Origin of the sequence: Paenarthrobacter sp. MSM-2-10-13 (assembly GCF_011605365.1) — a bacterium.
In the GTDB taxonomy this organism is placed as follows: Bacteria; Actinomycetota; Actinomycetes; order Actinomycetales; family Micrococcaceae; genus Arthrobacter.
The window spans coordinates 57,672-113,926 of sequence record NZ_JAAOXO010000005.1 but is presented as its reverse complement, the minus strand read 5'-3'; the positions used below and the strand labels follow the sequence as shown (position 1 = coordinate 113,926).

The window sequence follows — 56,255 nt, the reverse complement described above, 5'->3', positions numbered from 1 at the left end:
GTGACTCGAGTTCTTCGCTCACGCTGGAGACGCAGTGGCCGCACGTCATGCCGGAAACGTTGACGTTGGTGTGGATGCTCTGGCTCATGGGGGTCTCCTTGGTGATGAGTTGAATAGTGTGGTGCTTAGTGGCTGAATTACCGCAGCAGGCGCCCGATGGCATCGGTGGCCTCCTTCACTTTGGCGTCGATCTGTTCGGCGCGGGTTTCGGGGTTGGGCTCGGAGGCGGCCCCCACGACGCAGTGGCCGATGTGCTCCTCAACGAGTCCCAGGCTGACGGCGTGAAGGGCCTTGGTGGCGGCGGCTATCTGGGTCAGGATGTCGATGCAGTATTTGTCATCCTCCACCATGCGCGCAATCCCGCGGACCTGGCCCTCAATCCGTTTCAGGCGTTTGAGGTAGGCGTCCTTATTGCTGGTGTACCCGTGGGGAGCGGCGTGCTCCAGGTCCACCTCGATGATGGGTGCATTGGGGTGGCTCATGCTCAGGTCTGGCGTGCTCATGCCTTGAAACTATACCCATAGGGGGTATGGTGTCAAGTACCCCCTGGGGGTATTGCCTTGGAAATATCAGCCACTCCGCCGCCGAGCCGCGACGATTAGTAGGACTAGGACAAAACCCCGACAGCGAGGTCGGGGGAGCGGTGGCCCAGGCGCTGGTCACCATCATTTCTGCGTTCGCCCAGCTTGAACGAGACCAGCTTTCCGAGCGCACCAAGGCTGGCATGGCGGCTGCAGCTGCTCACGGACGCAAGGCAGGACGCCGGGAAATCACGACAGACCACGAGAAGGTCAAGAGGGTACATGAACTAAAAGCTCGCGGTCTCAATCCGACGGATATCGGAAAGATCATCGGAGCCAGCCGCGCCACCGTCTACCGATACCTCGGCATGGGCTCCTAAGACCGCAGCGAACTGTCCCGGAAGTTGTCTTTGTGACTGCTGTCCACGGCAGATGATTTGGAACAACATCTGGGACGGAAATATTACGCGAAGGCCGACTGCTGGTTGTCAGTTTTAGAAGTCCTCTGCACGAATGATCAAAGTGCCGTGCACAGGCCTCCTTCCGTCCGGCGGGATGCTTCATCGGACCGCCGTGAGGCTTGGCTCCTATGGGCCGAAGCGGACCACAACTTTGCCACGGCAGTCGCTAGTGGGTCAGTAGGAGTTTGCGGATGCAGTCACGTAGATCTGTGAGCAGTTCGTTATCGGGATTGCTGCGGGCGAGAGCTGCCAGGCCGCGGCAGGCCAGACCTGCGTCGGTGAGTTCACCGCTGACCAGAAAATCCATGAGTTCCGAGATGGGAAGAAGGCGGACCTCTCCGGATTCAGACTCCCCCCAGGCCGCGTCAAATCTTTCCGATGCGTTGGCGGCTATTACAAGATGTTTGCGTCGTGACGAGTTCGCAGCCCACCACTCTGAGCCAGCGTAGAAGGTTGATTCTGAGTGGTAGCCGGTTTCTTCTCGTAGCTCTCGAAGAGCTGCATCCGCGGGTTGCTCATCGGCGTTGAGGTATCCGCCGGGGAGTTCCAGTAGTGCTTTCTCGGGCCCCACACGGAACTGTTCGAAAAGGACGACGTGACTTGCTGCAGGAGTGAAGGCAAGGGTCGCCGCAGAGTCGCGACTGGCAATGACATCCCAGTCGGTCACCGCTCCATTCGTTTCTTCATAGGTTTCACGGTTGATCGTCACGAAGCCTTTGTAGGCGGTGGTCGTTCGGACCTTCTTCCAAGTGTCGATGACAGACACAGTTCTCCTTCTCTGTGGAGGACCAATCCAAGTACCAGCCCACGATAAGCGGCCTCAACACGTCGCTGACACTTCCGGCCCGACAGTGTCCCGTAGCGTGATTTCTAGCGAGCGGGAAGGCGCGAGTACATGTACATGTCCTTGCGCTGGCCGCCAATCTCCAGCCAGCTCCTCATCGTCCCTTCCCGTACGAACCCGCTGCGCTCGGCTGCGCGCCAGGAGCCCTCATTCCAAGGCTCGACGTAGAGTTCCAATCGATGAATCCCGGGTTGCGCAAGACCCCAGGCGGCGAGGGCACCTAAAGCAGAGGAAGCAGCTCCATTCCCCCGATGACTTGGCGCCGCCCAATAGCCAATGCTCGCCCGGCCTTGGCTGAGGTTCTTCAGCCACAGCCGGATTTGGCCAACCGCCTGATCAGAGGAGGCATCAGCAATAGCGAAGGAGTACCCGGTGCCATCAACTTTGCGTTGGTGCTGTCTTTCGATGAAGGCCAGAGCTGACTGGCGAGAACCGCTGGCGGGAACTGTCGTGATGGCAGGAATGAGTGGATCGCTCGAGGCTTCCTGGATCACAGGAACATCGGCTGCCGTAAATGGGCGGAGCCTGTAAGGGGGCGTGAACTGTCGTGATGGCAGGAATGAGTGGATCGCTCGAGGCTTCCTGGATCACAGGAACATCGGCTGCCGTAAATGGGCGGAGCCTGTAAGGGGGCGTGAACTGCGTCGGCGTGTAGCAGAACACGGGCCTGAGCTCATTGAACCAGCTTAGTGGGGAACCGGCATGGTTAGGACGACCTCGTTGCAGCCAGGGCCTACGTACTCAGGGCATCGCCGGAGGGTCGATGTCAGCTCGTGCGGCCCGGACAATATCCTGGGCGTCGGTGATGTCGGACGGCTCCGGAGCAGGTGCGAACAGGGCCACGGGTGGCTTCGCTGCACTGCAGTCCTGTTGGGGAAGTGTCACCACGCTGCTGATCCGCAGTTGCCCTGCCTCGAGGTGTTCCATTCGGAACATCACGCCGGTGGCATTCAGTTCATCCGGCACGTCGCCTGTTTCGGACGCCCAACGCACCACGCAACCGCGGACCTCGGCAGTGCCGGCAGTCGGGCCCGGTTTGACCTCCATGGGGAGGAAGGGATCGGGCCCTGGGCGGATGTCCGGGCGTCGTTTCTGCTCAACATCGTTCAAGGGGTGCCTGGAAAGGCGAATTCGGAGATCCAGGCCTGTGGTCTCCACCAGTTGGGGCAACGTGAAATCCATAAAATTCTGTGCGACGGCCTGAGCCTCGAGTGACTTGCGGGCTGCCATGACCCAGGGATCGGCTTCTATGGCCGCGTTGGGCGCAGTTCCTTGCCATTCGACTGCCGGATAAGGGGGCGTGGGCTTCTTTTCGTCGCGGCACGCAGCGAGCCCGCCAGTGACGGTGACCAGCAGCAGCGAGGTAGCAACGGCATTCAAATACCGCGCCCGGGATGTCCTTGCGTCGCTCATGATCAACCCCTTTTTGCGCGTTTTCGCCTATCGAATCTACCACGGGCCCTCAGGGTGAGGACCAGCTCGACGGCGGGTGGCAGCCCGCGGGGGTGGAACGCCGGCCCGGACCGTAATCGGTCCCGGCCGACGGCTCGGTGTCAGCGGGGTCAGTGCCCTTCCGCTGGGGTGTGGACCACGCAGATGGTGCCGGCCGGAACGTGTGCGGTTCCGCTGACATCCTCTCCGGAGAGCAGGTTTAGTCCGCTCGCCGTGTACTCGGCGTCGGCGTCGGTGTGGTTGATGAGGAAGGTGAAGGTGCCTTCTTCTGAATGGCGCGAAGCTACCTCCAATCCGGCGGGCGGTTGAACTCCGGGCTCAATTCCTGCAGCATTCACGGCGTCAAGTACGACGTCAGCGAGGTGGCCGCCGTCGAGCTTTGTGGAGATGTACCAGGCGGTGCCGCTGCCGAACGTGTTGCGCGTGATGGCGGGGCCGGAGGCCGCCGGGCCGCTGGTGTAACGGCTGAGTACGCTGGCGGTGCTGGCGTGGATTTCTTCGGACCACACCGTTCCGGTGGCGCCGCTGCCCAGAGTGACGATCTCGTGCTCACGCAGAGGCAGGAATTCGTGAATCTCCAGGCCGAGAACATCACGGAGCCCACCCGGGGAGGCGCCGGCCGGGACGGTGTCGTTGGCGTTCACGATTCCGGAGAAATAGGACACCATCAGGTGCCCGCCGTCGCGAACGTAGCGGCTGATGTTCGCAGCCGCCTCGTCACCCACCAGGTAAAGCGCCGGGGCGAGAACCAGGTCATAGCCGGAGAGGTCCGCTTCGGGGTGGGCAAAGTCCACGCTGATGCCGCGGTTCCACAGGACGGTGTAAAACGACTCGATCCGCTCGCGGTGATCAAGGTCGCTGGTGGGCCGCCATTCCAAATCCTGAGCCCAGAAGGATTCCACGTCCCAGAGGATGGCCACCCGCGAATCCACGGTGGAGCCCTTCACGGGGGCGAGTTTCCTGAGGTCGTCGCCCAGGTCAAGGACCTCCCGCCAGATCCGGGTGCCGGTACCGGCATGCGGGAGCATGGCGGAGTGGAACTTTTCAGCGCCATAGCGGGAGGCCCGGAACTGGAAGAACATGATGGCGTCTGCCCCGCGTGCCAGGTGGGACACGCTGTTGCGGGCCAATTCCCCGGGCCGCTTGGCAATGTTCCGGCCCTGCCAGTTCACGGCTCCGGTGGAGTGTTCCATCAGCATCCAGGGACGGTTGCCTGCCAAGGAACGGGTGAGGTCGGCATCCATGGCGAGGAGAACGTGGTTGTCTGCGCGCTGCGCAACCAGGTAGTGGTCGTTCGCAACGATGTCCACCTCCTTGGCCCAGGCCCAATAGTCGGCTGAAAGGCAGTTGGTGGCCATGAAGTTGGTGGTCACAGGGAGATCAGGCGTGTACTTCTTGATGACATCGCGCTCGGCAATGAAGCACTGCAGCATGGCGTCCGAGGTGAACCGGCGGAAGTCGAGCCGCTGTGCCTGGTTACTGACGCTGGCCGAAAGCCTGGGTGCGTCAATCTCATCCCACTCGCCGTACTTCTGCCCCCAGAAAAGGGTGCCCCAAGCCTGGTTCAGAGCGTCCAAAGTGCCATAACGGTTGCGGAGCCAGTCGCGGAACGCTAGGACGGACTGCTCGTCGTAGGACTCACTGACCGGTGCGCCGTATTCATTGTGGACGTGCCAAAGAACCAGCGCGGGGTGGGCTGCGTAGCGGCGTGCCAGTTGCTCGGTGATGTTGGCGGCAGCCCTGCGATATTCCGGGGAGCTGGGGCTGGCCATGCCACGCGATCCGTTGCCCAAGGTGACGCCCTCACGGGTCACGGGGCGCGCATGCGGGTACTTCTTCCAGAACCAGGCAGGCGGTGCCGCCGTAGGTGTTCCGAGGTCAACGCTTATGCCTGCCTGCGCGAGCAGGTCCATCAAGTCGTCCAGCCATTCGAAGTCGTATTCACCTTCGCGGGGTTCCAGCAACACCCAGGAGAAGATGCCGATGCTCACCAGGTTGATCCCGGCCTCCTGCATCAGCGCGATGTCTTCCACCCAGACCTCACGAGGCCATTGCTCGGGGTTGTAGTCCCCGCCGTAGCAAAGGCCGGCCGGTCGCTGTACCCAAGGCGCGGGTGCGCGTTGGGCGGCGGGGGCCTGCAGGACGTCTGTCATCGAATGGTCTCCTTAGAACTGTGTGCGCTCCCAGTATTATCACAGCCCTACAGGCACTGACTAGAGGAATTTTAGTGTTGACATAGATCACAGAGCTGTGACTAACTGGAACCGCTCACAGTCACAAACCGAACTTCCGCTCGGATGAGCGACGAATCCACACAGCACCATTCAGCTTTTCGACAAGGAGGACGAAATGCGCAAGTCATTTCGTGCAGGCGCCGTAGCCATGCTCGCAGCGGCCACAATGCTCGCCGCAGGTTGTTCAGGAGGATCCACGGCAGGCAGCCAAAGCGCGGCCACCAGCGATCCCAACCAGAAAGTGGAACTGACCTACTGGGCTTGGGCCCCAAACCTGGACAAGGTGGTGGAACTCTGGAACGAGAAAAACCCCAACATCCACGTCACCGTGAACAAGCAGGACGGCGGAGACCCGGCTGTCACCAAGCTGCTCACCGCCGTCAAAGCCGGCAGCGGCGCCCCGGACCTGATCCAGGCCGAGTACCAGAAAATCCCTACCCTGGTAGCAGCCGATGCGCTCGCAGACCTATCCGGCACCGTGGCAAACGACACCAAGAGCCACTTCCCTGATGGCGTTTGGAATGATGTGACGCTGGGCGGCGATGCGCTGTACTCCGTTCCGCAGGACACCGGCCCCATGGTCTTCTACTACCGCGCTGACATCTTTGAGAAGCTGGGCATCGCTACTCCCAAAACCTGGGATGAGTACGCGGCCGCTGCAAAGACTGTTCATGCAGCTGACCCCGAGGCCTACTTGGGAACGTTCTCCTCCAACGACGCCGGATGGTTTACCGGCATGGCACAACAGGCCGGAGCCTCCTGGTGGGGTGTTGATGGTGACGCCTGGAACGTGAAGATCGCCGAAGAGCCTACAGAAAAGGTGGCCGGATACTGGGGCGGCCTCGTGGAAGAGGGCGTCATCGACAACAAGCCCATGTACACACCGGAGTGGAACACCGCGCTCAACACCGGCAAGCAGGTTGGCTGGCTCAGCGCAGCTTGGGGCCCGGGTGTTCTGGAGGGCAACGCCGGTGCTACGGCGGGCTTGTGGAAGGCCGCACCTATGCCGCAGTGGGATGCTTCCAAGCCGTCCACCGGCAACTGGGGTGGATCTTCTACTGCCGTCACCTCCCAGTCCAAGAACCTCGACGCCGCGGCCAAGTTCGCCACGTGGCTGAACACCGACCCGGAGGCAATCAAAGCCTTGGTCAAGGAAGCGGGCATCTACCCCGCTGACACCGCAGGCGCGGAATCATCACTAACTGAGGCTCCTGCGTTCTTCTCCAACCAGCCCGATTTCTACAAGGTTGTTGGCGAGGCTGCGCAGAACGTGGGCTCGTTCACTTACGGCCCTAACGTCAACGTGGCGTACAACGCCTACAACGACCAGTTCGCCAAAGCTGCACAGTCCAAGCAGAAGAGTGCCTTCCTGGACGCAGTCAGCACCATGCAGCAGGTCACCGTGGATGACCTGAAGAAGACCGGCTTCACGGTCAAGTAACCGCTCCAAGCAACGGTTGTCAGCAACCGCTCCAGCGCGGGAGGGCGTCCGCAAGCGAGACGCCAGGCGCCCTCCCACACGCTGATCCCACCTCGAACCACAACTCGTCGATCCACCACAAGGAAGTGCACCCGTGGCAATGACCGTAACCAGGCCCGGTCCGGCGGCCGATACTGCAGCCGGAACCCCGAGGAAGTCGCAGAACTTCAAATCCCGGGTGCTCATCCCTTACGCAATGCTCGCCCCGGGCATCATCCTGTTCCTCGTCTTCATGGCAGCGCCCATCATTTACACCCTGGTGCTGAGCTTCCAGAAGAAGAAGGTCAGCGGGCTGGGCCTGGGCAAAGGTTCACAAAGCACGGCGTTCGCCGGTTTGGACAACTACGTCAGCGCGCTATCAGACCCGGAGTTCCTGGGCAGCGTCCTGCGCGTCCTCACCTATGGGCTCATTCTCATCCCACTGATGCTTGGCTTTGCCCTGCTCTTTGCGCTCCTGCTGGATTCGCGGCGGACAAGGGCCGGCAGTTTCTCCCGAACGGCCATCTTCCTGCCGTACGCGGTACCTGCGGTGATCAGCTCGCTGTTGTGGGGCTTCCTGTACCTTCCCGGCGTCAGTCCGTTCCACTTCCTGGCCAGGCAGTTCGGCATGGAATTGCCGTCGCTCCTGGATCCCAACCTGGTCACGTTCGCCATCTGCAACATCGCCCTGTGGGGTGGTGTCGGCTTCAACATGATCGTCATATACACCTCGCTGAAGGCCGTGCCCAGCGAAATCTACGAGGCCGCAAAGCTGGATGGCTGCTCCGAGATCCAGACGGCCATCAGGATCAAGATCCCCATCATCGCCCCTTCACTGGTGATGACAGCGTTGTTCTCGATGATCGCCACGCTGCAGGTCTTCGCCGAACCCACAACGCTGCGCCCCCTGGCTAACAGCCTTTCCACTAGCTGGTCTCCGCTCATGCTGGTGTACCGGGATGCTTTCACCCGCAATGACGTCTTCTCTGCTGCTGCCACCAGCATCGTGATCGCCTTGGCAACCTTCATCATTTCGTTCCTGTTCCTGCGCATCGTGCAGAAGCGGGCCTTCGGACAGGAGAACTGACCGTGACTGCCCTCGCCACGCCACCCACAAACCGCCGCGCCAACCCCAAGCGAAGCAAGGCCACCAAACCGGACTTCATCAAGGAAAAGCCCAGCTATCTCTCCACCGGAATCCTGATCCTCGGCGCGCTCTATTGCCTGTTTCCCGTGATTTGGGTTGTGGCTGCCGCGAGCAAGGACGGCACTGAGCTGTTCTCCACCTTCACCTTGGCCCCCAGTACGCACCTTTGGGACAACATTGTGGAGCTCACCGAATACCGCGACGGCCTGTTTTGGCGCTGGATGCTCAACACGGCCCTATACGCGGGCGTCGGCGCGATAGTGTCCACCTGGGTTTCAGCTCTTTCCGGCTACGTGCTGGCGAAGTTCGATTTCCCGGGCAAGTCGGGTGTTTTCAAGGTCCTGCTGATGGGTGTGCTGGTTCCCGGCGTTATCCTCGCCATTCCGCAATATCTGATGCTGGCCCAGGCGGGCCTCACCAACACCTACTGGTCGGTGCTCTTGCCGCAGATCATCAGCCCGTACGGCATTTACCTGGCGCGGATCTACGCCGCGGCCTCCGTTCCCGGTGATGTCATTGAGGCCGCCCGAACCGAGGGCGCCAAGGAAATGTATATCTTCAACCGCATTGCTGCACCCATGATGCTCCCGGGCCTGGTGACCATTTTCCTGTTCCAGTTCGTGGCCATTTGGAACAACTTTATGCTGCCGTACATCATGCTCGGCGACGACCAATTGTTCCCGATCACTGTGGGACTTAACGGTCTGCTGAACCAAGGCGCTTCAGCGCCCGCCCTGTACACGCTGGTGCTCGCCGGCGCGCTGCTGTCCATCGTGCCGTTGGTGATCATGTTCCTTCTCCTGCAGCGCTATTGGAAGGTGGATCTTGCCGCTGGCGCCGTGAAGGCCTAGCGGTAGGTAGGCTTTGGGTCATGACGCAATCCGCCCCCAGGCCCCGGCCCAAAATCGACGATGTGGCCGCAGAAGCCGGCGTATCGCGAGGTACCGTTTCCCGGGTTCTTAACGGTGGCCATTGGGTCAGTCCGTCAGCCTTGGCAGCCGTCAACGCCGCGATCAAGAAGACGGGCTACCGAGTCAACCCTCATGCAAGGAATCTCGCCACCAATCGTGCCAATTCCGTGGCTTTCCTGCTCACTGAGACCCAGGAACGTCTCTTCGAGGACCCCAACTTCGCTGTCCTCATGCGCGGCGCAGCGGACGCCCTGGCTGTGCATGACATTCCGCTGGTCCTGATCATGGCCGGCACCGATGATGAACAACGGCGTGCCACCGATTTCCTTACCGCGGGCCATGTTGATGGTGTCCTTCTCATTTCCTCCCATGGAAGCCGGAAGGGCATCATCGCGGACATCATTGCCGCGGGTGTCCCGGCGATCGCTTGTGGCGCCCCCTTGGGCTTCGAAAAGAAGATGGGTTACGTCGCTGCCGACGATTACGAGGGCGCCCGCGACGTTTTGCGGTACTTGCGCGACGGCGGTCGGCGGCGGATTGCCACCATCGCCGGCCCTGCGGACACCTCCGGCGGTACGCGGCGACTCGAAGCGTACCGGGACGATCAAGGTGCGGATATCGATGAAGAGCTCATTGCCCAGGGTGACTACAGCCGCGACAGCGGCGCCAAAGCGATGCGCGAACTTCTCGGCCGCACCAAGAACATCGATGCTGTTTTCGCTGCGAACGACCTCATGGCGCTTGGTGCCTTGGACGCTTTGCGGGAGGCGGGCCTGACAACTCCAGGTGACGTCGCCGTCGTCGGCTTTGATGACATTAAGCTCTCGCAGGAGGCGACGCCGCCGCTCACCACGGTCAGGCAGCCGTTTGATCGGATCAGCGAGGAAATGGTGCGGCTGCTGCTGGACGTCATCAGCGGCAAGCGTCCGGCTGCTGTCACCATCCCCACCGAGCTGGTCATTCGCGAATCGGCCTGACTGGTACCGCATAGGCTTGGATCATGCTGAACCTGGTCCTTGGGCTCCTCTTCTCGGGGCTCTTCCTCGCCTCTTTCCAGTCGGATCGGCGGCGGCTTCGCAACGGCGTGTTCCTGCTGGTGGCGGCGTGGTTCCTCCTGCAGGCTGTGCTGGAATTCCTCATTGACCTGAACCCGTGGTTCGAGTGGCTGAACCTTGTGGTCCTGGTGGTCCCGGTGGTGAGCATCTTTGTGTTCGCGGGCTTCCTGATCGCGAATGGTGCCACGATGGTCCGTAGGGAAGGCCCGGGGATCACCAGCTTCCTGCCCATCGCGGTGGGGCTTGCGGTCTTCCTCGCGCCGGTGGTTGCGTTTCTTTTCGTACTGAGCAGGCAGCCGGTATTGGCCGGCGTCGCCGCCCTCGCCTTCTTCCTCTGCGCCTACCTGGGCTGCGCCTTCGTGGTGTTCCTGGGGTACGCGTTGGTGTATTCGCGGATGCGTTTCAGCCCCAACCCGGCGGCCGTGATTGTCCTCGGTTCCGGCTTGATCAATGGCAAGGTCCCGCCGTTGCTCGCCGCCCGCTTGAACAAGGCTTTGGAAATTTACGACGGCGGCACCCCGGCCAGGCCGGTCTTGGTGCCTTCCGGAGGCCAAGGCCCGGACGAACCCCGGCCCGAGTCCGCCGCCATGAAGGAGTACTTGGTGGCAAAGGGTGCGGTGGCCACGGATGTGTTGGAAGAGAACCAGGCCACCACCACCCGCGAAAACCTGCGGTACTCCGTTGCCCTGCTGGCAGATAAGGGCATTCAGGGGCCGGTGCTGGTATGCACCAACAATTACCACGTGCTCCGCGCCGCGCTCCTGTCCCGGCGCCAGAAGATCAACGCCGAGGTTGTGGGTGCTCCCACGGCCAGATACTTTGTGCCCAGCGCCTTCCTCCGGGAGTTCGTGGCCGTGATGAGGGACAACCGCCGGACCAACATCATTCTTTGCCTGCCGATGTTCGGGATTGCCCTGCTCATCACGGTCGCACTGATGAACTCGACTGTGGTGTAACTCTTCCTAGGGCTTGGGGAGCCCAGTGGTGAAGGTGTGAGCCCACTGGGTGACAGAACCTTCGGTAAAGACGTACCCGGGCCGCCGTTCCGCTGTGACGGTCACAGTGCCGGAAGGCTTCCTGTAACTTCCGGCTGCCACTTCCTTGCCGTCAATCAGGTACGCCACACCCGGGACAGAGGGGATGGTGTAGCCGTCCTGCCCGTGACCCGGGCGGTCCGTGAAGGTGACAGGGGCCGGCGTCGTCATTTCGTAACTCAGCCCGAAGCCTAACGGCAAGAGGACACCGCTGGCGTCGGCCTTGGGAACGTTGACCGGCAGCTTGCCGCTCGGGTTGACCCCACCAGAGATGGCGCGGACAGCACCGTGGAAGTTGACCTCCTTGACTCCATAACTGTTAAGCACGGCGTCGGCGCCAGGGAAGACGTTGATGTCATAGGGATTGCGGGTTGCCACAACGATCACCGGTGTGCCGGTGGCCGCGAGTTCTGCAACCATCTGTTTCTGTGCAGCATTGCCGGTGGCGTTGTAGGAAGCGAAGACCACGGCATCGACGTTGCCGGCGGCAGCCACCGCACGTGCACGGTAGGCCGCGGAGGGCGAGGCCCCATCCTCGTAGTCTTCAGTGACTGTGAATCCCTGGTCCTTCAGCATTGGACCCGCGAGCTCGGGCCACGCTGAACCGGCACCCACCATGAGCACTGAGCTGCCCGAAGCGAGCGGCAACACCCCGTTATCATTACGCACCAAGGTGACTGCGTGGTCGGAGATCAGCGTGGCCGTGGCCAGGTTCTCTGCGCTTCCCACGACGGTGTCCACAGCGGCGGGGTCAGCCAGGGGTTGCTCGAAGACCCCACGTTTGACCTTCCATTCAAGGATCCGTCGGACGGACTCATCCAGGCGGGTCTCGGTGATTTCACCGGACTCGACGGCGGCGCGAACCCCGGCGAACGACGCGTCCACATCCGGGGAGTTGAGGAGGATGTCAGAACCGGCCTGGATGGCCTTGACGGCGATTTCTTCCTGGGGCCACTCGGCGGCCATTGCGGCCATATCCAGGGCATCTGTTGTCACCAAACCCTTGAAGCCCATCTCATCGCGAAGCAAACCGGTGAGTACCTTGTGGGACAGGGTGCCAGGCATTTCCGCGTCGATGGCCTCAACAATGATGTGGGCCGTCATGACCATGTCCACGCCACCGTCAATTGCGGCCTTGAAGGGCTTCAGGTGCTCATTGAGTGTTGCGCGATCGTAAGTGACGGTAGGCAGTCCGTAGTGGGAATCCACTGAGGTGTCGCCGTGGCCGGGGAAGTGCTTGGCGGCCGCGCCTACGTTGTGTGCTTGAATGCCGTCGATCTGGGCAACACCGAGGGCACTGACCAGCGCCGGGTCCTCGCCCATGGAGCGGATTCCGATGACCGGGTTGTCCGGGTTGGAGTTCAGGTCCAGGACCGGTGCGAAGTCAACGTTGATACCCATGGCACGCATTTCGGAGCCAAGGATTTCTCCTTGTGCCTTGGCAAGATTCGCATCCGCGGTGGCGCCGAGGGCCATGTTGCCCGGCAGCACAGTAGCGGGCGGTCCGATGCGGGCAACCAGGCCACCTTCCTGATCGATGGTGACGGCTAGTGGAATGCCGGTCCCGTCCTCCCGCAAGGCCGTTTGCTGCAAGCCATTGGAGAGACCCGCAACCTGCTGGGGGTTGTTGGTGTTTCCGGACCACGCGAAGTAGAGGACGCCGCCCAAGTTGTACTTAGCCACTACCTCGGCCGGCGTGTTGACGCCGTACCTCTCTTGGTTCTTCGTCGCCATGGAGGTGTCGTCCGCCGACGATCCGTAAACGTGGGTCCAGGTCATCTGGCCGATCTTTTCGTCCAGCGTCATGCCGGAAATCATCGCCTCGATGTCCGGCGAGGCGGAGGCCGTCGTCGTACTTCCAGTGGTGGTGGGCGGGGCTGCGACTGCCGTGCCCACGCCGGTCAACACCCCCGCTCCCGTCATCAACAGCGCAGTGGCGGCCGCCGTCATGAGTGAAGTTCGTTTTCTTTGCATGTGTTTCCCAATCCCATCGTCCTTGTTGTGGTTGAGGTTTGCCGGTGCCATTAGCGCTTGCCGTTGTAGAGGAGGTACCCGCGGGTGTCGCGCACGAACTGGTCCAGTTCGGACCGCCAGCTGTCCATGATGGTCCTGGCGTCAGCACCGGCGTCGAGCTGTTGGGCAAAGCGGGCCGAGCCGCTCAGCAAGCCCATCCAGCGTCCGCCGTCGCCTCGCCACCCAAAGCCGGGGTACAGGCGCTTGGCTTCGACCAACATATGGGTGCCCACTTCCAGGGCTTCGACGCGGGTGGGATCGGTGATGTGAACCTGCACGCCCCCACAGATGACGCCTTGGTTTTTGGAAAGTGTTGGCTGGAAATACGCCTCACGGAACGTGACGCCCGCAAGACCCTTGCTGTTCAGTGCCTCGGCCCAGCGGTAGTCCACGTAGGGCGCGCCGATGAGTTCGAAGGGCCTGGTTGTGCCGCGCCCCTCTGACATGTTGGTGGCCTCGAACAGTGCAGTGCCGGGGTACAGGGTGGCGGTTTCGGGTGTGGGCATGTTGGGGCTTGGCAGGATCCACGCTGCCCGGTTGTCCGGTCCGGTCATGTCGCGCCGCCATCCCTGGACCTCCACCACCTGAAGGTCTTGGATGGGTGTGAGGCCCGCGGCGGGAAGATGAACCGCGTTGAAGTATTTGGCGAGCTCGCCCACGGTCATCCCATGCTGGAGCGCAATGCCCAGCTGGCCAACGCCGGACTCGAACCCCTTCTGCAGCACCGGTCCGCGGGCCTGGCCGCCGATGGGGTTGGGGCGGTCCAGGACAACTAACGCGGCTCCGGTTTGGGACGCCGCCTGCATGGCACCCCACATGGTCCAGATGTAGGTGTAAAAGCGGGCGCCGACGTCTTGAATGTCGAAGCATATGGTGTCCACGCCGGAGGCTTTGAAGAAGCCCACATAAGTGGCAACGTTGGCGCCGTAGGAGTCGTAGACCGTGATGCCGGTCCGCGGGTCCACGGATGTTCCTTCGCTGGCGCCGTCCTGCGCGGTCCCCCGGAAGCCATGCTCGGGCCCGAAAACTGCCCTGACGTCCACGCCTTTGGCCGCCATGTCATCCACGATCGAGCGGAAGTTTGCCAAGACGCCGGTGGGATTGGTGATGATGCCTACCTTGCGCCCCGCGAAGATGCTCCAGTTATCGGCGGCGGCTACATCGGCACCGTTGACAAGTACTCCCGGTTTTCCCGGCCGGTTCTGTGCGTTGGGGTTGTTGGCGGCCGCACCAGGAGCAAAAGGTGCGACGACGGCGGCAGCTGCCGCCAGCCCCGATGCATGAAGCAGTTTTCTACGATCCAGTGCCATGAAAGAGCCTTTCGAGGGGAGCGAGTAGCATGACAAGTTTTGTGATTTTCCTTACACCGACCGTATTCGCTTGCCCGCACCGCGTCAATGACTTACCTTCCGAGTGATGCTTGTGTAACTTAATGACAAGGCACTGGTGGCCTTGGATTGGGCTCAAAGGACTAGAGAGGAAACCATGGTGGAAGCGCCGGGGAACGCGCAGTTGTCCCGCACCGTTTTGGTGCGAATACGTTCTGTCCTGCCGGCGTTGCGCCCCTCGGAACGGGCCGTGGCCGAGCTGGTCCTCTCGGACCCATCGCGGGCGGCCACCATGTCCATCGGGGATCTGGCCGAGGAATGCGGGACGTCCACTACGTCCGTGGTGCGTTTCTACAAAAAGGTGGGCTACGGCGGCTACTCCGATCTTCGCTTGGACCTTGCCCGTGAAACTGCTCGCGAGAGTGTGGCCCACGGCGTGCCTGCGGAGGTCTATGAGGACATCAACACCGCAGACTCTTTGCAGGACATCGTCTCCAAAATTGCGTTCAACGAAACAATGTCCATCGCCGATACCGCGCAAGTGTTGGACGTGGACCAGCTGGCCAAGGCGGTGAATGCAGTGTCCGGTTCCCGGAAGGTAGACATCTTCGGCGTGGGGGCAGGCGGTTTGGTGGGCCAGGACATGCAGCAGAAATTGCACCGGATAGGACTCACCTCCTTCAGCTGGGGGGATCCGCATGCCGCCTTGGCATCCGTGGCCCTTCTGGATGCCGACGGCGTTGCTGTCGCCATCTCCCACTCGGGAGCCACGCTGGACACCATCGATTTCTTGAAGGCAGGCAAGGCGGCGGGAGCCGTCACCATCGCCATCACCAACCATGCTGATTCGCCACTGGGCAGGGCGGCCGACGTTGTGCTGAGCACGGCTGCCCGCGAGACTCCTTTCCGCCCGGGGGCCATGGGTAGCCGGATTGCGCAGATGATGATCGTTGATTGCCTCTTCGTGGGGGTCGCCCAGCACTCCTATGACGCATCAATTGCTGCACTCCAGAAGACGCACGCAGCTGTGCGGGGCAGGAAGCTGCCGCGAGCGAACCCGTCGGCCTAGCGGCCCGATATGACAACCAGGGAAAGGGCGCCCGCGATAGGGTCGGTCCATGTTCACCCTGGTTGCCCCTGATACGTCCTTTTACCACTCGTTCCTCGAGTCCCACCAAGAGTGGGCCGGGGCCCATCAGGACGGTGCCGCCGTCTTCATGGCTGACGACGTCACCACCCCCGAAGGATTCGAGGAATGGGTTGCCAGGCTGCTGGACGCTGAAAACACCCCGGAGAAGGACGGCATGGTTCCATGCACCTATCGCTGGATCACGGAGGGCTCGCGGTATGTGGGTGCCATCGCATTCCGTCATCACCTGACCCCGGCCCTCCTGAACTCCGGTGGGCACATTGGCTACGGAGTCCGGCCGTCCGATCGTGGACGGGGAGCGGCTTCCTGGGCTCTGCGTGAGATGTGCAGCCTTGTGGCTGCGCGGGGGGAGTTGGATCGCGTTCTCCTAACGTGCGATGACAACAACGCGGCCTCAGCCAAGACGATCGAGCGTTGCGGTGGGCTGCTCGAGGATGTGCGGATGGACGATGACGAGACCGCTTTCCGTCGCTACTGGATTGACCTTCTCGCGGCGGACGACAGGGCAGCCGCCCTCCGGGCAGCCCCGACAGATTAGTTTTGTCACCCTAGGGTTGACACTTCGGCCTGGTGCGGCGCACCATGGGATGCATGAGCAGTCAACCCCGGGGTGACACGCCCGTTGCGCGGGATTCACCATGGCACAAGATCCTTACTCACCGACCCCCTGGTGATGGCTCCAGGGAGGCGGCGGCCAAACGATTCACAGAACGCGGCATTACCCCGGAACAAGTCAGCGCGGTCATCGCTGATGGCGGGGATGCCCTCTATTCGGCTGCAGCCGAGGGCAAACCGGGCTGGGCAGAGCCGTTCGGCGGGCCTCTCGCCGTCGCTCTCCTCGCAGCCGAAGTCAGCATTTTCGCAGCGCATTTGAACTCCAGGGCGTCCGGAGTCAGATCGGCAGCAGTCGCCGAACTCCTGGACGAATACAGCGCGGTAACCGTAGCCGGTGAGCTCGGTGTGGCGCGCCAGAAGGTCTACGAAATCGCCAGAGCGGGTCTTCGCCCGCCATACATCGAGCAGGTCCCGTGGAGGGCGTCATGAATCCCATCGAAGAAAAGGTCCAACTACCGGACCCGAAAACGCAGTACCTTGTCCATCCCCTGGACCTCCCCGAAGCCCGCAATGAATATCTGACGGGCTGGTGGCTGGGAATTGTTGCCACTCCGCAGGTCTACACGGCACTTCTGGCCTTCTTTTGGGCGGTCAGCAACAACTACGTCACGCCCATCCTGGTCCCGCTGGTCCTGGTGGTGATCGCGGGGTGGATTAGTTCCAAGCTGACCCGTGGCGCTTGGGACTACATTCCCCGGAAACGCCATGACAAGGACCGGCGGATGACGGTGATGACCACCGCTGCCTCGCTCATCACTTCACTTGCACTTTTCGCAGGTCTGCTGACCTTCATGGTGTGGGCCGCATCCCAGGACTTCGTGCCGGGCTTCAGCGCCTACCCGTTGGGAATGGGTGTGGCAATCGTGGTGATCATGGCCGGAGGGCTGGCGGTCAAACTGATACGGCGCCGGTCACTTGACGTGGCTTCGGATGCCATCAGCTTGGTGGTTGTGGCGGGCGCTGTAGGGCTCGGGTTCGGTATTCTCCCCGCCGGGCGCGAAATCGCACCATTGGACTTGCTGCCCGGCGCGGCGATCCTTCTGGGCGTCTGGCTAAGCTGGCTGCTCTTCACGCAGGTGGAGGCCCGCCGCAACCACGGCTGACCGCTGCATAGCCTGTTCATGTTCCCGTCACCAAGCCTTGCTACGCTGCCGCTCAACCCGCAGGCCGGGCAGGCTTACAGACCAGGAGGACCGCATGACGGAGGCAACCCCACCATCCACATCACTGGACGATTGGTGGATCAGGGACAACCTGCGGGAAACCATCGATCACTTGGTGGAACTGGGCTACACCATCAGCGGAGGCCAAGGTGAAGACCCGGACCTCATCGATCCCGGTGGATCAGCGGTAGAGACGTGGAACGAGGACTATCCCTACCCGCAGCGAATGACCCGCGATGAGTACGAGATCGAGAAGTACCGCCTGCAGATCGAGCTGTTGAAGTTCCAATACTGGGGTCAGGACCTCGGGCTCAAGCACGTGATTGTTTTCGAGGGACGCGACGCTGCCGGTAAAGGCGGCACCATCAAACGCTTCACCGAGCACTTGGATCCACGGTCCGCCCGCACCGTGGCGCTCGCCAAGCCCTCCGACCGCGAGCAAGGCCAGTGGTACTTCCAGCGCTACATCCAACACCTTCCCACCGCAGGCGAGATCGTCATGTTCGACCGCTCCTGGTACAACCGCGCCAACGTGGAACGCGTCATGGGCTTCTGCACCGACGACGAATACGACACCTTCATGGGCCAGGCCCCGGTGTTCGAAAAGATGCTGGTGGACGCAGGCATCCACGTCACCAAGTTCTGGTTCTCCGTGACCCGGCAGGAGCAGCGAACCCGCTTCGCCATCCGCCAGATCGACCCCGTCCGCCGTTGGAAGCTCTCTCCCATGGACCTGGCATCGCTGGATCGCTGGGACGAGTACACGGACGCCAAGGAGCGTACATTCCTGTACACGGACTCCGATCACGCGCCATGGATCACCATCAAATCCAACGACAAGAAACGCGCCCGCATCAACGCCATGCGCTACTTCCTCAATCAGTTCGACTACGCGGACAAGGACACCTCGGTTGTCTACGACGCCGATCCGCTCATCCTTCGCCGCGGTCGCGACGCCGTGGGCGACTAACCCGCAGCGATTAACCCTCAAGCCCGACGTCGGCACTCACCGCGAGTGCCGACGTCGGGCTTTCCGTGTCGTTTCTGAAAGTTGGTTACATTTTCCTGACTGCCGGACATTAACTGGTTATGAGGGTGCAAACGGAGCAGGGGGATCGCGTGGAGTCTGCCGGGCAGAAGCATTTTCTGGAGACGCATGCGGCGTGCCACGACAAGGTGTACCGGTACTTCCGGCGTCGAACGGAGGGGGCGCCCGCAGCCGAGGACCTTACCGCCGACGTCTTCCGCATCGTGTGGGAAAAATCCCGTCAGGGCCAGGAATTGTCTGAGTTGGTGGTGTTCGGCATCGCCCGGAATGTCCTCCGCAACCATCACCGTTCGGCCGTTCGCTCCATCAATCTCACACAACAACTGGAACGTCAGAGAGCGCGCGGGCTGGGCTCCGACGACGGAATGGTGGCCGACGCACTGGATCGGCTCAAGCCGGAGGAACGCGAGGTTCTCCTCCTGACGTACTGGGACGGGTTCACCTCCGCCGAGGTGTCAGGTCTGCTGGACATTTCCGCCACGGCCGTCAGAATGCGGCTGCACAGAGCACGGAAGCAACTCAGCAATCTGATTCGGGAGGATCAAGCCACAGAGGATGTGCAGCGATGAGTAGCAAGGAAAAATCCACCGTGGATCGCCTGACCGCAGCTGATCCAGCTTCCGCGGTTACCGAAGAAGAGTTGGCCCGGAGCCGTGAGAAGAGCCTGGCTGCCATGGACACTGACGCCGAGCACATCACCGTGGGTGGGTCGGTTGCAGATTTCCATCAACAGCATCCCGGACGCCGGGTACGGTTGGCAGCAGGATTCGGATTGGCGGCGGCTGCAGCCATTGTTGCCGGGGTAGTGGTGACGTCCGCAATGACGGCCCCGCCCACGGAACAAACGGCGCCAGCCGCTACCCAGCTGGATCCCGCGCCGGAAACAGGCTCCTCCAGTGCGCTGCCGCTCCCCGAAATTACGGGCTCCCCGACCCCTACGGTGGAAGCCGACATCGTCACGGGGGGCTCAGGTAAGTTGGCCGTTTCCACGACCGAAATTGACGGTGTGATTTCCGAGGGTATTTACATGCGCCCCGATGTTCTCCGGATACTGAAACTTGAGGCGGACAATAAAGGTTGCATCGGCAACGGCTTCCTCTTTCCGGCTGGCACGAAGGTCACGGACACCGGGTTGGTGTTGCCCGACGGAACAGTCTTCAGCACGGGCGACGTCATCTCCTTTGGGGGGCTGGAGGTGAATTCCAAGGACGTGGGAGAGTGCGCCGACGGCCGCCCGCTCGTCTATATGGAAGAGGTACGTGCTTACCCCGGAAAGGTTCCCAACGTAGGCGGATAGCACCAAACCGCGACGTCGGCACTCACCGTAAGTGCCGACGTCGTGCGTTCTATTCGGTAGCCTCATCCTCTACTACCGGGTCCTTCAGCAGCAGTGCCGTGCCCTGGAAGGCGGGCAACTCGAGGAAGAAGCTGCACAGATCATCCACCTGGGCCACTTCTTCTTCACCGGAGAACAAATCATGGACTGTAGCTCCCGGAACAAGGTGCGGGGACTGGATGCTGCCGGCGATGTCCTGGTCAGAGAAGTTCAGCACCGTCACCTGCAATGCCCCGTCCGCGAGCTGATTGACCAACACCAGCAAGCCGCGGTTGGAAACGTCGGGCACATCAAGGAGCGTGCTGGTGGCGATCCCCGACTCTTCCCGCACCGTAAGGATCTGCTGGAGGCGCCGCGCATAGGAGTTCGGGTCCTTCAGCTGCTCAGGGAGGGAACCGTACAGGCTCCGGGCACGCGCCATACCGGCAAGGGAGGTCTTGGCGTCCGGGCTGGTCCCCATGAGGTCGTGCGCGCCACGGTTGATCCACCGGGTGTCACCCTGCGAGGTGAGTTCCTTGACGGTTTCGCGGTCCAGCGCTGTGATTCCCGTGAGGTCCCAACCGGAGAGCGCGAACACACCCGGCTGCAACGCGTTGTACATGGACAAGAGCACGTGGGCATCCAGGACCTGCGCTTCCTGCTCCTTGGTGATGGCATCCGGGTCCTTGATCCCGAGGGCGGCCATGATGAAGCTGACGGTGGTGCAGGCGATGCCGTTGGTGGTGAAGACCGCGTTGTAGGGCCCGTTCTCACCCGTGAGCCGTTCACGCATGGTGGTCTGGACCTTCTCGGCCACCTCGGCACCGGTGAGCTCCTCGCCGGCAAGTTCAAAGACTTCATCCCTGTGCCCGGCAGCGAAGTGGAGCAACTCATAGGTCAGTTCATCGTGGTTCTGGAGGGCGTGAACCAGCGATGCCTGGTCCACGCCGATCTCCATGGACAGCCGCAAGGTGAGGCGCAGGAACTCGGTATCTCCGATGACCAGGGCGTAGTGGTAGGCGGGCCTGGTGATGAAGTCGTAAGACAGGTCCGGGCCGGACTCGGACTGCGACTTGATGTCATCGATAGTGAGGTTGAGCTCTTGGAAGGAGAACCCGCCCACCTTGCGGATCATGGAACCAATCAACTGGTTGGCTGCCTCGGACAACGGGTGACCCTCGGACCAGCCCGGTTCTTCCTCGGCGCTCTTCTCCACACCCAGGAAACCGTTGGCATCCAGCCGGAGCGCTCCGGTCCCGAGGTCCAGCAAGGAGTGCAGGGCGTCGCCAACCACCAGGCGCATGCCGGCGAAGGTGGGGTCCAGCCAGTTAATGGAAGGCTGACCGGCCTTGAAGTAGTGGAGATAAACCCAGCGGCGTTTCTTGCCCGTGGTGTCGATGATGGGCTTGGTGGCGCTCCAGTTGGTTTCCTTGACGCCGGGCTCGTAGAAGATAACCCGCTGCAGTCGCCCGATGATGTAGCCGGCCTTTTGCAGCGCTTCCTCAGCCGCGGGGCTGATGTTCACCGAATCTTCGCCCTCGGGGACGTCCGGCAGCAAGTGCCAGTCCTCCTCCGGGATGTCCACCATGTGATAGATGCCGGGGTAATCCCGGAAGTTCATTTCGGCGAGGCGGAAGTCCGCTCCCTTGCCGGTGTGCCCCGGGACGATGTCGTCAATGACGGTGCCGCCGTGCTGGTTGGCTACCTCGCACATCTGCCGGAACTCTTCCTCCGTGCCGAAGGCGGGATCGATCGCCATGCTGATCCGGTCGAAGTGGCCGTCCACGCTGGGTGTTTGCGACCATCCGCGGATGCCGCCGGCCAGCTTCACCGGTCCTGTGTGCAGGCCCCTGATGCCGATCTGGCTGAACGCGTCCCAAAGCGCTGGGTCACCCAGCGCAGAAAGGAAGGACTGGCCGTCCTTGGTTATGAAAGACAGGGGATAGGCAGTGAACCACACAGGTGCACGCTCAACAGCTGCGCGTGGGTTGGGCCTGGCATACGAGTTCTGCCACATGCTGGCCTGCCCGGACAACTGCCGGGCCATGGTGTTGGCGTCACCCAGCATGGACTGGTTCCGGAGCCAATCCACGTACGTGGAGTTCAAGCCGTCGAATTCCAAGGAGGGCCGGGCGGCAAAGAACTGCCGACGCCGGGCAATGGGGCGCAGCGCTTTGGGACGGGCAGGGTAGAACTGCTCGTCAAACGTGATTTCCGCCGGTTCGCTTGCGGTTTCATCGGGCGTTTCCTGTGGCGTCTCCTCCGCATTTTCTTCCGGAGTTTCGCTGATTTCTGACACGCTCTCGCTGACTGCAGGCTCCCGCACAGTTGTCTCCTTTACGTGGTCGCCGCGTCAACGCCGACCTTCCGAGGGGGTCGTTCAAGAGGTCACGTACCCGGGCTTGCCCGGACTATTCATGCTAGTCGCGGGAGCCTGCCGTTTGTCTAACCAAGGAACAAGTAAGTCTCGTTATTATGTGCCGAGTTGACCTTGGGCGCGCGGGCCTATCGGTTACCCCCGCAAGCCAGTAGCGTGACTCGTGGAGATCGGAGCACCCATGAAAATCGTCGTGATCGGCGGCAGCGGCCATATCGGGTCCTTCCTGGTGCCCAGGCTTGTGCGTGCCGGGTACGAGGTCATCAACATCAGCCGCGGAAGCCGACCACCCTATGCCGACGTCCCCGAATGGCAGCAGGTCCGCCAGGTTACAGCGGACCGCGAGCACGAGGAACTTGAGGGCGTCTTTGGTGACCGGATAGCGGGACTGGGTGCCGACGTCGTGGTTGACCTCATTTGCTTCACGCTGGAGTCAGCCACTGCGCTGGTGAACCGGCTGCGCGGCGGGACTGCGCATCTGCTGCACTGCGGGTCGATCTGGCGCCACGGTGTCAGCTTGAAATTGCCCATCACCGAAGGATCGGATTCGGCTGGCGAACCCTCGGCCGCAGAACCAACTGACGATTACGGAATCCGGAAACGCGACATCGCCCGAATGCTCAAAGAGGAGACCGCTTCAGGGGGTCTGGCCACAACATCCATCCACCCCGGCCACATCGTGGGACCCGGGTGGTTCCCGATCGGGCCACTGGGCAACCTGGATCCAGGCGTGTGGCCCGTGATTGCTTCCGGGCAGACACTCAAGGTCCCCGGAAGCGGTACCGAGCTGATGCATCACGTGCACGCCGACGACGTGGCGCAGGCCTTTGAGAAAGCCATCCTCAACCGCGACGCTGCAGCCGGGGAAGACTTCACCATTGTTGCTCCCACAGCCCTGACGGTTCGTGGCTACGTGCGCATCGCCGCGTCCTGGTTCGGGCAGGATCCGCACATGGAGACCGTGAGCTGGGAAGAATTCCGACGAATCACCACTCCCGAATTTGCCGATTCCAGCTGGGCCCACCTTTCCCGCAACCACTGCATGAGTATCCACAAAGCCGCCTCCCTCATCGGGTACGCGCCCGGATACGAGCCCGAGCAGGCCATTCGCGAGTCCCTGCAATGGCTCACCAGCAACGGACAACTCCACGTGCCGAAGTTGCTCACGTAAGCCTGTACAAGCTGCATTCGAAGCCCGAAGCTTAAGGGGCCACAAGGGGGAGCTATATGTACAAGGCAGCGGCCAAGGATGTGACCGATTCCCGGCTGGATCACGCCTTCTTCATCCTTGGTGGCGCCGCTGCGGTGTGGTTGGCGTTCCTGCTGGTGGGGGAGAGCTTCCATTTGGGGTGGGGCCAGGTGTGGTTCTACTTCTTCTTTTGGGCGTTCCTCGCGTATCTCCTCCTCCCTCGCCTGCACCGCATCCTCACCACCATCTACGTTCCCGGCTACTTCATCGGCCGCGCCCGGACCAGCGACGGATTACTGGGAGATCCCGTAAACGTCGCGTTGCTGGGCGACGAGCCGCAACTCCATGCCGTCATGCGCGCGGCCGGCTGGACTCAAGCGGACCAAGTGACGCTCAAAAGCAGCCGCCGCATCATCAGCTCCACCATCTTCCGCCGGAGTTACTCCGAAGCCCCGGTCAGCCCGCTCTACCTCTTCGACCGGCAGCAGGACTTCGCCTATCAGCAGGAAGTGGACAACAACCCAGGCAAACGCCACCACGTCCGTTTCTGGCGATGCCCCGAAGGCTGGCTGCTGCCCGGCGGGCACAAAGTGGACTGGCTGGCCGCCGGCACCTACGACCGCAGCGTCGGGTTCTCACTCTTCACCCTGCAAATTACGCACAAGATCGAGCAGAACACCGACGTTGAGCGGGACCACATCATTACCAGCGTTACCGCCGCTGATCCACGCGTCACGGTGCAGGTGATTGAGGACTTCTCCACCGGCTACCACTCCAGGAACGGAGGCGGGGATTCGATTTCCACCGACGGCGACCTCCCCATCGTGGACGCGCGACGCGTGCAGGTCCCGGCCCACCAGCCATCCCGCCCCACGGACAGCCGCGACAGACGGCCGGCGCCCACCATGGTGGGCGCCGCGTTGGTGGTGGCCAGGTCCATCGCGGCCTTTATCCTGGCGCTGACACTGGTGACCTCTTCCGATGTGTTCTCGGACATCACCACCGACGGCGACCCCCTTGACCCGCAAACCACGACGACGGTTGTCACCTTTGTTGCCGTGGTGGTGCTGATCTTCGGGCTGGGGGAAGTTTTCCTTGCCTGGCGGATTTTCCTGGGCAGCAACGGGGCAAGGGTGATCGCGATGGGCCTCAGTTCTGTCTCCGTGGTGGTCCAAGCCGTTGACTACTTCACCGGAAGCACCAACATCACCCTCGAAGCCGGACTTTTCGGTGTGGCCACTGACATCCTGGTGCTCCTGGCGTTGTCCAGCCAACGGGCCCGGGTATATGCCAAGAGGCAGCGCGTCCCGGCCGTCCCGGCGTCGGTGGTCACCCGTCGCGTGCCTTCCTGACCCTTCTTGGTGGCTTCTCGCCGGCGACTCGCCGTCGCTACGGGCGTGTCGCGGGGGTTTCGGATTCAAAGTGGGTAGTGGCGGTACGCGGCGCCGCCTAAAGATGGCGCCGCTTAAACAAAAGAGCTCCGGAGTGCGTTATTGGGGGATACGCACTCCGGAGCGGTCTTTGAGCAGGGGCTTTCGCCGTCCTGCAGTAATTACTCTACGTGCCGCGCGACGCCTTTGCCACCACCTCGAATAAGTACTTTCGCTTTAGTTTTTATGAGCAGCTTCGTGCCTCCTCTTTTGGGGCACAATCAGCACCGGACGCCGCTGGTGATGGCTCAGCCAAGCAGCCACCGAGCCATTCAAAGCCTCGGAAATACGGTGTCCCAAGCCAGGCTCAGGAGAGCCAACAATGATCATTGAGGCATCTATGTCAGAGGCCAGGCGTCCCAGCGCCCGGGCAGGATCGCCGGCAAGCAAGCGCAACGTCCAATCTGCCGTGCCGCCGTCCATGGCTTCCGCGATGGCCTTACCCAGATCATCCCGGATAACCGCCACGTCCTCGTCATCCTTTTCGGGGTGAAGGGACATCCGGTGAGTCTCACGCGAAGGATCCCACTCCACGAGGTAGCTGGCCTCATCCACATAAGCGCAAACCAGCGGCACGCCCAGTTGCTCGGCCAAGGTCCTGGCAGTTTGTAGTACTTCCACATGCTGGTCCGGCAGTACGCCCACAACTAAGGGAATCCGTCCGCTGAATCCTTCCGCAGCCATACCCCTATTGTTGCTCTGCGGCGTGTGCTTGAACAGCGTGTTTGGCGGATCCGGCTGCGATAAAGACGTCAGCCCTGAGCCCTTGTAGAGACATCCGCCCCGGCCTACGGTTAATCCGAAGAAAGGCGGTCCGTGATGGAAATCTTCATGTGGTGGCTCGATCTGCACCTGGACAGTAAAGAGTGGCTGCGCGAAAACCTGCGGGCCGATGAACTTCCGCTCCAGGTGCTGCAGCACATTGCAGAAGCCGGAGGGCCCCATCCGGACAAGGTCAGTGGTGTCCTGACCACTGCGGATTGGGACTTCATCGAGACACAGTCGGAGTTTGTGGACTAACTGGCCCTGGTGAACCCGCTACTCCTGGTGAACCCGCTATGCGCAGCTGGCTGCCGGGCGAGCAGCCGTGACAATGACCTGAGCGGCAGTGTCCGGGGCAAGTGGGTGACTTTCCTGAGCGTCAGCGGTGGCACCTGAGGCCCGGTGCTTGGCCTTCATTCGCAGAAGTGCAACAGCTGAGATCAGGAACCACGCCACGTTGGTCACCACTGAGGGCCAAGCTCCGTGAAGTGTGCCGTTGATGATGAAGGCGCAGGAACCAAAGAGATTTACGGTTTGGAAAGTGCTGCCCGCCTGCAGCCATCCCATGGAGACCGCCATGTAGCCGCCGAGCATTGCCACAGCGCCGGCCCAACCGGCAATTTCGAACAGCAGTTCCATGGGAGTCCTTTCAGATTTGGGCATCCGGAGAGAGCCGGCAGGCGGCGTAAGGTCCGGGATGGGGGCTTGATTCGGGGGTCGATGCTGCGTGACTGAATCGTGCTTGTGAGTCAATATTGAGGGACTTACCCCTTTAGTTCAATTGCATTATTCTGAATCCCATGTTTAGGAGTGCTTAACATGGAAATGGACCCCCGCAGGCTGCTGGTACTTCTCGCAGTTGCCCGCACCGGAGGCGTTCTTGCTGCCGCCGATGAACTGCGGATCACACCGTCCGCAGTGTCGCAGCAGCTCAGCAAACTCGAACACGAGGCGGGTCAGGCCTTACTCCTGCGGACCCCCAAAGGTTCAGTGCTCACCCCCGCGGGACTGGCCATGGCGGAGGCAGGGGAAGAGATAGAACGGGCCCTCAACGTTGCCCGCGCCCGCATGCAAAGCGAAGTCAACATTGCGGGAGTGGTGCGCGTGGGCGGCTTCACCAGCTTCATGCGCACAGTGGTGATCCCGCGACTTCCGGAATGGCGCAACCAGTACCCCCAGCTACAGATCCAGATTGTTGAAGACAGCTTCCCCGCGCTGATGCGGCTGCTACGTCAACGGCAGCTCGACGCCGTAGTGATTGAACAGGATTCGACGGCGGCAGAGCAGCGTCCGATGGCCGCCGGGATGGTCGAAGATCCCCTGCTGGACGAGCCCTGGAAGCTCGTGGTGCCGGCAGGAAGCCTGCTTGGCACGGACAACATAGACCTCAGTCGCCTGCCCTTGCCGTGGCTGGGAGTGGAACCGTCGGCAGCAAACACAGCAGTGCTCGGACGCCTCCGCCACTCAACGGGCAGCCGGATTGACACTGTTCACCAGTACCACGACACACTCACCGCGCTGGCACTTGTAGCGGCCGGTGAGGGGGTGGCCATTGTGCCTACCCTGGCTCTGACGGGCGTGGTCCACGATCACGTGGACATCCTGGATGTTCCAGGTTTAGGGACCCGGCACATCGCACTGCGCCGTTTCGACCGGCGAAAGGCAGCGAGCCTGCCGGTGGACACAGTGGCCCGCCTGCTCCGGGAATCGGCGGCTGCGTTCGATACCCGATCGGGCAGCTGACCGGTCCCGCCTTCGCTGACGGGACCGGCAGGATCAACTAGTTCAGCGCCGGGGTGTCAGTAGGGACCACGCCCGAGCCGTACAGATCAGAGGCAAGATCCCGGAGGGCACGCAGGGCCACCCGCTGGGTGAACGGACCATAGGACACGCGGGCCACACCAAGCGCCTGGAGCTCAGTTGCCGGAAGGGCGCCAGGTGCACCGATGACGGAGAGCTTCCCGTGCCCGAGGCCCTCAACCAGCGGCTCGATGACCTCACGGGTCATGGCTCCGGGCACGAAAACCAGCGATGCGCCAGCGTCGAGGAACGCCCGTCCCCTGACGATAGCGTCCTCGATGCTGTCCTTAATGGGCCGGTCGCCGCCACGGGCAATGGCATCGGTGCGGGCGTTCAGCTGGAACGCAATGCCTTCGTCCTCGGCGGCCGAAATGATCGCCTGAACACGGGCCACGGCCTCGTCGAAGGGCCGCAAACGGTCTTCTACATTCGCGCCAACCACGCCGATCGCGATAGCCCTGCGAATGGTCTCGGCAGGGTTCTCGTAGCCATCGTCCAGGTCAGCAGTGACCGGGTGATCCACGGCGTCGACAATTCGCTTGACCCCTTCCAGCGCGACGTCCAACGGCATGGTTCCATCGGCGTAACCAAAGGCCGCAGCAATGGAATGCCCGGCGGTTGCGATTGCCTTGGTTTCAGGCAGGTCTGCCACAGTGCGGGCACTGATGGCATCCCACACATTGACCACGCTCAGGATTTCCGGTGCCTCATGCAGGGCCTTGAGCTGTAGTGCACGTGCAGCGGTATTTGCTTCAGTCATTGTTGTTCTCCGTCATCGTTGTCCGTCATTCACGGGTGGAACTACCACCCACAGCCTAGGCATAACGTCACACAGGTTCCGGGTAAGGCCTGACGCCATGTCCTCGTATGTCCGTGTACTACGGCCTTTGCTGAATCGTGGGTAGCGGCTCCACCGATTCCGCACCCACCACCTGGTCGCGGCCCTGGGCTTTGGCGCTGTATAACGCCGCGTCTGCCACACTGATCATGAAATTCAGGTCTGCGGCTTTGGCGCCTGTGGATGTCACCCCATAGCTGACCGTGGGGTAGGGCAAACCAGCTGGATCTGCCATGGCGGACAGGCGCTGGCTGATTTCCGAGGCGATGGCCTCTGCCCGTTGTTGCGTCGCGCCCGGCAAGAGAAGAATGAACTCCTCCCCGCCGTATCGCCCCACAAGATCCGTTGACCTTACTGACGCGGTGCAGGCCTCGGCAAAGGCACGCAAAGCAGCATCTCCTGCGGCATGTCCGTGTTCATCATTGACGGCCTTGAAATAGTCCAGGTCCGCCAGGATCAGTGCAGCGTTCTGGTGGGCAGCCGGGCCTGCCAGTTCCTTTTCGGCCAGGCCCAGGAAGGCGCCCCTGTTAAGCAGCCCGGTCAGATGGTCCCGTTCGGCACGTTCCCGGAGCCTCTTGATCAGGTGGCTGTTGCCGAGCGAGTTGATGGTGAAAGATAGCGAGACCAGCAGAATCAGGTGCATCAGCGCCGCCGGTGCATAGCCGAAAAGTGTCCGGAAGGAACTCCCGTCCGGCCCTTCCAGTACAAACGTGACGCCCCGGCCCAAGTAGTACAGGGACGTAAGTCCGGCAATGAGGGCCAGAAACTTCGTCATCCGGGACTGGGCGGACTTCGCCAACCACAACTCTCCTGCGGCCATGCCAAGGCCTGCTGCCGTCATTCCCAGATACATCAAGCCTCCGGACCACAGGCTGGATTCGACACCGTCCATCGCTGATGCAAGGAAGGTGATCAGAGGTGCCGGCGATATCTGCCACGCGCTGACTTTTCGCTCGCGAAGAGATCGAGCGCCGGCCCAAATGCTGAACGCACCGGCCACGATCAGCGCTTTGCCCGGCGGATTGGCCCAGGCCAGAAAGGAGGTTCCGTTCAGCAGGAAAGCGAAATTTCCGGCGAAGAAGAGAAGGAGGGCAACCCGCCACCACGTGGTGGAGGTGGACCGGATTCGCCGTGAGGAGGCGGCGGACAGCACTATCAGGGTCAACGTGACTATCCCCAGGACCATCCTTACGGAGAACGGGTCCAGGACTATCGCTCCTTCATGCAAAGAGGCTGTAATCATGGCTCGGTCCTGCTACCGGCCAACCACCGCGAACATCCTGTTTGTTGACCTCATGGCTCTTTGACCTCGCAAAACATCTGATCCCCCAGTACGTTGTGGCGGCCGATTGGCCGCAAAACCACAGTCAAGCACGTTTTCCCGCTGCAGCATCCAACGGTCACCACAAGCGGCGAAAAAGTTTTCTGATTTTCGCGTCACGATCAGGGGTTTGGGTGCACTGTAACCGTAAGGGTCCCTCTTGCCCGAAGTTCGGACTATCCACATACGCCCAAAAAACCGTTGCTACCCGCACGCCCTGATGGTTCGATGGGGTTCATGGCTACCGCAGAGAGTTACGTCATCGCGATCGGAACCAAGAAAGGCCTGTGGCTCGCAAGCAGCCCGGACCGCAAAGTATGGTCCCTCTCCGGCCCGCACTTCCTGATGAGTGAAATACCCAGCATCGGGATAGATACACGGGACGGCAAAACACGAATCATGGTGGGTGTGCGGTCCGAGCATTGGGGTCCCACCGTTGCCCACTCGGACAACCTCGGCGCTACATGGACCGAGCCCGAGCACGGCGCCATCAAGTTCCCGGAGGGCACCGACGCCGCGTTGGAGCGCATCTGGCAGATATACCCCGACGCCGCATCACGCCCGGGAGTTGTCTGGGCCGGGTGCGAGCCGATTTCCGTTTGGAAATCAACCGACGGCGGCGAGCACTTCGAGCTGAACCGCGGACTCTGGGACCACCCCCACCGTAGTGAGTGGGGTGCCGGCTACGGCGGGGCGGCGGCGCACTCCATAGTGGTTGATCCTTCCGGGGAGAAGGTTCACATCGCCATGAGTACGGGCGGCGTTTACAGATCGCTCGACGGCGGCGCCTCCTGGGAGCCGCGCAACAAGGGAATCTCGGCCTACTTCATGCCCGATCCCAACCCGGAGTTCGGCCAGTGCGTTCACAAGATCGCGGCGGATGCCGCCGTCGAGGACCGTTTGTACGCGCAGAACCATCACGGCGTGTACCGCACGGACGATGGAGGCGAGAACTGGGACTCAATCGCGGACGGACTTCCGGCGGACTTCGGGTTCGTGATGCTGACTCATCCTCGGCGCGAGGGCACGGCGTGGGTGGTCCCGTTGAAAGCTGATGGCGAACGCATCCCGCCGGACAGCAAGCTCAGCGTCCATCGCACAGACGACGCCGGCCGGACGTGGAAAGAGCTGCATACCGGTCTCCCGGACCACGAATACAACGCCGTGTTGAGGGACGCAGCGTCCGTGGACACCGCCGAACCCACCGGCGTGTACTTCGGAACCCGCGGAGGCGCCGTGTATGCCAGCGCGGACGAGGGTGAGACGTTTACCGAAGTGGCATCGCACTTGCCGGACGTGCTGTGCGTGCGAGCCGCCGTCGTGGTGGGAAACCCGGCAGGGGCAGAAATCCCGCTGGCAGCCGCGGAAGCCACGTTGGTGGCGGAAACTGAACAATTCGTGGAGGCAGCAGCGCAGACGCGGGATCCTGGTACCGAAAACCAAGCCCCGGTGCCTGGTTAGGCCCATCATGGCTGACTATACGGTCGTGTTGCCTGGTGTCCTGCAGCCACTCGTCGGCGGACAGTCCTATCTGACTGCGTCCGCCGACGGGGCTGTGACCGTTGGACAGTTGCTGGACTCGGTGACCGGAGATTATCCGGTGCTGGCCAGGCGTTTGCGTGATGAAACCGGGGCTCTCCGCCGTTTCGTGAATATTTACGTTAACGGTGACGAGATCCGGCGTGTGAAAGGTCTTGATACTGAAGTTGCGGCCGGCCAGGAGGTTTTGATCATCCAATCCGTGGCTGGCGGCTGAGAGGGGTTTGGGGTCGAGCCGGATCAGGCGACACGCCAAACACTGCATTCGTCGGTGTTGATGGCTTTCCGCATTCCTGAGGCGTGGTCCATGATCCACACCACGCCGATGCCCGGCGCAGTTTCCTGGACGCGTCCGCGGCGGATAACCACGTCATCATAGGCGGGTCCCACGGACAGGCGGGCTTCGATCTCGTCTCCCCGATGGAGCTGGCTGATCGCGCGTATACGTGTTGTGTGTGTTGTGACTTCCTTCAACATGGTGGCCTCCTGGGCTGGAGCTTGTGCCTGCACTTGCCGGCTCTTCCAGTGTGGCGCGGCAATGTTGCCACGGTATTTCGGCCCGGTTAGGGTCCCGTTAGCATTCCGGGATGGTTGGGTTTCCAGGTGAACAGCCCCGCCTGCCGGGCTCGGTGACTACCCGGTTGTAGCCTGATCTCGGTTGCTGAGACTCACAGGAACCACAGGCTCCGGCTCAGGGAGATCGAATGGGTGCGCTACGGCGATCAATCGCGTTATCTACAGGCTTGGTGGTGTTTGCTACCGGCCTGTTTTTCGTACAGACCCCCGCGCCGGCGGTGCCGTTGCCCGGGCCGGACAATCCGAACGTCCAGTTCGTGGAGGGTACGCCGCACTCGGAGCATGAGTTCGAGAATCCCCCCGAGCGTGCCACGCCGTTCAATACCGGCCCTGACTCGGGCGCAGGTCCAGACTCCGGCGCGGCGGCTGCCGGGCCCAGCGGCGACATCCGGGTACGGCTGGTCACGGCCAAATTGGCGGACAACGGCAACACGGTCTCCATGACCAGTGCCGAGCAAGCTGTCACTGCGTCCAGCAATTACTGGAAAGCCATGACGGCCAACAAACTGTCCATGACGGTGAATACCAAGGTTGCCGGTCACCAGTCCAAGGCGAAGTCCACCGATAGCTACAGCACCATCATGTCCACCATCACCAGCGAGCTGGGTTGGTCGGCCAGCCCGTACACGGCACTGGTGATTTTCATTCCCACGTCCACTTTGTCCGGAAACGCCCTGGGCGCCGGATACAGCAGCGGAAGCTACAGCGGCCGGGTCCTCCTGCCGCAAATCAGCGGGTTCACGAACAACGTGATGAGCCATGAGTTCGGGCATGTCATCGGCCTGATGCATGCGGACGCGTTGCAGTGCGGCAGTGGTGCGTCCGACGTCGGCGTTGACGGTTACGGTCGGTTCACGGATCCTTCGTGCTACATCCGGGAGTACGGTGACACGACGGACATCATGGGTGCCGCCCAATTCGAATCGCCCGTGGTGAGCAGCTCGCTCTGGGACTACGCGGGGCTGGGTCGTGGCGACGAAATCCGGGACGTGGGGATTGCCACCGGCGCTAAGACCTACACGCTCAAACCATGGGGTGGAACGGATGCCCAGCGTGCCATCAAGTTCACGGATCCCATCAGCAAAGAGGTCTACTACCTTGAGCTGCGGCAGGCCGCCGGATATGACAGCTACCTGGACGACTCCGGCAAGCCAGCAGGAAACAGGGGCGTCAAGATCGTCCAACGCGGCGGAGCCACGGTCGCTTCGTCCCTGATCCTCATGCCGTCCACCAAGCCATTCCCGGAACCTTGGTACGCCACCAACCACGCATGGCAGGCCGGCAGCACTTTCACCACCTATACCGGCACTCAGGTGACCATCAATTCGGTGTCCACCACAACGGCGTCGGTCACTATTTTTGCCGACCCCAAGCTCACGGCGAAGATTCGGTTCTCGGCCGGCGACTTCGACGGCGATAAGCTCGCCGACGTCCTCTCCCGTGAGGCGGACGGCTCCCTGATGCTGCACACAGGACTGCCCGGTAACAGGCTCAACAATCCCCGTGAGATTGGCTCGGGATGGAACATCTTTGATGCCATCACCGGTATCTCGGACTTTGACGGCGACGGCCGCGGGGACATTTTGGCACGCACCAGCGACGGTGCCTTGTGGCTGTATCCGGGCGATGGTCGCGGCGGTTTCCTGGCCAAGCGGCAGATCGGATCAGGTTGGCAGGGCTTCTCAAACCTCATTGGCGTGGGGGATTTCGACGGCGATGCCCGCCCCGATCTCATGGCCACCAAGCCCGATGGCAGTCTGTGGCTCTACCCAAGCGACGGCCAAGGTGGATTCCGGGCATGGTCGCAGATCGGCTCCGGCTGGAACGGCTTCACCAGCATCACTTCCGACGGCTCCTTTAGCGGTGCCGGTGCCGGACTGCTGGCGCGGACAAGCGACGGCACTCTCTACCTGTACCCCGGAAACGGCTGGGGTGGCTTCGTGCCCCGCATCAACCTCGGGGGTGGTTGGAATTCGGTGGGCGACATCGTGAGTGGGCAGGACTTCACGGGTGATGCGAAGTCGGACGTGCTGACCGCGACCTCGTCAGGAACCATGCGCCTCTACCCGGGCAGCGGTTCGGGATTTGCCGATCGGCTGGCCATTGGGGCCGGGTGGAACCAGTTCAGCCAGGTGTGGGAGGCAGGAGATTTCGACGGCGATGGTGTCGCGGACATCCTTGCCCGCGGCACCAATGGTGTGTTGTGGCTCTACCCCGGCAACGGTTCCGGCGGATTCCTGCCAAGGGTCCAAGTGGGTTCTGGGTGGGCCGCGTTCACCTCCGTTCTCAGTGCGGGAGATTTCGACGGCGATGGCCACCCGGACCTTGTGGCTCGGACCTCTGACGGTGTGTTGTGGCTGTATCCAACGGATGGGCGCGGCCAGTTCCTGGCCCGCAAACAGATTGGCACAGGGTGGCAAGGCTTCACGCAGATGCTGGCACCGGGCGACTTTTCGGGCGACGGCAAAGCCGATCTCGTGGCGCGGGCCGCCGACGGAAATCTTTGGCTCTACCCGGGCAACGGAGCCGGTGGTTTCCAGTCATGGCGGCAGATCGGAACCGGCTGGAACATTTTCGATTCAGTCATGCAGGGCGGTGACTTCAACGGCGATGGCCGGGAAGACATCATGGCCCGCGGAAGCGATGGCTCGCTGTGGCTCTACCCGGGCAACGGCAACGGGGGCTTCCTGACACGGGCTTCCCTGGGGGCAGGCTGGAACATGTTCTCTACCTTCGCCGCTTTGGGGAATGGCTTTACGGGATTGGGGAATCCTTCCGTTGTTGGCATCGCCGGTGATGGAACCTTGTTCCTTTACGTCGGCACCGGCACCGGGGCCTTCCAGAAGGTGGTGGTGGACCCGCGGTAGGGGATTAGCGCCTCGCTCCTGCCCAGTTGCGCTCCTCCCGTTGTGCGCTCCTGCCCAGTTGCGCTCCCGCCCAGTGCCAGACCCGGCCCGCGAGCAGCAAAATGCCCGGCACGTCACAGGACGTGCCGGGCATTTCCGTTGCTCCAGGCCGAGTAACCGGGCAGGAGCGTCGGGGTTAGACGTGCTGGTGTCGCTTGTGGACGCCGAGTTCCGCAGTGGGCGTCTTGGCTGATTCGCGGGCTGTCATGGCCGAGACAGCTGCGATGACGCAGATGACCGCGGTAAAGATGGAGATCTGGACCCAACCGCCGGGTTTGGTGCCACCCAGGGCGGTGACGATTGCGGGAGCGAAGCCTGCCATCAGGAAGCCGAGCTGCGTACCGATGGCCAAGCCGGAGAAGCGGACCTTGGTGCTGAACATTTCACCGTAGAAGGATGGCCAAACGGCGTTGGCTGCGGCGTATCCGAAGGAGAAGTAGACAACCGAGACCAGGAACATCAGCGGCACGTTGCCGCCCTCCAGGGTCAGCAGGAACACCGGCGTCATGATGGCGCTGGACAAAGCTCCGTAGATAAATACGGGTTTGCGGCCGATCTTGTCCGAGAGCATGCCGAACAGTGGCTGGGTTCCCAGCGCAACAACGTTCGCGGCGACCACCAGCCAGAGCGTGATGGTGCTGTTGACGCCGGCAACGTCCTGGGCGTATTTGATGGCGAGCGTGCCAAAGACAGTGCTGACGGCGGCGATGAAGGCGCAGCAGACGACTCGCAGAACATCGCGCCAGTGCAGCCTGAGGAGGTCGGCAACGGGGAGCTTGGAGATCTGGTTGTTCTTCTTGGCTTCGGCGAAGGCGGGCGGTTCGTGCAGGGTGCGGCGGATGAAGAAGGCCACCAGTACTACCACCGCGCTGAGCCAGAACGGGATGCGCCAACCGATGCCGTACTTGATGTCATCCGGCAGGGCCACCACGGGGATGAAGACGAGGGCTGCAAGGATCTGGCCACCCTGTGTACCGGTGAGGGTCCAGGAGGTGAAGAAGGAGCGGCGGTTGTCCGGGGCGTGCTCAAGGGTCATGGAGGAAGCGCCGGCCTGCTCGCCTGCAGCGGAGAGGCCCTGGCAGAGCCGGGCGAGGACCAGCAGGGCCGGAGCCCACCAGCCAATGGTCTTGAAGTCGGGGAGGCAGCCGATAACAAATGTGGCTGCCCCCATGAGGACCAGCGTGAACATCAGGACCTTCTGCCTGCCAATGCGGTCACCGAAGTGGCCCAGGATCACCGCACCCACGGGGCGGGCAACGTAGGCGAAGCCGAAAGTTGCGAAGGACATGATGGCCGCGTTCGCGTCGGCGGAGGGAAAGAAGACGTGGGGGAAGATCAGGGCCGCGGCAGAGCCGAAGATGAAGAAGTCGTAATACTCGACGGCGCTGCCCAGGAAGCTGGCAAGCGCGGCTTTCTTGGGGGTTCCGGAAGTGGTTTCAGTGCCTGGCGTCGCTGACGGCATTGTTTGGCTCATGGGGTGTTCCTTCTGTGACGACGATGTCGCGGATCTGGCTTCTGTGGGGAGACCCAAGCATGGTGCGGCCGGTCGATCCCTGCATTAGTAACCACATGGTGAGAGCTACTTGTGCAATACAGCAATAGTGGCTGTGAGTGGGGTCACTTGTCAAGAGATGTCACCACCATCTAGAAATAGCTCTCACTATGTGAGAGCATCAAAACATGAGTGTGAAAGAGGACACAAAGACCGACATGGTCGGCAAGGCCTTGAGCCTGTTGGTTCTATTGGGAAATGAACCGCGCGGGGCGAGTGCGGCGGATCTGGCAAGGAGTGCGAATCTCCCGTTCAGCACCACGTACAGACTGCTGGGTTCACTGACCCGCGATGGATTTGTTGACTACGAGCCCGATGGGCGTCGGTACCACTTGGGACTACGCGTCTTCCAGCTCGGCCAGCGCGTTTCCAATCACCACGGCTTCGCGGCAACGGCGCTGCCCGTCCTTCAGCGTGTCACTGAAATTACGCATGAGGCCACCATCTTGTCCGTGCGCGACGGCAATCATCACCTCACTGTAAACAAGGTGGACGGACCCAAGACCTTTCGGGTCACCAGCGACCCCGGTCACCTGGGCGCCTTGCACACTACCTCCGTGGGTAAGGCGATCGTGGCGTTTGAGGATGAGATCGAGCGGAAGAGGCTGCTGGAGGAGCTCCCCCTGGATCCGCTCACCGAGCACACCATTACCGACCGCGACAAGTTCCGCGAGGAGATCGAGCAGGTGCGACGCCAGGGTTACGCGGTGATGGATGAAGAAAACGAGATTGGCATGCGCGCCGTCGCTGTTCCGGTTCTCAACTCACAGGGCCATGCGTTCGCCTCCCTCGCCACGGCCGTCCCGGTGTTCCGCATGAGCATGGAGGAATTGATTGCCCACGTCCCTACCCTGCAGGAGGCCGCGGCTGAACTCGCGGCCCGCCTGCCCCAGCGGTGACCCTCACCCAACCAGGTCGCAATAGTGCGCGTTTAGACGGCTCTAAGCGCGCTTAACTGCTACTTGGTTGGGTGCGCACTGTGGAAATGTTCGCGATAAGAACAAGCGTGCGGAATATGAACAATTGTAGTAATCTAAATAACACCCCGGCTGGAAGCGCCCCAGAAAGCGCCAAAAGCTCGGCGGTGCTGAAGTCAAAGGAGCTTTAGGATGAGCAACCGAGCCGAGTCCGTTCTGGTGGGCCTCGTAGGCGAAGGCGTCATGCCCTCACTCACGCCGCCCATGCACGAACGCGAAGCCGATGTGCAGGGCCTTCGCTTGCTGTACCGCCCCATCGACTTGCTGGAACTGCAGTTGCCGGCCACCGCCGTCGGGGATCTCCTGACGGCAGCGCAGCGCATGGGCTTCAACGGGCTGAACATCACGCACCCGTGCAAGCAGTTGGTGCTGGGGCACCTTGATGAAATTTCCGACGACGCCGCGCGCCTGGGCGCCGTTAATACAGTCCTGATCCAGGACGGTCGGTTCATCGGCCACAACACGGACTTCTCCGGCTTCGGCTCGGCGCTCGCCGACGGCCTCCCCGAGGCGCGACTGGATCGCGTGGTTCAGTTGGGTGCAGGCGGTGCCGGTTCCGCCGTCGCCTACGCACTCCTCAAAGCCGGCGTCGGCACCCTGGACCTGGTGGACATGGATCCCGCCCGTGCCGAGGAACGCGTTGCCGAGCTCGGCGGGCTGTTCCCCGAAGCCACAGTGACACCGCGGAGCATCAACGAGCTGCCCGAGATCATGCCCCTCGCTGACGGCTTGGTGCACTGCACTCCCATCGGCATGGCGGCCCACCCCGGGCTCCCCTTGGACATGGGCCTGGTGGAGCCGCGGCATTGGGTGGCGGACATCGTGTACCGCCCCATCGAAACGCAGCTGGTCCGCGAGGCGCGGGCCAAGGGATGCGACGTCCTCGACGGCGGTCGGATGGCGGTCGGTCAGGCAGCCGACGCCTTCCAGCTCATCACTGGACGCGAGGCGGACCGCGATCGCATGCGGGCGCACTTCCTGGAGCTGATCGCCGCCGAAGAAGAGGATCTCTTGGCGAAGGCGGGCCACTGATGCGCACCGGAATCGCCACGGTCTGCCTGTCCGGCACGCTGAAAGAGAAGATGCAGGCCTGCGCTATTGCGGGCTTCGATGGCATCGAAATCTTTGAGCAGGACCTCGTCACGTCCCCCCACAGCCCGGAAGAAGTCCGGACAATGGCCGCCGACCTCGGCTTGGGCCTGGATCTCTACCAGCCGTTCCGGGATTTCGACGGCGTCACCCCGGACCTGCTGAAGGCCAACCTTAAGCGCGCTGAGGCCAAGTTCAAGCTCATGGCTCGCTTGGGCATGGACACCATCCTGGTCTGCTCCAACGTGGCCACGGCAACCATCGACGACGACGATCTCCGCGCCTCCCAGCTGGCCGAGCTCGCCGAACTGGCCGGGGCGCACGGCGTCAAGGTTGCCTACGAAGCCCTGGCGTGGGGCAAATACGTCAACGACTACGAGCACGCCTACCGCCTGGTTGAGATGGTGGACCACCCCAACCTCGGCACCTGCCTTGACTCCTTCCACATTCTTTCCCGTGACTGGGACACCGCGCCGATCGAGCAGATCAACGCGGAGAAAATCTTCTTCGTCCAGGTTGCCGACGCCCCCAAGCTCTCCATGGACGTGCTGTCCTGGAGCCGTCACTACAGGGTCTTCCCGGGTGAGGGCCAGTTCGAGCTCGCCAAGTTCATGGGACACGTGGTCCGTGCCGGATACACGGGCCCGGTCTCGCTGGAAGTTTTCAATGATGTCTTCCGCCAGTCGGACACCGAGCGCACCGCCGTGGATGCCATGCGCTCCCTCATCTGGCTGGAGGAACAGAGCGCCAAGTGGCTCGCAAGCACCTCCACCGAATCCGCAGCCGGCAACGGCAGTGCGGGCCGCCGTCGTTATCCCATGGAACTGGCCACGCTGCCCAAGGTGAACGAACCCGCCGGCTTCAACTTTGCCGAGGTCAAGGCTGACGACACCGCTCAGCTTGAGAAGCTCCTGGGCCAGCTCGGCTTCGGGTTCGAAGGCCGCCACCGCACCAAGGATGTCCAGCTCTGGACCATGGGCCAGGCGCGCGTCATCATCAACGAGCAAGCGGCCTCGCACACCGAACCGGCTATCGCCGCGTTGGGGTTCGACGTCGACTCTCCAGTGATTGCCTCCGCTCGCGCCCAGCAGCTCAAGGCGCCCGTGGTGGCCCGCAAGGTCCAGGCCGACGAGGAAGTCTTCCAAGGCATTTCTGCCCCTGACTCCACCGAGATCTTCCTGTGCCAGGGCAGCCCGGACGGGACGGCGGCGTGGACGCACGAGTTCGGCGAGGGTCTGGAACACGCCTCCAGCGCACAGAACGCCGTCATTGACCACGTCAACCTCGCCCAGCCGTGGCAGCACTTCGACGAAGCCGTCCTCTTCTACACCAGCGCCCTCGCCTTGGAACCGCAACCCTTCGCGGAGGTCCCCAGCCCCAGCGGACTGGTGCGCTCGCAGGTGATGCAGACCAGCAACGGCGCCGTCAGGCTGGTGCTCAACCTGGCTCCGGCCCAGCAGGCACAAGAAAAAGCCCGCAAAACGTACCAGGAACACATCGCGTTCGCCGTGGAAGACCTCGTGGCTACGGCCCGGTCCGCCCGCGATCGTGGCCTCGAGTTCCTCCAGATTCCGGCCAACTATTACGAGGACCTGGACGCCCGGTTCGATCTTGAACCCGGATTCCTGGCCACCCTCAAGGAGCTCAACCTCCTCTATGACCGGGACGCCAACGGCGAGTTCCTCCACTTCTACACGGCCACCGTGGGCAGTGTGTTCTTCGAAATGGTGGAGCGCCGCGGCAACTACGACGGCTACGGGGCGCCCAACGCCCCGGTGCGCCACGCCGTCCAATACGACTCGCTCCACCGGGTGTAAACCCACAGCCCCTGAGCAACAGAACCAGAATCCATCAACCGAAAGGAGCCGGCCGTGCCGCAAGAACAGACAGCACCAGCGCTCGAATCCGAGGAGCTCGTGCCCGCCGCTGAGCCACACGCTGCCCACGATTCCAAGAAAGTGGAAACCCAGGCCGATCTCAGTGCTGAGATCAAGGGCATCGGGGACCGCTACGCCGAGGCCCTGAAGAATGGCAAAAGCCCGGAAACCATGCCGCGCCTGGACTACGCCCCTTACCGCAGCAGTATCCTCCGCCACCCCACCAAGAGCCTGCACCACGCGGATCCGGAGACAATCGAGCTCTATTCGCCCGCCTTCGGTCACCAGGATGTGCACGCGCTGGAATCGGACCTGACCATCCAGCACAACGGCGAACCGCAGGGTGAGCGCATCATCGTCGCTGGCCGCGTGCTCGATGGCGATGGGCGTCCTGTAGCGGGACAGCTCGTGGAGATCTGGCAGGCCAACGCCTCCGGCCGCTACATCCACAAGCGCGACCAGCACCCCGCACCGCTGGACCCGAACTTCACCGGCGTCGGGCGTTGCATCACCGGCGACGACGGCTCGTACAGCTTCACCACCATCAAACCCGGCGCGTACCCGTGGAAGAACCACCTGAACGCCTGGCGTCCGGCCCACATCCACTTCTCCATGTTCGGCTCGGAGTTCACCCAGCGGATCGTCACCCAGATGTACTTCCCGGGCGACCAGCTCTTCCCGCTGGACCCCATCTACCAGTCGATCGTGGACCAGGACGCCCGCGACCGCCTAGTGGCACAGTACGACCACGAGCTGACCAGTCCGGAATGGGCCCTCGGCTACAAATGGGACATCATCCTGACCGGTTCCAAGCGGACCTGGACCGAAAACGAAGCATACGGCGACGCCGGGGACGAGGAGTAAAGCGCATGAGCAAGCTGGCACCCACACCGGGTCAGACCGTAGGCCCTTTCTACGGCTACGCCCTCCCCTTCAACAAAGACAACGAACTTCTGGCGCCGGGCAGCCCCGGCAGCATCCGCCTCCAAGGCACGGTCTACGACGGGGCGGGCAATGCCATTCCGGACGCCATCCTGGAAATCTGGCAGCCGGACTCCGAGGGCAAGATCGTCCAGCGCACCGGCTCCCTGGTCCGCGATGGCTACACGTTCACCGGCTGGGGCCGCGGCTCCGTGGGCAACTCGGGCGTGTACACGTTCACCACGGTCAACCCCGGCCCCACGGCTCCCGGCGCTGCAGCCTTCATCTCCGTGGCCGTCTTTGCCCGCGGCCTTATGAACCGCCTCTTCACCCGCGTGTACCTGCCGGAAAACGAGGAAGCCCTGGCCAACGATCCCCTGCTGAGCTCCCTGGACCCGGAGCGCCGCAAGACGCTGATCGCCCACCGCGACGCCGACGGTGGCCTCACTTGGGACATCCGCCTGCAGGGCGGCGACGAGACCGTGTTCCTGGACTTCCAGCAGGATGGATCGCTGGATCTGGCTTCCGAGGATCAGGCAACCCGATGACCGACGGCGACTTCGGCCTCCTGAGCCCCGTTTCGGCGTCGCCCGCTGTGACGGCGCTGACGGGCGACCGTGCCGTGATCACCGCAATTCTCGACGTCGAAGCTGCGTGGGCAGCTGTGCTCGAGGACGCCGGGCTTGCTCCGGCAGGGTCAGCCGCTGTGGTGGCCGAAGCCGCCTCGATCGAGCATTATGACGCCGCCTCGGTAGCCGAACGCGCGCAGGGTGGCGGAAACCCAGTGATTCCCTTGCTCGGAGACTTGCGCGCCCGCGTCCGGGAGTTGGACTCGGGCGGGATCGGCGCAGGCAAGGCCGTCCACACCTCGCTGACCAGCCAGGACGTCCTGGACTCAACCCTCATGCTGCTGGCCAGCCGCACCATTTCAGCGTTGCTGGCTGACGTCAAGGGCACGACGACGGCGCTCGCCGCCTTGGCGGAACAGCATGCGGACACGCTGTGCGTGGGCAGGAGCCTGACGCAACACGCGCTTCCGTATACGTTCGGGCTCAAGGCTGCGCAGTGGTTCCAGGGCGTAGCGGCTGCCGCTGCCCGCTTTGAATCCCTGGAATTGCCGGTTCAGTTCGGCGGGGCCGGTGGGACGTTGGCCTCCGGCACGAAGCTCACCGCTGGCTCGGCCTCTACGCCGTTCACCCTTGCGGATTCCTTGGCTGCCGAACTGGGCCTCGCACCTGTTCCGGCCCCTTGGCACACCAACCGGCTGGCCATCACAGCCCTGGGCGACGGCCTCGCTGCCGTCATCGATTCCTTCGGCAAGATCGCTGCCGACCTGCTCTTCCTGAGCCGGCCGGAAGTCGCCGAACTTGGCGAACCCCTGGCTGCCGGGCGGGGTGTTTCCTCGGCCATGCCGCAGAAGCAGAACCCCGTGCTGTCAGTCCTGATCCGCAGCGCAGCGTTGCAGGCTCCTGGTCTTGCCGCGCAACTGCACCTCGCGGCGGCTACCTTCAACGACGAGCGGCCCGATGGCGCCTGGCACAGTGAATGGCCGGCTCTGCGCCAGCTGCTCGCGTTGGCCTTGGGCGCAGCCGGACACCTTCGCGAACTCACCGAAGGCCTCCGGGTCTTCCCGGACGCCATGCGCCGGAACCTCGAGCTCTCGGGACCACTGCTGCTCAGCGAAGGTGTGTCGGCCGCCGTCGCGCCTCTCCTGGGCGAGGACGGAAAACAGAAGCTGCAGGCCGTCGTCGACGAGACCCTGAAGGCGCCCGCCGCCGAGCAGTCCCGGATGTACACCAAGCTGCTGCGCGAAACCGTGCCTGCGGACAAGCTCTCGGACGCCGAACTCGAAGCTCTCCTGGACCCCGTCAGCTATCTCGGCGAAGCATCGGAGATCAACCGCCGGATCCTTGCCGCCTACCCGGATTACGCAGGAACCTCGAAAGGAGCCACTCGTGGCTAAGCCAACCATCAAGGCCGTGCTGCTGTCCCCGCAGCGCGAATTGGGAGCCAAGCCTCTCCTGGTAGTGGGTCCGTCGCTGGGCACCTCCACGATCCTCTGGACGGAAACGGCTGCCCTCCTGGGTGACGAGTACGACGTCATCGGCTGGGACCTCCCCGGCCACGGTATCTCGCCGACCACCACGGAAGGTTTCGATGTTGCGGAACTGGCTGACGCCGTCGTCGATCTTGTTGATTCGGTTGCCCCCGGCGTGAGGTTCCACTACGCCGGTGTTTCGCTGGGCGGGGCCACCGGCCTGCAGTTCGGCATCAAGCACGGCGACCGCCTCCGCAGCCTGTCCGTCCAGTGCAGCGGCGCCAAGCTCGGTACCCCCGAAAGCTGGCTGGAGCGTGCGGAGACCGTCCGCAGGCTGGGCACCCCGGTGATGATCCAAGGCTCCGCTGAACGCTGGTTCGGGCCGGGCTTCATGGACCGCCAGCCGGACATCAGCAGCCGCCTCCTGCACGCCCTCCGCGACGCCGATCGCTTTGGATACTCGTTCTGCTGCGAAGCCCTCGCCGCATTCGATGTCCGCGAGCAACTGGGCAGCATCACCGTTCCCACGCAGGTGATTGCCGGCGTCGAGGATTCCGTGGCTCCGCCGTCGATGGCCGAATCTGTTGCGGACGGGATCAGGGCTGGCGGCGGTTTCGCCGTGGTGGAAACGCTCGACGGCGTCGCACACCTGGCGCCCGCAGAAGCGCCGGCCGCTGTGGCCGGCTTGATGCGCACTTTCATGAAGGAGAACGGACGATGAGTACTGTTTCCGGCGATGCTGAACGCAACGGCGCCGTGCAGCCAGATGCCACCGCACAGGACATTTACGACGCCGGCATGGTGGTTCGCCGCGAAGTGCTGGGCGATGCGCACGTGGACCGGGCCAACGCAGGCAAGGACTCCTTCACGGAGGACTACCAGGACATGATCACCAGGATCGCCTGGGGTGGCATCTGGACCCGGCCGGGCCTGAGCCGGCAGATGCGGTCCGCCGTTACCCTCACGGCACTGGTAGCGCACGGTCACTGGGATGAGCTGGCCATGCATATCCGGGCAGCCCTCAACAATGGCCTGAGCAGGGACGAAATCAAGGAAATCCTGCTGCAGACCGCCATTTATTGCAGTGTGCCGTCGGCCAATTCCGCGTTCAAGACGGCCCAGAAGGTCTTCGCCGAGATCGACGCGGCCTCCACCCCCAACTAGTCCCCACCCCGAAGGAAATCCCATGAACCAGGCTTTCGTGTACGACGCCGTGCGCACGCCCTTCGGCAAGTTCGGCTCCGGTCTTGCCGCTGTCCGTCCCGACGACCTTGCCGCCCATGTGGTCCGCGAGTCCGTTAAGCGTGCCCCGGGGCTTGATGTTGAGCGAATCGACGAAGTGGTGTTCGGCAACGCCAACGGTGCCGGCGAGGAAAACCGCAACGTGGCCCGCATGGCCACCCTGTTGGCTGGCCTGCCCGTCTCCATTCCGGGCACCACGGTCAACCGCCTCTGCGGCTCGTCCCTGGACGCCGCCATCATCGCCTCGCGCCAGATCAACGCAGGCGACGCCGAGCTGATGCTGGTGGGCGGCGCCGAATCCATGAGCCGCGCCCCGTGGGTGCTGCCGAAGACCTCCAAGCCCTACCCGGCCGGCGACATGACGCTCGCTTCAACCACGCTCGGTTGGCGCCTGGTGAACCCGGCCATGAGCAAGGACTGGACCATCTCGCTGGGCGAGGCCACCGAACGGCTCCGCGAGAAGTACGGGATCACCCGGGAGCGGCAGGATGCTTTTGCGGCTGATTCGCACAACCTGGCCGACGCCGCGTGGAACGAAGGCTTCTACGATTCTTTGGTGTCGCAGGTTCCGGGCACTGATCTTGTGCGGGACGAAGGCATCCGTGCCGGTTCTTCGGCGGAGAAGCTTGCCGGGTTGAAGACGGTGTTCCGGGCTGAGTCTGACGGGCCCGACGGCGGCACGGTCACCGCCGGGAATGCCTCGCCTTTGTCTGATGGTGCTTCGGCGGCGTGGATCGGATCCGAAGCTGCGTCTTCCATTCTTGGCTTGGACCCGTTGGCGCGCATCGCCGGGCGTGGTGCCCACGGCAACGATCCCCAGTTCTTCGGTTTCGCCCCGGTGGAAGCCGCGAACAAGGCCCTCGCGAAGGCGGGCATCGGCTGGGACCAGGTGGGCGCCGTCGAACTTAATGAGGCGTTTGCCGCGCAATCGCTGGCGTGCGTGGATGCGTGGGGGATTGATCCCGCGATTGTGAACCGTCACGGTGGCGCCATCGCGATGGGCCACCCGCTCGGTGCCTCCGGTACCCGCATCCTGGGTACGCTCGCCCGCTCTTTGCAGGCTTCCGGGCAGCGCTGGGGAGTTGCGGCGATCTGCATCGGCGTGGGCCAGGGCCTTGCTGTGGTGCTCGAAAACGTCACTGCCGGCGCGTCAGCATAGAAGGGTAAGAGTCATGTTGAATTTCATTGACACCGTTGGCGAGGCTGTCGCCGGCATCAAGGACGGTTCCACCGTGATGATCGGCGGGTTCGGCAACGCCGGGCAGCCGTTCGAACTGATCGACGCACTCATGGATTGCGGCGCCAAGGACCTGACCGTGGTGAACAACAACGCCGGCCAGGGCGACCAGGGCCTGGCGTTGCTGATCAAAGAAGGCCGGGTCCGCAAGATGATCTGCTCGTTCCCGCGGCAGTCCGATTCCTGGCACTTCGACGCCAAGTTCCACGCCGGCGAGATTGAGCTGGAGCTGGTTCCGCAGGGCAACCTGGCCGAGCGCATCCGTGCTGCCGGTGCCGGTATTGGTGGGTTCTTCACGCCCACCGGTTACGGCACCACGTTGGCTGAGGGCAAGGAAACCCGGTTGCTGGATGGAAAGTGGCAGGTGTTTGAGACGCCGATCCATGCCGACGTCGCCCTCATCAAGGCACTCAAGTCCGATGGCAAGGGCAACCTCGTTTACCGCAAGACGGCCCGGAACTTCGGCCCCATCATGGCTGCCGCTGCCAAGCACACCATCGTGCAGGTCTCGGACATCGTTCCCACCGGTTCCCTGGATCCGGAGAACGTGGTGACCCCGGGTATTTACGTCAACAGTGTGGTCCGCGTCGATTCTGCCGGCAGTGGAGTCGGCACCAGCGCAGAGAAGGTGGCTTGAGCATGAGCACCCAAACAAGCATCCAGACCTCGGAGACGACGCTGGGCCGCGACGAGCTCGCCCAGCTGGTGGCCCGCGACATCGCCCCGGGTTCGTTCGTGAACCTGGGCATCGGTCAGCCCACGCTCGTGTCCAACTACCTCACCGAAGGGCAGAACATCACCCTCCATACGGAGAACGGGATGCTCGGCATGGGCCCGGCAGCTGAGGGCGACGAGATCGACGGCGATCTGATTAACGCCGGCAAGATCCCCGTCACCGAACTGCCCGGGGCCTCGTACTTCCACCATGCCGACTCGTTCGCGATCATGCGCGGCGGGCATCTGGACATCTGCGTCCTGGGCGCCTTCCAGGTCTCCGCCACCGGCGACCTCGCCAACTGGCACACGGGAGCTCCCGACGCGATCCCGGCCGTCGGTGGTGCGATGGACCTCGCAACCGGTGCCAAGGACGTCTTCGTGATGATGACCTTGCTGACCCGCGAAGGCGTGTCCAAGCTCGTGGAACAGTGCACCTACCCGATCACCGGCGTCGGCTGCGTCACCCGCGTGTACACGGACAAAGCCGTGTTCCTCACAGGCCCCGACGGCGTCACCGTCCGCGAAACCTTCGGCTGCACCTTCGAGGAAATCCAGGAACTCGTGCCGCTGCCCCTGAAGGCCAAGGCAGAGTAGGCCCCGCAACGTCTGCCCAGCCCGTTGTGAGGCCCGCTCTGCGCGCTATTTCGCGAACTTAACGCGCAGAGCGGGCCCCGCAACGCGCTCTAGGATTGGTAACCATGAGCGATTCCGCAATTACCCCCCAGGCAAGCGATCAATATGTGCAGTCGCTGGCCCGGGGACTTGCCGTGATCCGGGCGTTCGACGCGAACAACCCCGTGATGACACTCAGCGAAGTCGCGGCCCGCACCGATCTGACCCGTGCCACGGCCCGGAGGTTCCTGCACACCTTGGTTGAGCTGGGCTATGTCCGCACCGATGGCAAGACGTTCGCGCTCACGGCCAAGGTGCTGCAGCTCGGATACGCGTATCTGTCAGCGCTGTCTATTCCGCAGCTTGCCCAGCCGCACTTGGAACAACTGAGCCTAAAGCTGGGGGAGTCCACCTCTGCCGCGGTGCTGGACGGACCGGATATTTTCTACGTGGCCCGCGTTGCCACCCGCCGGATCATGAACGTCGGGATCACTGTGGGCACCCGCTTCCCGGCGTATGCCACGTCCATGGGCCGCGTCCTGCTCGCCGGATTACCGCAGGCCAAACTTGAGGCCTACCTCTCGACGGCGGAACTCATCCCGCTCACCCCACGAACCGTCGCCAGCGTGCCCGACTTGAGGGCCGCCGTCGAGCATGTCCGTGCGCAAGGCTGGTGCCTGCTGGACCAAGAGCTGGAAATCGGCCTCATGTCCATCGCAGCACCGGTGTGGAACCACAACAATGGCGACAACGTGGCTGCCATCAACGTGTCCTTGCAGGCGCAGGCCGTTGCCTCCCAGCCGGACCCGGAGAAGTATCTGGAGGGCGTGCGCCAAGAAGTGGTGGCCACCGCGCAGGCAATCTCCCAAGACGTCTCCGCGAAGCACTAGCCGGTTCGAGCACTGACTACTTCCGGATCGCAGCCAATCGGGTCTCAAGGATCCGGCGGACCATCGAGTCCGGCACGGGGTTGTCCGCCGAGAACCGCAGCGTCCCCGGCGACCATGAGTAGCCCCCAAGCTCTTCGGACATTTCCGGCAGGATCTGCCCACTGAACGGGTACAGGGCAAGGTGCTTCTTGGTTTCGAGCACGCTCACAAAGCCCTTGCCATCAACCAGCAAAGCGGGCATCCCGTAGCTGACGCCTTCTTCGGCGTCGGGGGCCAACTCGCGGGCGATCGCCACAATTCGCTCCAGAGTCGAGCGGTTACCCTCGCTGACGCCCGCAAGATATTCGGTGACGGTTCCCATGGCCCAATCCTGCGCCATCGACGGGAGTTTTTGTACAGCTAATGACCTCTAGAAGCGGTTTTAGGGGCGGTATCTGTACAAAAACTCCAGAGGTTTAGCGTTCCGGGATCACCGCGATGCCCTGAATTTCGATCAGTGCTTCCTTCTGCCACAGGCGCGTAACACCGATGCCTGCCATGGCGGGGTACTGCGATCCCGCCATTTCGCGCCAGATGCGTCCGATTTCGCGGCCGTTGGCCATGTAGTCGTCAACGTCCGTGAGGTAGATGGTCACGTTGACCAGGTCTTCGGGCTGTCCGCCGGCCTCGCGCAGGGTGGTGATCACGTTGGAGAACGCCTGCGTGAACTGTTCCACGATGCCGCCGGGAACGATCTTCATGTTCTTGTCCAAAGCCGTCTGCCCGCCCAGGAAGACGGTGTTGCCAGCCAGGATGCCGTGCGCAAAACCCGATGGTTTGGGCAGCGATTCCGGGTTGATCGTTGTGTGGCTCATGCTGTTCCTCCTCGTTGTGGCAACTGCAAAAACTTTTGGAAAGCCTCTGTGCAGATCATTTCTGCCGTGCTACGTTGAGCATATGTGACGATCGTAAAAAAGTCGACACATCATAAAATCTCGAAGGGAACCCGCAATGAAACTCGCCACCCTGCGCACGGCCAACGGAGGAACGACGGCGGCACTCGCCACGGGCGCCGACTCTTACCTCACCCTGCCCGCCGATGACGTCGGCGCGCTCCTGGCTCGGCCGGACTGGCGGAACGTTGTTGAAGAGGCTGCAGCGTCGAAGGAGCAGACCATAGTTGCGGCCGCCGACGCTGACCTCGCCCCGCTCCTTCCCCGGGCCGGCAAAGTCATCTGCTGCGGCTTGAACTATGGGGACCACATCCAGGAAATGGGCCGCGAACTGCCCGAATACCCCACACTGTTCGCCAAGTATGCGGACACCTTGGTGGGGGCTGAAGACGCCGTGGAAGTCCACGGCAGCGGCCGTGTGGACTGGGAAGCCGAGCTCGCCGTCGTCGTCGGTTCTGAACTGTTCCGTGCGGACGAGGACCAAGCCCGCGAGGCGATCGCCGGGTACACGGTGGCCAACGACGTCTCCATGCGCGACTGGCAGAACCGGACCCTGCAGTGGTTCCAGGGCAAGGCCTGGGACGGCACAACCCCCGTGGGCCCGGTCATGGTCACGGCAGATGAAGCCGGGGAACACTTCGACGTCCGCGGCTACGTCAATGGCGAGCTTGTGCAGCAGGGAAACACCAGCACCCTGGTATTCGGCCCGGCACAGCTGCTGTCCTACATCTCGCAATTCACCGCTCTGCGTCCCGGCGACCTCGTCCTTACCGGAACACCCGGGGGAGTGGGCATGGGAATGACCCCGCCTCGCTTCCTTAGGGACGGCGACGTCCTCACTACGGAAATCGACGGGATCGGCCGGTTGGAGAACCAGTTCCGAATCCACGCACCCGTCGCAGTCCCCGCCTGACAACAATCGTCCAGAACCACCAGATAAAAGGAGAAAACCCATGAGCCAGACCACTACCGAGTACCAACTCGAAGGCGATAACTCCATCTACGCGCAGGCTGACGGCAAGGTTGTCCCGGTTGTCACCCGCGCCGGAGCTGAGGACACCAACACTGCGCAGTCCGGCGACTGCATCCGCGTGTCCGGCGTCAGCATCCAGCACACCCCGGCAACCAAGATCTGGTTCGGCCAAGTGTCCAACACCCCCGGGTACCGCTCACTTCCGCACCACCACGGCGAGGCTGAGACCGGCGGCTATGTGTTACGTGGCCACGGCCGCATCTACTTCGGCGAGAACTACTCGGAGTTCATCGACATGAAGGCCGGCGACTGGGTTTTCGTGCCGCCGTTCATGCCCCACGTTGAAGCCAACATGTCCATCACGGAAGAACTCGTCTGGCTCACAGCGCGCACGCCGGAGAACCTCGTGGTGAACCTCGAAGACGTGGCTGACGAAACCCTCGCTGACTACCGCCGGGCCTAAGCCATGATCACTGGAACCCTGACGTCCGAGACCTTCCTTAAGGCAGTTGAACTAACGCCCACAACGGCCGAGGTGTTCGACGAAGCCTATGAAGCAACCACCCAGTACGTGCCGTGGCCAAAAGCCTATGGTGGAGACATGGTGGCACAGGCGGCGGCCGCGATGATGCGGTCCGTTGATGCTGACAGGACTCTGCACTCGATGCACAGCTACTTCATGCGTCCCGTGGATATCGGTTCCAGTGTCCGGTACGAAGTGGAGCGCCTGCGGAATGGCCGAGGGTATTCCACCCGCACGGTCCGGGGTTTCCAGAACGGCAAGGCCGTGTACGCGGCCATGGGTTCGTTCCAGGTCCCTGAGAGCGGCCCGGACTTCCAGCCCGAGGCTCCTGCCGCCGTCGAGCCTGAATCGCTGCGGACTGCAGCCGAAGCGCTGACCAGCGTGGACGGTCGAGCCGCGGAGTACTGGTCGACGGGCCGTAGCTTCGATATGCGCCATATTCCAGGGCCGGTATATATCGATCTCGAAGGCGGTTCCGTGCCGCAGCAGGCCATTTGGGTCAAGGCTTTTGACGCCCTGCCCGACGACGCCGACCTTCACCGCACAGCGCTGGCTTACGTCTGCGATTACACAATTTTGGAGCCGCTGCTCCGGGTGAACGGACTCAACTGGTCCAGCCCGGGACTCGCGACCGCCAGCTTGGACCACTCCATGTGGTTCCACCGCGATGGTCGCGCCGACGACTGGGTGCTCTACGCCCAGGACGCCATTTCCGGTCAAAGCAACAGGGGCCTCGCCATGGGCCGCTTCTTCGATCGTCACGGAAGGCTGCTTGCCACGGTCGCCCAAGAGGGCATGATTCGGGCTGGCACCTAAACAGCATTAGATCTCCGCCAACCATCCGCTTCAACGACGCACCACTGAAAGGACCGGCCATGAGCATGATGCCATCGGCCCACGTGGACACGTTCACCCGCGACCACCTGCCGCCCGCCGATACTTGGCCTGCGCTTGAATTCACCCTTCCCGAACTCCACTACCCGGAGCGGCTCAACGCTGCGGCGGTACTGATCGACGACGCTGTTGAGCAGTACGGCCCAGACCGTCCCGCCCTGTGGACCCCTGACGGCTCGGTATGGACCTACGGTCAGCTCCAGCAGCGTTCCAACCAGGTGGCACAGGTCCTCACCGAAGACCTCGGTGTCGTTCCGGGCAACCGCGTGTTGTTGCGCGGACCCAACAACCCTTGGATCGTGGCTGCCTGGCTGGGTGTCCTGAAAGCCGGCGCAGTAGTAGTCACCACCATGCCCATGCTGCGCTCCAGCGAGGTCTCCACCCTCATCCAACTCACCAAACCGGTGGTCGCGATCTCGGACCACCGCTTCGTGGACGAGCTCGCGGTAGCGGCCGGGGATGACGTCACCGTCCTGACGTACGGGGCCGGTAACGGATTCGACGACGACGGCGACCTCGGCTCCCGTTGTGGGCACAAGAGCGGGAAGTTCGCGGCTGTGGACACTGCCGCCGACGACGTTGCCTTGTTGGGGCCGACGTCGGGCACCACGGGTGTGCCGAAGGTGACTATGCATTTCCACAGGGACATCCTGGCCAACGCGGATACTTTCGCCCGTTACATCCTGGAACCAACAGCAGATGACGTGTTCGCGGGTTCCCCGCCCTTGGCGTTCACGTTCGGACTTGGCGGTTTGGTGGTCTTCCCGCTCAGGTTCGGCGCGTCGTCGCTCCTCACGGAGAAGGCCGGGCCGGTGGAGCTTGCTGAAGCCGCAGCCGCGGCAGGAGCCAGCATCCTCTTCACCGCACCCACGGCTTACCGGGCCATCCTGAAAGAGAAGCGCGGAGACCTCCTCAGGGGCCTGCGTATGGCCGTCTCCGCCGGAGAGCATCTCTCCAAGGAAACCTGGGAAGCGGTGCATGAGGCCACGGGTTTGCGGCTGATCAACGGGATTGGCGCCACGGAAATGCTGCACGTCTTCATTTCCGCGGCAGGGGACGATATCCGCCCTGGGACCACTGGCCGCGCGGTGCCGGGCTTCAGGGCCACCATCCTGGACGACGACGGCAACGAACTCGGCCCGGGAAACATCGGCCGCCTGGCAGTGATCGGCCCCACCGGATGCCGCTACCTCGACGACGCACGGCAGGCCAACTACGTGGTCCGTGGCTGGAACGTCACCGGTGACACGTTCGCCATGGATGCCGACGGGTACTTCACCTACCAGGCACGCTCAGACAACATGATCGTCTCCTCCGGCTACAACATCGGTGCGCCCGAGGTTGAGACGGCCATCGACCAGCACCCGGATGTTGTGGAAAACGCGGTCATCGGGGTTCCGGATGAAGAGCGCGGCAGCATCGTCTGCGCATTCGTCGTCCTGCGCGAAGGCGTCACTGGCGACGCCGGGAAGCGCAAGGAAATCCAGGACTTCGTGAAGCAAACCATCGCCCCGTACAAGTACCCGCGGGATGTCCGCTTCGTCAACGAACTTCCACGCAACCCCAGCGGCAAACTCCAGCACTTCAAGCTCCGCGACAGGGTCCTCGCGCAGGACAAAACAGCGAGCCAGACCGAACAACTTACCCCCGCCGGCCAGAGCCAGGCTTGAGAAGGAGCAACACCATGAAAATCGCAATCGTTGGAGGCGGGCCTGGCGGTCTGTACTTCGCAGCACTGATGAAGCAGCTGGACCCGTCGCATGACATCACCCTCTGGGAACGTAACGCTGCCAGCGACACCTTTGGCTTCGGCGTCGTGTTTTCCGATGAGACCCTGGGCGGCATCGGCAACGCTGATCCCGTAGTGGCCGAGTACATGAGCCGTCGCTTCGCACGCTGGTCCGATATCGACATCCACTTCCGCGAGCAAATGATCACGGTGGGCGGCCAGGGCTTCGCTGCCATGAGCCGCAAGGAACTGCTGGAGCTGCTCCAGCGCCGCTGCATCGAACTGAACGTAGACGTGCGTTTCAGTACCCTGGCTCCTGCCGTGGAGGAGCTTGAAGCCAACTACGATCTTGTTCTCGCAGCGGACGGCATCAACTCCCAGATCCGGGCCAAGTACGCCGACTCCTTCAAGCCCAACCTGGACCCGCGTACCAACAAGTTCATGTGGCTTGGTACGGACCAGGTTTTCGAGGCCTTCAAGTTCTTCGTGAAGGAAACCGAGTGGGGCGTCATGCAGATCCACGGTTACCCCTACTCGGACGAGGGCTCCACCTTCATCGTGGAAATGCACCAAGACGTGTGGCACGCCGCGGGCTTCGACGAAACCGCCAACGAGGTCTTCCCTCCCGGTGTCTCCGATGAGAAGGCCATCGCCAAGATCCGCGAGATCTTCGCCGAGGAACTGAACGGCTACGAGGTCCTCACCAACAACTCCAAGTGGATCAACTTCACCACGGTCCGCAACGAGAGCTGGCGCCACAACAACGTAGTGCTGCTGGGCGACGCTGCCCACACCGCCCACTTCTCCATCGGTTCGGGCACCAAGCTGGCCATGGAGGACTCGCTGGCATTGGCTGCTTGCCTCCACGAGCACCCGGATGTGGAGTCCGCCTTGGTTGCTTATGAGACCGAGCGTCGGCCCGTGGTTGCCTCCACCCAGCGTGCAGCCCAGGCATCCCTTGAATGGTTTGAGCGCATCGGCCAGTACAAGGACCAGGACCCTACACAGTTCGCGTTCAACCTGCTGACCCGCAGCCGCCGCATCACGCAGGAAAACCTGCGGCTCCGCGATCCCGAGTTCGCCGACGCCGTGGACCGCGACTTCGCTGCCTCGCAGGGGCTGACAGAGGTCGCTCCGGCCATGTTCCAGCCGTTCCGGATCGGCCAACTGGAGTTGAAGAACCGCATTGTGGTCTCCCCGATGGACATGTACTCAGCTACGGACGGTGTTCCGGGCGACTTCCACAAGGTCCACCTTGGCTCCAAGGCCCTCGGCGGTGCAGGCCTGGTCATGACAGAGATGGTCTGCGTCTCCGAAGCCGGCCGCATCACCCCCGGCTGCAGCGGCCTCTACACGGATGAACAGCGTGAGAGCTGGAAGGAAATCGTGGACTTTGTTCACGCCCGTTCCACCGCCAAGATCGGCGCCCAGCTGGGCCACTCTGGCCGCAAGGGCTCCACCAAGCTCATGTGGGAAGGCATTGACCAGCCGCTCGAATCCGGTAACTGGACCGCCGTGGGTCCCTCTGCCTTGCCGTACAGCCCGGAGAACCAAACTCCCGTGGAGCTGGATCGCGCTGGAATGGATGCCATCAAGGCCGAGTTTGTCGCCTCCACGGTCCGTGCGGACGAGGCCGGTTTCGATCTCCTGGAAATCCATGCTGCCCATGGTTACCTGCTGTCCTCCTTCCTTTCGCCGGTGTCCAACAAGCGGACCGACGAATACGGTGGCAGCTTGGAGAACCGGCTGCGGTTCCCGCTGGAAGTGTTCGACGCCGTTCGTGCAGCTTGGCCTGCCAGCAAGCCGGTGACGGTGCGCATCTCCGCCACCGACTGGATCGAAGGTGGCAACACTTCGGATGATTCCGTGACCATCGCCAAGGCGTTCGTTGAGCACGGCGCCGCCGGCTTGGACGTTTCCACCGGGCAGGTCGCCAAGGAAGAGAAGCCCGCCTTCGGCCGTAGCTACCAGACGCCGTTCGCGGACCGCATCCGTCAGGAAGTTGCCGCACCTGCAGGCGTGGCGGTGATCGCCGTCGGCGCCATCTCCACCTACGATGACGTGAACTCCATCCTCCTGGCCGGCCGTGCGGATTTGATCGCCTTGGGACGCACGCACCTTTACGACCCCCAATGGACGCTGCACGCAGCGGCCGAGCAGGAATATCAGGGGCCCGGCGCCGACTGGATCCCACAATTCCGTGCTGGTCGCCGCAAGCCTCCGAGCTCACGCACTGACGCCGTTCGTCCCCGACTGTCCCTGCTTAAGGAAGCCGACATGGAAGAAGTCAACACACACCTCCGCTGGACTCCCGAGTCCGCCGCAGCATCGGTTTTGGTGAAGTAGCCATGGCCACCGCACCAGTCAACGACTGGAACGTGCCCAAGAAGACCACCGGTTTGGTGTTGTTCTGCTGCTGGCTCGCGATCCTCGCCGAAGGTTACGACGTCGGCGTCCTGGGCGCCATCCTGCCGGCACTTGCCGAGTACAAAGAGTGGAACCTCAGCCCGCTGGCCTTGGGCGGACTGGGATCATATGCCCTGATTGGCATGCTTATTGGCGCCCTCTTCATCGGCACGCTCAGCGACCTCGTCGGCCGCAAGAAAATGCTCCTGGCTTCAATGGCAATCTTCACGCTCACCCAGGCAGGCGCTGCCTGGGCGCCGACGCCGGAGCTGTTCGGCTTGTTCCGCCTCATTGGCGGGCTGGGCATGGGCGGTGTCATTCCGGTGGCAGCGGCCCTGACCATTGAATACTCGGCGCCGAACAAGCGCTCCTACAACTACGGCCTCATGTACTCCGGCTACTCGCTGGGCATCGTTGCCGCCGCTTTGGCCGCGTTGTTCGTCCTGCCCATGGGTGGTTGGCGTGCTGTGATCGCGATCGGTGCCGCACCTGTGGTGCTGATTCCGATCATCTGGAAGTTCCTGCCTGAATCCCTGGAATTCCTGGAGTCGAAGGGCCGGAAGTCCGAGGCCAAGGCCTTGGCCGCCAAGCTGAACATCTCCAACTACAAGCCCGTTGTTGCTGTGGCTCCGGCAGTTCCTGCTGCCCAAGGCGGCCTGGTGGATCCGTGGTGGAAGACCATCACCACCATGTTCTCCCGGAAGTACCTGCGCTCCACCGTTTTCTTCTGGATCTCGCTGTTCTGTGGCTTGGTCCTGGTGTACGGCTTGAACACCTGGTTGCCGAGCATCATGAAGAAGGCCGGCTACGACCTCGGCTCGTCACTGACCTTCCTGCTGGTCTTCAGCCTCGCCTCCGCAATCGGGGGCCTGCTCCTTGGCCGCGCCGCAGACAAGTACGGCAAGAAGCTCATCCTGGTGGTGTTCTACATCCTGGGCGGCTTGGGCATCATGCTGCTGGTCTTCCCCAACACCATGGTGGTCAACCTGCTGTTCGTGGCCTTCGCAGGCGTTGGTTCCATTTCCACATCGCTGGTGCTGACCGGCTACATTGCCGACTACTACCCGGCCAAGGTCCGTGGCACGGCGACGGGCTGGGCCCTGAGCTTCGCCCGCCTGGGTGCCATTTCCGGACCGTTGATCGGTGGCTGGATCGCAG

General features: G+C 62.7%; 55 protein-coding genes (2 of these 55 cut by a window edge). 38 read left to right on the top strand and 17 right to left on the bottom strand.

What is annotated here, in order from left to right; genetic code table 11:
* Positions 1-88, bottom strand: the beginning of a protein-coding gene (locus HAV21_RS12485; protein WP_166841935.1) for a heavy-metal-associated domain-containing protein. The gene continues 146 nt to the left of window position 1, outside the view; 88 of the gene's 234 nt are visible here — the first part of the coding sequence; it begins with the start codon at positions 86-88; its stop codon lies beyond the left edge, outside the window.
* Between the two features lie 49 nt (positions 89-137).
* Complete coding sequence (locus tag HAV21_RS12480; protein WP_142937396.1) at positions 138-503, bottom strand: metal-sensitive transcriptional regulator; 366 nt, start codon at positions 501-503, stop codon at positions 138-140.
* Positions 504-529: 26 nt separating this feature from the next.
* Here HAV21_RS12480 and HAV21_RS12475 point away from each other — a divergent pair, with 26 nt between their 5' ends.
* On the top strand, positions 530-901 hold the full coding sequence (locus tag HAV21_RS12475) for a recombinase family protein (RefSeq protein WP_243753274.1): 372 nt from the start codon (positions 530-532) through the stop codon (positions 899-901).
* Positions 902-1,148: 247 nt separating this feature from the next.
* On the opposite strand, the gene HAV21_RS12470 is transcribed toward HAV21_RS12475, so the two are convergent.
* The 4 genes from HAV21_RS12470 to HAV21_RS12455 form a co-directional block, all read right to left on the bottom strand.
* Complete coding sequence (locus HAV21_RS12470; RefSeq protein ID WP_166841934.1) at positions 1,149-1,748, bottom strand: NUDIX hydrolase; 600 nt, start codon at positions 1,746-1,748, stop codon at positions 1,149-1,151.
* 104 nt (positions 1,749-1,852) lie between these two features.
* A complete protein-coding gene (locus HAV21_RS12465; protein ID WP_208096789.1) occupies positions 1,853-2,383 on the bottom strand; it encodes a GNAT family protein in 531 nt (176 codons plus the stop codon).
* A gap of 184 nt (positions 2,384-2,567) precedes the next feature.
* Positions 2,568-3,239, bottom strand: a complete 672-nt coding sequence (locus tag HAV21_RS12460; protein WP_166841933.1) for a hypothetical protein — start codon at positions 3,237-3,239, stop codon at positions 2,568-2,570.
* Positions 3,240-3,388: 149 nt separating this feature from the next.
* Complete coding sequence (locus tag HAV21_RS12455) at positions 3,389-5,431, bottom strand: beta-galactosidase (protein WP_166841932.1); 2,043 nt, start codon at positions 5,429-5,431, stop codon at positions 3,389-3,391.
* A gap of 196 nt (positions 5,432-5,627) precedes the next feature.
* Between HAV21_RS12455 and HAV21_RS12450 the strand changes: the two genes are divergently transcribed.
* The 5 genes from HAV21_RS12450 to HAV21_RS12430 all read left to right on the top strand — a co-directional run bounded on the left by HAV21_RS12450 (position 5,628) and on the right by HAV21_RS12430 (position 11,040).
* Entirely contained in the window at positions 5,628-6,953 is a 1,326-nt protein-coding gene (locus HAV21_RS12450) for an extracellular solute-binding protein (protein WP_166841931.1), read from the top strand.
* A gap of 139 nt (positions 6,954-7,092) precedes the next feature.
* Positions 7,093-8,058, top strand: coding sequence for a sugar ABC transporter permease (locus HAV21_RS12445; RefSeq protein ID WP_166841999.1), 966 nt, complete (start codon positions 7,093-7,095; stop codon positions 8,056-8,058).
* 2 nt (positions 8,059-8,060) lie between these two features.
* Complete coding sequence (locus HAV21_RS12440) at positions 8,061-8,969, top strand: carbohydrate ABC transporter permease (protein WP_142937402.1); 909 nt, start codon at positions 8,061-8,063, stop codon at positions 8,967-8,969.
* Between the two features lie 20 nt (positions 8,970-8,989).
* The gene (locus HAV21_RS12435) at positions 8,990-10,006 is read left to right on the top strand and encodes a LacI family DNA-binding transcriptional regulator (protein ID WP_166841930.1); all 1,017 of its coding nucleotides are present in this window, start codon (positions 8,990-8,992) and stop codon (positions 10,004-10,006) included.
* A 23-nt stretch (positions 10,007-10,029) separates the two neighbouring features.
* Positions 10,030-11,040, top strand: a complete 1,011-nt coding sequence (locus HAV21_RS12430) for a YdcF family protein (RefSeq protein ID WP_166841929.1) — start codon at positions 10,030-10,032, stop codon at positions 11,038-11,040.
* 6 nt (positions 11,041-11,046) lie between these two features.
* On the opposite strand, the gene HAV21_RS12425 is transcribed toward HAV21_RS12430, so the two are convergent.
* Both HAV21_RS12425 and HAV21_RS12420 read right to left on the bottom strand, forming a co-directional pair.
* Positions 11,047-13,068 (bottom strand): glycoside hydrolase family 3 protein, encoded by a 2,022-nt coding sequence (locus tag HAV21_RS12425; RefSeq protein WP_243753273.1) that lies wholly within the window; start codon positions 13,066-13,068, stop codon positions 11,047-11,049.
* A gap of 74 nt (positions 13,069-13,142) precedes the next feature.
* Entirely contained in the window at positions 13,143-14,441 is a 1,299-nt protein-coding gene (locus HAV21_RS12420; protein ID WP_166841927.1) for a DUF1343 domain-containing protein, read from the bottom strand.
* Positions 14,442-14,616: 175 nt separating this feature from the next.
* On the opposite strand from HAV21_RS12420, the gene HAV21_RS12415 reads away from it, so the two are divergent.
* The 7 genes from HAV21_RS12415 to HAV21_RS12385 all read left to right on the top strand — a co-directional run bounded on the left by HAV21_RS12415 (position 14,617) and on the right by HAV21_RS12385 (position 19,732).
* The gene (locus tag HAV21_RS12415; protein WP_166841926.1) at positions 14,617-15,528 is read left to right on the top strand and encodes a MurR/RpiR family transcriptional regulator; all 912 of its coding nucleotides are present in this window, start codon (positions 14,617-14,619) and stop codon (positions 15,526-15,528) included.
* 49 nt (positions 15,529-15,577) lie between these two features.
* Positions 15,578-16,147: a GNAT family N-acetyltransferase gene (locus tag HAV21_RS12410; RefSeq protein ID WP_166841925.1), complete on the top strand. Its 570-nt coding sequence runs from the start codon at positions 15,578-15,580 to the stop codon at positions 16,145-16,147.
* 53 nt (positions 16,148-16,200) lie between these two features.
* Positions 16,201-16,653: a hypothetical protein gene (locus HAV21_RS12405; RefSeq protein WP_166841924.1), complete on the top strand. Its 453-nt coding sequence runs from the start codon at positions 16,201-16,203 to the stop codon at positions 16,651-16,653.
* The gene (locus HAV21_RS12400) at positions 16,650-17,327 is read left to right on the top strand and encodes a hypothetical protein (RefSeq protein WP_166841923.1); all 678 of its coding nucleotides are present in this window, start codon (positions 16,650-16,652) and stop codon (positions 17,325-17,327) included. The genes HAV21_RS12405 and HAV21_RS12400 overlap by 4 nt, the downstream gene beginning before the upstream one ends.
* 94 nt (positions 17,328-17,421) lie before the next feature.
* Complete coding sequence (gene ppk2 / locus HAV21_RS12395) at positions 17,422-18,357, top strand: polyphosphate kinase 2 (protein WP_166841922.1); 936 nt, start codon at positions 17,422-17,424, stop codon at positions 18,355-18,357.
* 119 nt (positions 18,358-18,476) lie between these two features.
* Positions 18,477-19,004, top strand: coding sequence for an RNA polymerase sigma factor (locus HAV21_RS12390; protein ID WP_166841921.1), 528 nt, complete (start codon positions 18,477-18,479; stop codon positions 19,002-19,004).
* On the top strand, positions 19,001-19,732 hold the full coding sequence (locus tag HAV21_RS12385; protein ID WP_166841920.1) for a hypothetical protein: 732 nt from the start codon (positions 19,001-19,003) through the stop codon (positions 19,730-19,732). Before HAV21_RS12390 ends, HAV21_RS12385 begins: the two co-directional genes overlap by 4 nt.
* A 49-nt stretch (positions 19,733-19,781) precedes the next feature.
* Here the strand turns inward: HAV21_RS12385 and treS are convergent, their stop codons facing one another.
* Positions 19,782-22,076 carry a maltose alpha-D-glucosyltransferase gene (gene treS, locus HAV21_RS12380; RefSeq protein WP_142937413.1) on the bottom strand — a complete coding sequence of 765 codons (2,295 nt, stop codon included), beginning with the start codon at positions 22,074-22,076 and terminating at the stop codon, positions 19,782-19,784.
* 232 nt (positions 22,077-22,308) lie between these two features.
* Here treS and HAV21_RS12375 point away from each other — a divergent pair, with 232 nt between their 5' ends.
* Together HAV21_RS12375 and HAV21_RS12370 are read left to right on the top strand one after the other, a co-directional pair.
* On the top strand, positions 22,309-23,298 hold the full coding sequence (locus HAV21_RS12375) for an NAD(P)-dependent oxidoreductase (RefSeq protein WP_166841998.1): 990 nt from the start codon (positions 22,309-22,311) through the stop codon (positions 23,296-23,298).
* Positions 23,299-23,354: 56 nt separating this feature from the next.
* Complete coding sequence (locus tag HAV21_RS12370; protein ID WP_166841919.1) at positions 23,355-24,668, top strand: LssY C-terminal domain-containing protein; 1,314 nt, start codon at positions 23,355-23,357, stop codon at positions 24,666-24,668.
* A 255-nt stretch (positions 24,669-24,923) separates the two neighbouring features.
* Here the strand turns inward: HAV21_RS12370 and HAV21_RS12365 are convergent, their stop codons facing one another.
* On the bottom strand, positions 24,924-25,430 hold the full coding sequence (locus HAV21_RS12365; RefSeq protein WP_142937415.1) for a universal stress protein: 507 nt from the start codon (positions 25,428-25,430) through the stop codon (positions 24,924-24,926).
* A gap of 135 nt (positions 25,431-25,565) precedes the next feature.
* On the opposite strand from HAV21_RS12365, the gene HAV21_RS12360 reads away from it, so the two are divergent.
* Entirely contained in the window at positions 25,566-25,766 is a 201-nt protein-coding gene (locus HAV21_RS12360) for a hypothetical protein (protein ID WP_142937467.1), read from the top strand.
* Positions 25,767-25,802: 36 nt separating this feature from the next.
* Here the strand turns inward: HAV21_RS12360 and HAV21_RS12355 are convergent, their stop codons facing one another.
* The gene (locus HAV21_RS12355; protein ID WP_166841918.1) at positions 25,803-26,147 is read right to left on the bottom strand and encodes a YgjV family protein; all 345 of its coding nucleotides are present in this window, start codon (positions 26,145-26,147) and stop codon (positions 25,803-25,805) included.
* 180 nt (positions 26,148-26,327) lie between these two features.
* On the opposite strand from HAV21_RS12355, the gene HAV21_RS12350 reads away from it, so the two are divergent.
* Positions 26,328-27,251, top strand: a complete 924-nt coding sequence (locus HAV21_RS12350) for a LysR family transcriptional regulator (protein WP_142937417.1) — start codon at positions 26,328-26,330, stop codon at positions 27,249-27,251.
* 37 nt (positions 27,252-27,288) lie between these two features.
* Here HAV21_RS12350 and HAV21_RS12345 read toward each other — a convergent pair whose 3' ends face one another.
* Both HAV21_RS12345 and HAV21_RS12340 read right to left on the bottom strand, forming a co-directional pair.
* Entirely contained in the window at positions 27,289-28,068 is a 780-nt protein-coding gene (locus HAV21_RS12345; RefSeq protein ID WP_166841917.1) for an isocitrate lyase/phosphoenolpyruvate mutase family protein, read from the bottom strand.
* A gap of 118 nt (positions 28,069-28,186) precedes the next feature.
* Positions 28,187-29,389, bottom strand: a complete 1,203-nt coding sequence (locus HAV21_RS12340; protein ID WP_166841916.1) for a GGDEF domain-containing protein — start codon at positions 29,387-29,389, stop codon at positions 28,187-28,189.
* A 306-nt stretch (positions 29,390-29,695) separates the two neighbouring features.
* On the opposite strand from HAV21_RS12340, the gene HAV21_RS12335 reads away from it, so the two are divergent.
* Complete coding sequence (locus HAV21_RS12335) at positions 29,696-30,928, top strand: exo-alpha-sialidase (protein WP_223941249.1); 1,233 nt, start codon at positions 29,696-29,698, stop codon at positions 30,926-30,928.
* Positions 30,929-30,935: 7 nt separating this feature from the next.
* Entirely contained in the window at positions 30,936-31,223 is a 288-nt protein-coding gene (locus HAV21_RS12330; RefSeq protein WP_166841915.1) for a MoaD/ThiS family protein, read from the top strand.
* 23 nt (positions 31,224-31,246) lie between these two features.
* Here HAV21_RS12330 and HAV21_RS12325 read toward each other — a convergent pair whose 3' ends face one another.
* A complete protein-coding gene (locus tag HAV21_RS12325; RefSeq protein WP_024818712.1) occupies positions 31,247-31,483 on the bottom strand; it encodes a hypothetical protein in 237 nt (78 codons plus the stop codon).
* A 227-nt stretch (positions 31,484-31,710) separates the two neighbouring features.
* Here HAV21_RS12325 and HAV21_RS12320 point away from each other — a divergent pair, with 227 nt between their 5' ends.
* Positions 31,711-34,449 carry a VCBS repeat-containing protein gene (locus HAV21_RS12320; RefSeq protein ID WP_166841914.1) on the top strand — a complete coding sequence of 913 codons (2,739 nt, stop codon included), beginning with the start codon at positions 31,711-31,713 and terminating at the stop codon, positions 34,447-34,449.
* Positions 34,450-34,624: 175 nt separating this feature from the next.
* Here HAV21_RS12320 and HAV21_RS12315 read toward each other — a convergent pair whose 3' ends face one another.
* Complete coding sequence (locus HAV21_RS12315; protein ID WP_166841913.1) at positions 34,625-35,962, bottom strand: MFS transporter; 1,338 nt, start codon at positions 35,960-35,962, stop codon at positions 34,625-34,627.
* A gap of 206 nt (positions 35,963-36,168) precedes the next feature.
* On the opposite strand from HAV21_RS12315, the gene HAV21_RS12310 reads away from it, so the two are divergent.
* The 12 genes from HAV21_RS12310 (at position 36,169) to HAV21_RS12255 (ending at position 47,640) form a co-directional block, all read left to right on the top strand.
* Positions 36,169-36,939 carry an IclR family transcriptional regulator gene (locus HAV21_RS12310; protein WP_142937423.1) on the top strand — a complete coding sequence of 257 codons (771 nt, stop codon included), beginning with the start codon at positions 36,169-36,171 and terminating at the stop codon, positions 36,937-36,939.
* A gap of 210 nt (positions 36,940-37,149) precedes the next feature.
* Positions 37,150-38,049, top strand: coding sequence for a shikimate dehydrogenase (locus tag HAV21_RS12305; protein WP_166841912.1), 900 nt, complete (start codon positions 37,150-37,152; stop codon positions 38,047-38,049).
* Positions 38,049-39,923: a sugar phosphate isomerase/epimerase and 4-hydroxyphenylpyruvate domain-containing protein gene (locus HAV21_RS12300; RefSeq protein WP_166841911.1), complete on the top strand. Its 1,875-nt coding sequence runs from the start codon at positions 38,049-38,051 to the stop codon at positions 39,921-39,923. Before HAV21_RS12305 ends, HAV21_RS12300 begins: the two co-directional genes overlap by 1 nt.
* A 54-nt stretch (positions 39,924-39,977) precedes the next feature.
* Complete coding sequence (pcaH, locus tag HAV21_RS12295; protein WP_166841910.1) at positions 39,978-40,847, top strand: protocatechuate 3,4-dioxygenase subunit beta; 870 nt, start codon at positions 39,978-39,980, stop codon at positions 40,845-40,847.
* Positions 40,848-40,852: 5 nt separating this feature from the next.
* Positions 40,853-41,452, top strand: coding sequence for a protocatechuate 3,4-dioxygenase subunit alpha (gene pcaG / locus HAV21_RS12290; protein WP_166841909.1), 600 nt, complete (start codon positions 40,853-40,855; stop codon positions 41,450-41,452).
* Complete coding sequence (locus HAV21_RS12285; protein WP_166841908.1) at positions 41,449-42,867, top strand: lyase family protein; 1,419 nt, start codon at positions 41,449-41,451, stop codon at positions 42,865-42,867. Before pcaG ends, HAV21_RS12285 begins: the two co-directional genes overlap by 4 nt.
* Entirely contained in the window at positions 42,860-43,663 is an 804-nt protein-coding gene (locus HAV21_RS12280) for an alpha/beta hydrolase (RefSeq protein WP_166841907.1), read from the top strand. Before HAV21_RS12285 ends, HAV21_RS12280 begins: the two co-directional genes overlap by 8 nt.
* The gene (pcaC, locus tag HAV21_RS12275; RefSeq protein ID WP_142937430.1) at positions 43,660-44,106 is read left to right on the top strand and encodes a 4-carboxymuconolactone decarboxylase; all 447 of its coding nucleotides are present in this window, start codon (positions 43,660-43,662) and stop codon (positions 44,104-44,106) included. The genes HAV21_RS12280 and pcaC overlap by 4 nt, the downstream gene beginning before the upstream one ends.
* Positions 44,107-44,128: 22 nt before the next feature.
* Positions 44,129-45,343, top strand: a complete 1,215-nt coding sequence (locus HAV21_RS12270; RefSeq protein WP_166841906.1) for a thiolase family protein — start codon at positions 44,129-44,131, stop codon at positions 45,341-45,343.
* Positions 45,344-45,356: 13 nt separating this feature from the next.
* A complete protein-coding gene (locus HAV21_RS12265; RefSeq protein WP_166841905.1) occupies positions 45,357-46,058 on the top strand; it encodes a 3-oxoacid CoA-transferase subunit A in 702 nt (233 codons plus the stop codon).
* Between the two features lie 2 nt (positions 46,059-46,060).
* On the top strand, positions 46,061-46,732 hold the full coding sequence (locus HAV21_RS12260; protein ID WP_166841904.1) for a 3-oxoacid CoA-transferase subunit B: 672 nt from the start codon (positions 46,061-46,063) through the stop codon (positions 46,730-46,732).
* A 104-nt stretch (positions 46,733-46,836) separates the two neighbouring features.
* Complete coding sequence (locus HAV21_RS12255; RefSeq protein ID WP_166841903.1) at positions 46,837-47,640, top strand: IclR family transcriptional regulator C-terminal domain-containing protein; 804 nt, start codon at positions 46,837-46,839, stop codon at positions 47,638-47,640.
* A 16-nt stretch (positions 47,641-47,656) separates the two neighbouring features.
* On the opposite strand, the gene HAV21_RS12250 is transcribed toward HAV21_RS12255, so the two are convergent.
* The gene (locus HAV21_RS12250) at positions 47,657-48,019 is read right to left on the bottom strand and encodes a DUF1801 domain-containing protein (protein WP_243753272.1); all 363 of its coding nucleotides are present in this window, start codon (positions 48,017-48,019) and stop codon (positions 47,657-47,659) included.
* Positions 48,020-48,095: 76 nt separating this feature from the next.
* Positions 48,096-48,494, bottom strand: coding sequence for a RidA family protein (locus HAV21_RS12245; protein WP_159732123.1), 399 nt, complete (start codon positions 48,492-48,494; stop codon positions 48,096-48,098).
* A gap of 136 nt (positions 48,495-48,630) precedes the next feature.
* On the opposite strand from HAV21_RS12245, the gene HAV21_RS12240 reads away from it, so the two are divergent.
* The 6 genes in view from HAV21_RS12240 to HAV21_RS12215 are tightly spaced (at most 59 nt apart) and all read left to right on the top strand, a layout consistent with a single transcriptional unit that may run on beyond the window.
* Positions 48,631-49,485 (top strand): fumarylacetoacetate hydrolase family protein, encoded by an 855-nt coding sequence (locus HAV21_RS12240; RefSeq protein WP_166841902.1) that lies wholly within the window; start codon positions 48,631-48,633, stop codon positions 49,483-49,485.
* A gap of 40 nt (positions 49,486-49,525) precedes the next feature.
* Complete coding sequence (locus tag HAV21_RS12235; RefSeq protein WP_142937438.1) at positions 49,526-50,008, top strand: cupin domain-containing protein; 483 nt, start codon at positions 49,526-49,528, stop codon at positions 50,006-50,008.
* Between the two features lie 3 nt (positions 50,009-50,011).
* Positions 50,012-50,884, top strand: coding sequence for an acyl-CoA thioesterase domain-containing protein (locus HAV21_RS12230; protein WP_166841901.1), 873 nt, complete (start codon positions 50,012-50,014; stop codon positions 50,882-50,884).
* Between the two features lie 59 nt (positions 50,885-50,943).
* Entirely contained in the window at positions 50,944-52,632 is a 1,689-nt protein-coding gene (locus tag HAV21_RS12225) for an AMP-binding protein (RefSeq protein WP_166841900.1), read from the top strand.
* Positions 52,633-52,646: 14 nt separating this feature from the next.
* Positions 52,647-55,037, top strand: coding sequence for a bifunctional salicylyl-CoA 5-hydroxylase/oxidoreductase (locus tag HAV21_RS12220; RefSeq protein ID WP_166841899.1), 2,391 nt, complete (start codon positions 52,647-52,649; stop codon positions 55,035-55,037).
* 2 nt (positions 55,038-55,039) lie between these two features.
* Positions 55,040-56,255, top strand: the 5' portion of a protein-coding gene (locus HAV21_RS12215) for an aromatic acid/H+ symport family MFS transporter (RefSeq protein ID WP_166841898.1). The gene runs 155 nt beyond the window's last position; 1,216 of the gene's 1,371 nt are visible here — the first part of the coding sequence; the start codon lies at positions 55,040-55,042; the stop codon falls past the right edge of the window.

Excerpts from the sequence above, each read along its gene's own strand:
- HAV21_RS12445 (WP_166841999.1), top strand. The coding sequence starts at position 7,093 with ATGACCGTAACCAGGCCCGGTCCGGCGGCCGATACTGCAGCCGGAACC.
- HAV21_RS12410 (WP_166841925.1), top strand. The coding sequence starts at position 15,578 with ATGTTCACCCTGGTTGCCCCTGATACGTCCTTTTACCACTCGTTCCTC.
- HAV21_RS12385 (WP_166841920.1), top strand. The coding sequence starts at position 19,001 with ATGAGTAGCAAGGAAAAATCCACCGTGGATCGCCTGACCGCAGCTGAT.
- HAV21_RS12455 (WP_166841932.1), bottom strand. The coding sequence starts at position 5,431 with ATGACAGACGTCCTGCAGGCCCCCGCCGCCCAACGCGCACCCGCGCCT.
- HAV21_RS12265 (WP_166841905.1), top strand. The coding sequence starts at position 45,357 with ATGTTGAATTTCATTGACACCGTTGGCGAGGCTGTCGCCGGCATCAAG.
- HAV21_RS12315 (WP_166841913.1), bottom strand. The coding sequence starts at position 35,962 with ATGAGCCAAACAATGCCGTCAGCGACGCCAGGCACTGAAACCACTTCC.
- HAV21_RS12355 (WP_166841918.1), bottom strand. The coding sequence starts at position 26,147 with ATGGAACTGCTGTTCGAAATTGCCGGTTGGGCCGGCGCTGTGGCAATG.
- ppk2 (WP_166841922.1), top strand. The coding sequence starts at position 17,422 with ATGACGGAGGCAACCCCACCATCCACATCACTGGACGATTGGTGGATC.
- HAV21_RS12350 (WP_142937417.1), top strand. The coding sequence starts at position 26,328 with ATGGAAATGGACCCCCGCAGGCTGCTGGTACTTCTCGCAGTTGCCCGC.
- HAV21_RS12250 (WP_243753272.1), bottom strand. The coding sequence starts at position 48,019 with ATGGCGCAGGATTGGGCCATGGGAACCGTCACCGAATATCTTGCGGGC.
- HAV21_RS12450 (WP_166841931.1), top strand. The coding sequence starts at position 5,628 with ATGCGCAAGTCATTTCGTGCAGGCGCCGTAGCCATGCTCGCAGCGGCC.
- HAV21_RS12245 (WP_159732123.1), bottom strand. The coding sequence starts at position 48,494 with ATGAGCCACACAACGATCAACCCGGAATCGCTGCCCAAACCATCGGGT.
- HAV21_RS12240 (WP_166841902.1), top strand. The coding sequence starts at position 48,631 with ATGAAACTCGCCACCCTGCGCACGGCCAACGGAGGAACGACGGCGGCA.
- HAV21_RS12360 (WP_142937467.1), top strand. The coding sequence starts at position 25,566 with ATGGAAATCTTCATGTGGTGGCTCGATCTGCACCTGGACAGTAAAGAG.
- HAV21_RS12325 (WP_024818712.1), bottom strand. The coding sequence starts at position 31,483 with ATGTTGAAGGAAGTCACAACACACACAACACGTATACGCGCGATCAGC.
- HAV21_RS12460 (WP_166841933.1), bottom strand. The coding sequence starts at position 3,239 with ATGAGCGACGCAAGGACATCCCGGGCGCGGTATTTGAATGCCGTTGCT.
- HAV21_RS12335 (WP_223941249.1), top strand. The coding sequence starts at position 29,696 with ATGGGGTTCATGGCTACCGCAGAGAGTTACGTCATCGCGATCGGAACC.
- HAV21_RS12310 (WP_142937423.1), top strand. The coding sequence starts at position 36,169 with ATGAGTGTGAAAGAGGACACAAAGACCGACATGGTCGGCAAGGCCTTG.
- HAV21_RS12435 (WP_166841930.1), top strand. The coding sequence starts at position 8,990 with ATGACGCAATCCGCCCCCAGGCCCCGGCCCAAAATCGACGATGTGGCC.
- HAV21_RS12400 (WP_166841923.1), top strand. The coding sequence starts at position 16,650 with ATGAATCCCATCGAAGAAAAGGTCCAACTACCGGACCCGAAAACGCAG.
- pcaG (WP_166841909.1), top strand. The coding sequence starts at position 40,853 with ATGAGCAAGCTGGCACCCACACCGGGTCAGACCGTAGGCCCTTTCTAC.
- HAV21_RS12365 (WP_142937415.1), bottom strand. The coding sequence starts at position 25,430 with ATGGCTGCGGAAGGATTCAGCGGACGGATTCCCTTAGTTGTGGGCGTA.
- HAV21_RS12390 (WP_166841921.1), top strand. The coding sequence starts at position 18,477 with ATGAGGGTGCAAACGGAGCAGGGGGATCGCGTGGAGTCTGCCGGGCAG.
- HAV21_RS12220 (WP_166841899.1), top strand. The coding sequence starts at position 52,647 with ATGAAAATCGCAATCGTTGGAGGCGGGCCTGGCGGTCTGTACTTCGCA.
- HAV21_RS12260 (WP_166841904.1), top strand. The coding sequence starts at position 46,061 with ATGAGCACCCAAACAAGCATCCAGACCTCGGAGACGACGCTGGGCCGC.
- HAV21_RS12235 (WP_142937438.1), top strand. The coding sequence starts at position 49,526 with ATGAGCCAGACCACTACCGAGTACCAACTCGAAGGCGATAACTCCATC.
- HAV21_RS12420 (WP_166841927.1), bottom strand. The coding sequence starts at position 14,441 with ATGGCACTGGATCGTAGAAAACTGCTTCATGCATCGGGGCTGGCGGCA.
- HAV21_RS12270 (WP_166841906.1), top strand. The coding sequence starts at position 44,129 with ATGAACCAGGCTTTCGTGTACGACGCCGTGCGCACGCCCTTCGGCAAG.
- HAV21_RS12405 (WP_166841924.1), top strand. The coding sequence starts at position 16,201 with ATGAGCAGTCAACCCCGGGGTGACACGCCCGTTGCGCGGGATTCACCA.
- pcaC (WP_142937430.1), top strand. The coding sequence starts at position 43,660 with ATGAGTACTGTTTCCGGCGATGCTGAACGCAACGGCGCCGTGCAGCCA.
- HAV21_RS12475 (WP_243753274.1), top strand. The coding sequence starts at position 530 with ATGGTGTCAAGTACCCCCTGGGGGTATTGCCTTGGAAATATCAGCCAC.
- HAV21_RS12330 (WP_166841915.1), top strand. The coding sequence starts at position 30,936 with ATGGCTGACTATACGGTCGTGTTGCCTGGTGTCCTGCAGCCACTCGTC.
- HAV21_RS12425 (WP_243753273.1), bottom strand. The coding sequence starts at position 13,068 with ATGACGGCGGCCGCCACTGCGCTGTTGATGACGGGAGCGGGGGTGTTG.
- HAV21_RS12340 (WP_166841916.1), bottom strand. The coding sequence starts at position 29,389 with ATGATTACAGCCTCTTTGCATGAAGGAGCGATAGTCCTGGACCCGTTC.
- HAV21_RS12300 (WP_166841911.1), top strand. The coding sequence starts at position 38,049 with ATGCGCACCGGAATCGCCACGGTCTGCCTGTCCGGCACGCTGAAAGAG.
- HAV21_RS12370 (WP_166841919.1), top strand. The coding sequence starts at position 23,355 with ATGTACAAGGCAGCGGCCAAGGATGTGACCGATTCCCGGCTGGATCAC.
- HAV21_RS12415 (WP_166841926.1), top strand. The coding sequence starts at position 14,617 with ATGGTGGAAGCGCCGGGGAACGCGCAGTTGTCCCGCACCGTTTTGGTG.
- HAV21_RS12480 (WP_142937396.1), bottom strand. The coding sequence starts at position 503 with ATGAGCACGCCAGACCTGAGCATGAGCCACCCCAATGCACCCATCATC.
- HAV21_RS12320 (WP_166841914.1), top strand. The coding sequence starts at position 31,711 with ATGGGTGCGCTACGGCGATCAATCGCGTTATCTACAGGCTTGGTGGTG.
- HAV21_RS12430 (WP_166841929.1), top strand. The coding sequence starts at position 10,030 with ATGCTGAACCTGGTCCTTGGGCTCCTCTTCTCGGGGCTCTTCCTCGCC.
- HAV21_RS12255 (WP_166841903.1), top strand. The coding sequence starts at position 46,837 with ATGAGCGATTCCGCAATTACCCCCCAGGCAAGCGATCAATATGTGCAG.
- HAV21_RS12225 (WP_166841900.1), top strand. The coding sequence starts at position 50,944 with ATGAGCATGATGCCATCGGCCCACGTGGACACGTTCACCCGCGACCAC.
- HAV21_RS12305 (WP_166841912.1), top strand. The coding sequence starts at position 37,150 with ATGAGCAACCGAGCCGAGTCCGTTCTGGTGGGCCTCGTAGGCGAAGGC.
- HAV21_RS12345 (WP_166841917.1), bottom strand. The coding sequence starts at position 28,068 with ATGACTGAAGCAAATACCGCTGCACGTGCACTACAGCTCAAGGCCCTG.
- HAV21_RS12375 (WP_166841998.1), top strand. The coding sequence starts at position 22,309 with ATGAAAATCGTCGTGATCGGCGGCAGCGGCCATATCGGGTCCTTCCTG.
- HAV21_RS12230 (WP_166841901.1), top strand. The coding sequence starts at position 50,012 with ATGATCACTGGAACCCTGACGTCCGAGACCTTCCTTAAGGCAGTTGAA.
- HAV21_RS12285 (WP_166841908.1), top strand. The coding sequence starts at position 41,449 with ATGACCGACGGCGACTTCGGCCTCCTGAGCCCCGTTTCGGCGTCGCCC.